Annotated in this window: 58 protein-coding genes and 1 pseudogene (1 of these 59 running past the window's edge); 46 read left to right on the top strand and 13 right to left on the bottom strand. The window is 66.6% G+C overall.

What is annotated here, in order from left to right; all coding sequences use genetic code 11:
* From BM198_RS04535 to BM198_RS04405, 27 genes are all read left to right on the top strand, one after another.
* A protein-coding gene (locus BM198_RS04535; RefSeq protein ID WP_044408138.1) for an STAS domain-containing protein crosses the window boundary here: on the top strand, nucleotides 1–260 show its 3' portion. Its footprint begins 46 nt before the window's first position; only the last 260 of its 306 coding nucleotides appear in the window; its start codon lies off the left edge, out of view; it ends in the stop codon at nucleotides 258–260.
* A 7-nt stretch (nucleotides 261–267) separates the two neighbouring features.
* Nucleotides 268–1962: a fused response regulator/phosphatase gene (locus tag BM198_RS04530; RefSeq protein WP_074968506.1), complete on the top strand. Its 1695-nt coding sequence runs from the start codon at nucleotides 268–270 to the stop codon at nucleotides 1960–1962.
* A gap of 31 nt (nucleotides 1963–1993) precedes the next feature.
* Nucleotides 1994–2347: an Hpt domain-containing protein gene (locus BM198_RS04525; protein WP_074968128.1), complete on the top strand. Its 354-nt coding sequence runs from the start codon at nucleotides 1994–1996 to the stop codon at nucleotides 2345–2347.
* A 65-nt stretch (nucleotides 2348–2412) separates the two neighbouring features.
* The gene (locus tag BM198_RS04520; RefSeq protein ID WP_074968126.1) at nucleotides 2413–3750 is read left to right on the top strand and encodes a flagellar hook-length control protein FliK; all 1338 of its coding nucleotides are present in this window, start codon (nucleotides 2413–2415) and stop codon (nucleotides 3748–3750) included.
* A gap of 189 nt (nucleotides 3751–3939) precedes the next feature.
* Nucleotides 3940–4464 (top strand): flagellar basal body-associated protein FliL, encoded by a 525-nt coding sequence (fliL, locus tag BM198_RS04515; RefSeq protein WP_074968124.1) that lies wholly within the window; start codon nucleotides 3940–3942, stop codon nucleotides 4462–4464.
* Nucleotides 4465–4476: 12 nt separating this feature from the next.
* On the top strand, nucleotides 4477–5448 hold the full coding sequence (fliM, locus tag BM198_RS04510; protein ID WP_044408128.1) for a flagellar motor switch protein FliM: 972 nt from the start codon (nucleotides 4477–4479) through the stop codon (nucleotides 5446–5448).
* Between the two features lie 35 nt (nucleotides 5449–5483).
* Nucleotides 5484–5960, top strand: a complete 477-nt coding sequence (gene fliN / locus BM198_RS04505; RefSeq protein ID WP_074968122.1) for a flagellar motor switch protein FliN — start codon at nucleotides 5484–5486, stop codon at nucleotides 5958–5960.
* Between the two features lie 2 nt (nucleotides 5961–5962).
* The gene (fliO, locus tag BM198_RS04500; protein WP_074968120.1) at nucleotides 5963–6433 is read left to right on the top strand and encodes a flagellar biosynthetic protein FliO; all 471 of its coding nucleotides are present in this window, start codon (nucleotides 5963–5965) and stop codon (nucleotides 6431–6433) included.
* Nucleotides 6433–7188, top strand: a complete 756-nt coding sequence (fliP, locus tag BM198_RS04495) for a flagellar type III secretion system pore protein FliP (protein WP_044408120.1) — start codon at nucleotides 6433–6435, stop codon at nucleotides 7186–7188. The genes fliO and fliP overlap by 1 nt, the downstream gene beginning before the upstream one ends.
* 2 nt (nucleotides 7189–7190) lie before the next feature.
* Nucleotides 7191–7460, top strand: a complete 270-nt coding sequence (gene fliQ / locus BM198_RS04490; protein ID WP_069560377.1) for a flagellar biosynthesis protein FliQ — start codon at nucleotides 7191–7193, stop codon at nucleotides 7458–7460.
* A 1-nt stretch (nucleotide 7461) separates the two neighbouring features.
* Nucleotides 7462–8238 (top strand): flagellar biosynthetic protein FliR, encoded by a 777-nt coding sequence (gene fliR, locus BM198_RS04485; RefSeq protein ID WP_074968118.1) that lies wholly within the window; start codon nucleotides 7462–7464, stop codon nucleotides 8236–8238.
* A gap of 60 nt (nucleotides 8239–8298) precedes the next feature.
* Complete coding sequence (flhB, locus tag BM198_RS04480; RefSeq protein ID WP_074968116.1) at nucleotides 8299–9435, top strand: flagellar biosynthesis protein FlhB; 1137 nt, start codon at nucleotides 8299–8301, stop codon at nucleotides 9433–9435.
* Nucleotides 9436–9587: 152 nt separating this feature from the next.
* Complete coding sequence (gene flhA / locus BM198_RS04475) at nucleotides 9588–11711, top strand: flagellar biosynthesis protein FlhA (protein ID WP_044408893.1); 2124 nt, start codon at nucleotides 9588–9590, stop codon at nucleotides 11709–11711.
* 15 nt (nucleotides 11712–11726) lie between these two features.
* On the top strand, nucleotides 11727–13073 hold the full coding sequence (gene flhF / locus BM198_RS04470) for a flagellar biosynthesis GTPase FlhF (protein WP_074968115.1): 1347 nt from the start codon (nucleotides 11727–11729) through the stop codon (nucleotides 13071–13073).
* Between the two features lie 75 nt (nucleotides 13074–13148).
* On the top strand, nucleotides 13149–13982 hold the full coding sequence (fleN, locus tag BM198_RS04465) for a flagellar synthesis regulator FleN (protein WP_069560381.1): 834 nt from the start codon (nucleotides 13149–13151) through the stop codon (nucleotides 13980–13982).
* Complete coding sequence (gene fliA, locus BM198_RS04460) at nucleotides 13979–14725, top strand: RNA polymerase sigma factor FliA (protein ID WP_044408109.1); 747 nt, start codon at nucleotides 13979–13981, stop codon at nucleotides 14723–14725. Before fleN ends, fliA begins: the two co-directional genes overlap by 4 nt.
* A gap of 82 nt (nucleotides 14726–14807) precedes the next feature.
* The gene (locus tag BM198_RS04455) at nucleotides 14808–15182 is read left to right on the top strand and encodes a chemotaxis response regulator CheY (RefSeq protein ID WP_003083073.1); all 375 of its coding nucleotides are present in this window, start codon (nucleotides 14808–14810) and stop codon (nucleotides 15180–15182) included.
* Between the two features lie 19 nt (nucleotides 15183–15201).
* On the top strand, nucleotides 15202–15987 hold the full coding sequence (locus BM198_RS04450; RefSeq protein ID WP_044408080.1) for a protein phosphatase CheZ: 786 nt from the start codon (nucleotides 15202–15204) through the stop codon (nucleotides 15985–15987).
* Nucleotides 15988–15999: 12 nt separating this feature from the next.
* On the top strand, nucleotides 16000–18324 hold the full coding sequence (locus BM198_RS04445) for a chemotaxis protein CheA (RefSeq protein ID WP_074968113.1): 2325 nt from the start codon (nucleotides 16000–16002) through the stop codon (nucleotides 18322–18324).
* Between the two features lie 42 nt (nucleotides 18325–18366).
* Nucleotides 18367–19479, top strand: a complete 1113-nt coding sequence (locus tag BM198_RS04440) for a protein-glutamate methylesterase/protein-glutamine glutaminase (RefSeq protein WP_044408075.1) — start codon at nucleotides 18367–18369, stop codon at nucleotides 19477–19479.
* Nucleotides 19480–19496: 17 nt separating this feature from the next.
* Nucleotides 19497–20237 (top strand): flagellar motor protein, encoded by a 741-nt coding sequence (locus BM198_RS04435; RefSeq protein WP_044408072.1) that lies wholly within the window; start codon nucleotides 19497–19499, stop codon nucleotides 20235–20237.
* 12 nt (nucleotides 20238–20249) lie between these two features.
* Nucleotides 20250–21134: a flagellar motor protein MotD gene (motD, locus tag BM198_RS04430; protein WP_044408069.1), complete on the top strand. Its 885-nt coding sequence runs from the start codon at nucleotides 20250–20252 to the stop codon at nucleotides 21132–21134.
* A gap of 40 nt (nucleotides 21135–21174) precedes the next feature.
* Nucleotides 21175–21963 (top strand): ParA family protein, encoded by a 789-nt coding sequence (locus tag BM198_RS04425; RefSeq protein WP_044408066.1) that lies wholly within the window; start codon nucleotides 21175–21177, stop codon nucleotides 21961–21963.
* Nucleotides 21964–22053: 90 nt separating this feature from the next.
* Entirely contained in the window at nucleotides 22054–22923 is an 870-nt protein-coding gene (locus BM198_RS04420) for a CheW domain-containing protein (RefSeq protein ID WP_074968111.1), read from the top strand.
* A gap of 101 nt (nucleotides 22924–23024) precedes the next feature.
* On the top strand, nucleotides 23025–23504 hold the full coding sequence (locus tag BM198_RS04415; protein WP_044408061.1) for a chemotaxis protein CheW: 480 nt from the start codon (nucleotides 23025–23027) through the stop codon (nucleotides 23502–23504).
* A 4-nt stretch (nucleotides 23505–23508) separates the two neighbouring features.
* A complete protein-coding gene (locus BM198_RS04410; RefSeq protein ID WP_082078272.1) occupies nucleotides 23509–23916 on the top strand; it encodes a DUF2802 domain-containing protein in 408 nt (135 codons plus the stop codon).
* 103 nt (nucleotides 23917–24019) lie between these two features.
* Entirely contained in the window at nucleotides 24020–24448 is a 429-nt protein-coding gene (locus BM198_RS04405) for a rhodanese-like domain-containing protein (protein ID WP_074968109.1), read from the top strand.
* Here BM198_RS04405 and BM198_RS04400 read toward each other — a convergent pair.
* Nucleotides 24438–24770 (bottom strand): EscU/YscU/HrcU family type III secretion system export apparatus switch protein, encoded by a 333-nt coding sequence (locus BM198_RS04400; RefSeq protein ID WP_044408052.1) that lies wholly within the window; start codon nucleotides 24768–24770, stop codon nucleotides 24438–24440. The two genes, BM198_RS04405 and BM198_RS04400, sit on opposite strands and share 11 nt — an antisense overlap.
* Nucleotides 24767–26314, bottom strand: coding sequence for a flagellar hook-length control protein FliK (gene fliK / locus BM198_RS04395; RefSeq protein ID WP_074968107.1), 1548 nt, complete (start codon nucleotides 26312–26314; stop codon nucleotides 24767–24769). The genes BM198_RS04400 and fliK overlap by 4 nt, the downstream gene beginning before the upstream one ends.
* A gap of 148 nt (nucleotides 26315–26462) precedes the next feature.
* Here fliK and ccmA point away from each other — a divergent pair, with 148 nt between their 5' ends.
* The 11 genes from ccmA to BM198_RS04340 all read left to right on the top strand — a co-directional run bounded on the left by ccmA (nucleotide 26463) and on the right by BM198_RS04340 (nucleotide 34474).
* Nucleotides 26463–27098: a cytochrome c biogenesis heme-transporting ATPase CcmA gene (gene ccmA, locus BM198_RS04390; RefSeq protein ID WP_074968105.1), complete on the top strand. Its 636-nt coding sequence runs from the start codon at nucleotides 26463–26465 to the stop codon at nucleotides 27096–27098.
* Entirely contained in the window at nucleotides 27095–27766 is a 672-nt protein-coding gene (gene ccmB / locus BM198_RS04385; protein ID WP_044408044.1) for a heme exporter protein CcmB, read from the top strand. The genes ccmA and ccmB overlap by 4 nt, the downstream gene beginning before the upstream one ends.
* Nucleotides 27767–27837: 71 nt before the next feature.
* Nucleotides 27838–28593, top strand: a complete 756-nt coding sequence (locus tag BM198_RS04380) for a heme ABC transporter permease (protein WP_074968104.1) — start codon at nucleotides 27838–27840, stop codon at nucleotides 28591–28593.
* Nucleotides 28590–28766, top strand: coding sequence for a heme exporter protein CcmD (gene ccmD, locus BM198_RS04375; protein WP_044408038.1), 177 nt, complete (start codon nucleotides 28590–28592; stop codon nucleotides 28764–28766). The genes BM198_RS04380 and ccmD overlap by 4 nt, the downstream gene beginning before the upstream one ends.
* Entirely contained in the window at nucleotides 28763–29212 is a 450-nt protein-coding gene (ccmE, locus tag BM198_RS04370) for a cytochrome c maturation protein CcmE (protein ID WP_044408035.1), read from the top strand. The genes ccmD and ccmE overlap by 4 nt, the downstream gene beginning before the upstream one ends.
* Nucleotides 29213–29215: 3 nt before the next feature.
* Entirely contained in the window at nucleotides 29216–31189 is a 1974-nt protein-coding gene (locus BM198_RS04365) for a heme lyase CcmF/NrfE family subunit (RefSeq protein ID WP_044408032.1), read from the top strand.
* Entirely contained in the window at nucleotides 31186–31722 is a 537-nt protein-coding gene (locus tag BM198_RS04360; protein ID WP_074968102.1) for a DsbE family thiol:disulfide interchange protein, read from the top strand. Before BM198_RS04365 ends, BM198_RS04360 begins: the two co-directional genes overlap by 4 nt.
* On the top strand, nucleotides 31719–32204 hold the full coding sequence (locus BM198_RS04355) for a cytochrome c-type biogenesis protein (protein ID WP_044408026.1): 486 nt from the start codon (nucleotides 31719–31721) through the stop codon (nucleotides 32202–32204). Before BM198_RS04360 ends, BM198_RS04355 begins: the two co-directional genes overlap by 4 nt.
* Nucleotides 32204–33412: a c-type cytochrome biogenesis protein CcmI gene (gene ccmI / locus BM198_RS04350; RefSeq protein WP_074968100.1), complete on the top strand. Its 1209-nt coding sequence runs from the start codon at nucleotides 32204–32206 to the stop codon at nucleotides 33410–33412. Before BM198_RS04355 ends, ccmI begins: the two co-directional genes overlap by 1 nt.
* Before the next feature lie 185 nt (nucleotides 33413–33597).
* The gene (locus BM198_RS30710) at nucleotides 33598–33819 is read left to right on the top strand and encodes a hypothetical protein (protein ID WP_082078183.1); all 222 of its coding nucleotides are present in this window, start codon (nucleotides 33598–33600) and stop codon (nucleotides 33817–33819) included.
* Nucleotides 33820–33910: 91 nt separating this feature from the next.
* Nucleotides 33911–34474 carry a DUF4124 domain-containing protein gene (locus tag BM198_RS04340; RefSeq protein ID WP_074968098.1) on the top strand — a complete coding sequence of 188 codons (564 nt, stop codon included), beginning with the start codon at nucleotides 33911–33913 and terminating at the stop codon, nucleotides 34472–34474.
* 22 nt (nucleotides 34475–34496) lie between these two features.
* Here the strand turns inward: BM198_RS04340 and BM198_RS04335 are convergent, their stop codons facing one another.
* Nucleotides 34497–35300, bottom strand: a complete 804-nt coding sequence (locus BM198_RS04335; RefSeq protein ID WP_074968095.1) for a helix-turn-helix transcriptional regulator — start codon at nucleotides 35298–35300, stop codon at nucleotides 34497–34499.
* 198 nt (nucleotides 35301–35498) lie between these two features.
* Here BM198_RS04335 and BM198_RS04330 point away from each other — a divergent pair, with 198 nt between their 5' ends.
* Entirely contained in the window at nucleotides 35499–36863 is a 1365-nt protein-coding gene (locus BM198_RS04330) for an APC family permease (RefSeq protein WP_044404260.1), read from the top strand.
* A 16-nt stretch (nucleotides 36864–36879) separates the two neighbouring features.
* Complete coding sequence (locus BM198_RS04325) at nucleotides 36880–37974, top strand: DmpA family aminopeptidase (protein WP_074968093.1); 1095 nt, start codon at nucleotides 36880–36882, stop codon at nucleotides 37972–37974.
* Nucleotides 37975–38010: 36 nt separating this feature from the next.
* Here BM198_RS04325 and BM198_RS04320 read toward each other — a convergent pair whose 3' ends face one another.
* The 8 genes from BM198_RS04320 to gcl form a co-directional block, all read right to left on the bottom strand.
* The gene (locus BM198_RS04320; protein ID WP_044404264.1) at nucleotides 38011–39009 is read right to left on the bottom strand and encodes a sulfate ABC transporter substrate-binding protein; all 999 of its coding nucleotides are present in this window, start codon (nucleotides 39007–39009) and stop codon (nucleotides 38011–38013) included.
* Nucleotides 39010–39091: 82 nt separating this feature from the next.
* The gene (locus tag BM198_RS04315) at nucleotides 39092–39715 is read right to left on the bottom strand and encodes an HD domain-containing protein (RefSeq protein ID WP_074968091.1); all 624 of its coding nucleotides are present in this window, start codon (nucleotides 39713–39715) and stop codon (nucleotides 39092–39094) included.
* Nucleotides 39716–39803: 88 nt separating this feature from the next.
* Complete coding sequence (locus BM198_RS04310; protein WP_074968089.1) at nucleotides 39804–40730, bottom strand: urea transporter; 927 nt, start codon at nucleotides 40728–40730, stop codon at nucleotides 39804–39806.
* Nucleotides 40731–40849: 119 nt separating this feature from the next.
* On the bottom strand, nucleotides 40850–42265 hold the full coding sequence (gene pyk / locus BM198_RS04305) for a pyruvate kinase (protein WP_044404267.1): 1416 nt from the start codon (nucleotides 42263–42265) through the stop codon (nucleotides 40850–40852).
* Nucleotides 42255–43535 (bottom strand): glycerate kinase type-2 family protein, encoded by a 1281-nt coding sequence (locus BM198_RS04300; RefSeq protein ID WP_074968087.1) that lies wholly within the window; start codon nucleotides 43533–43535, stop codon nucleotides 42255–42257. The genes pyk and BM198_RS04300 overlap by 11 nt, the downstream gene beginning before the upstream one ends.
* 222 nt (nucleotides 43536–43757) lie before the next feature.
* Nucleotides 43758–44648 carry a 2-hydroxy-3-oxopropionate reductase gene (locus tag BM198_RS04295; RefSeq protein WP_069564510.1) on the bottom strand — a complete coding sequence of 297 codons (891 nt, stop codon included), beginning with the start codon at nucleotides 44646–44648 and terminating at the stop codon, nucleotides 43758–43760.
* 16 nt (nucleotides 44649–44664) lie between these two features.
* The gene (hyi, locus tag BM198_RS04290; protein WP_044404276.1) at nucleotides 44665–45447 is read right to left on the bottom strand and encodes a hydroxypyruvate isomerase; all 783 of its coding nucleotides are present in this window, start codon (nucleotides 45445–45447) and stop codon (nucleotides 44665–44667) included.
* A 60-nt stretch (nucleotides 45448–45507) separates the two neighbouring features.
* Entirely contained in the window at nucleotides 45508–47283 is a 1776-nt protein-coding gene (gene gcl, locus BM198_RS04285) for a glyoxylate carboligase (protein WP_074968085.1), read from the bottom strand.
* Between the two features lie 337 nt (nucleotides 47284–47620).
* Between gcl and BM198_RS04280 the strand changes: the two genes are divergently transcribed.
* Both BM198_RS04280 and BM198_RS04275 read left to right on the top strand, forming a co-directional pair.
* Complete coding sequence (locus tag BM198_RS04280) at nucleotides 47621–48061, top strand: GlcG/HbpS family heme-binding protein (protein WP_044404282.1); 441 nt, start codon at nucleotides 47621–47623, stop codon at nucleotides 48059–48061.
* 133 nt (nucleotides 48062–48194) lie between these two features.
* Nucleotides 48195–49631, top strand: coding sequence for an RtcB family protein (locus BM198_RS04275; protein ID WP_074968083.1), 1437 nt, complete (start codon nucleotides 48195–48197; stop codon nucleotides 49629–49631).
* Nucleotides 49632–49638: 7 nt separating this feature from the next.
* Here the strand turns inward: BM198_RS04275 and BM198_RS04270 are convergent, their stop codons facing one another.
* A complete protein-coding gene (locus BM198_RS04270) occupies nucleotides 49639–50268 on the bottom strand; it encodes a TetR/AcrR family transcriptional regulator (protein WP_074968081.1) in 630 nt (209 codons plus the stop codon).
* 221 nt (nucleotides 50269–50489) lie between these two features.
* Between BM198_RS04270 and moaA the strand changes: the two genes are divergently transcribed.
* The 4 genes from moaA (at nucleotide 50490) to BM198_RS04250 (ending at nucleotide 54383) form a co-directional block, all read left to right on the top strand.
* Nucleotides 50490–51485, top strand: coding sequence for a GTP 3',8-cyclase MoaA (gene moaA, locus BM198_RS04265; protein ID WP_074968079.1), 996 nt, complete (start codon nucleotides 50490–50492; stop codon nucleotides 51483–51485).
* 146 nt (nucleotides 51486–51631) lie between these two features.
* Nucleotides 51632–52990, top strand: a complete 1359-nt coding sequence (locus tag BM198_RS04260) for an 8-oxoguanine deaminase (protein WP_044404294.1) — start codon at nucleotides 51632–51634, stop codon at nucleotides 52988–52990.
* Nucleotides 52987–53829: a substrate-binding periplasmic protein gene (locus BM198_RS04255; protein ID WP_083422328.1), complete on the top strand. Its 843-nt coding sequence runs from the start codon at nucleotides 52987–52989 to the stop codon at nucleotides 53827–53829. Before BM198_RS04260 ends, BM198_RS04255 begins: the two co-directional genes overlap by 4 nt.
* Nucleotides 53830–53933: 104 nt before the next feature.
* Nucleotides 53934–54383 carry a ferritin-like domain-containing protein gene (locus tag BM198_RS04250; RefSeq protein ID WP_074968075.1) on the top strand — a complete coding sequence of 150 codons (450 nt, stop codon included), beginning with the start codon at nucleotides 53934–53936 and terminating at the stop codon, nucleotides 54381–54383.
* A gap of 60 nt (nucleotides 54384–54443) precedes the next feature.
* Here the strand turns inward: BM198_RS04250 and BM198_RS04245 are convergent.
* A pseudogene (locus BM198_RS04245) lies at nucleotides 54444–54905 on the bottom strand (outer membrane protein OmpK); the annotation flags it as partial.

Raw genomic sequence — 54905 nt, 5'->3', positions numbered from 1 at the left:
TCGTCATTCAGGGACGTTTCGATTTCGGGGCCCACCAGGAATTTCGCGACGCCTACGAGCGCGTCAACATTTCCCCCAAGCGCTATGTCGTCGACCTGAAGGGCACCACCTACCTCGACAGCTCTGCCCTCGGCATGCTCCTGTTGCTGCGTGACCATGCGGGGGGCGACAGCGCCCAGATCCGCCTGGCCAACTGCAACCCGGACGTCCGCAAGATCCTCGCCATCTCCAACTTCGAGCAGTTGTTCCAGATTGCCTGAGGTGCCCGTGCCCGGCCGTCTGTCGATCCTCATCGCCGAGGACAACGCGGCCGACCGCATGCTGCTGTCCACCATCGTCAGTCGCCAGGGGCACCGCGCCCTGACTGCCGGCAACGGCGTGGAGGCGGTGGCGTTGTTCCAGCAGGAACGGCCGAACCTGGTGCTGATGGACGCGCTGATGCCGGAGATGGATGGCTTCGAAGCCGCACGGCGCATCAAGGAAATGGCAGGGGAGGAACTGGTCCCGATCATCTTCCTCACCTCCCTGACCGAGAACGAAGCCCTCGTACGCTGCCTGGAGGCCGGCGGCGACGACTTCCTCGCCAAGCCCTACAACCGGGTCATCCTCGAAGCCAAGATCAATGCCATGGACCGCCTGCGCCGCCTCCAGGAGACGGTGCTGCACCAGCGCGACCTGATCGCACGGCACCATGAGCACCTGCTCACCGAGCAGCGAGTGGCCAAGGCGGTGTTCGACAAGGTGGCTCACTCCGGCTGCCTCAAGGCCTCCAACATCCGCTACCTGCAGTCGCCCTATGCGCTGTTCAACGGTGACCTGTTGCTGGCCGCCTTCAAGCCCTCGGGCGGCATGCATGTGCTGCTGGGGGACTTCACCGGCCATGGCCTGCCAGCGGCCATCGGGGCGATGCCCCTGGCCGAGGTGTTCTACGGCATGACGGCCAAGGGCTATGCCATGTCCGACATCCTCCGGGAGATGAACGCCAAGCTGAAACGCATCCTGCCGGTGGGCGTGTTCTGTTGCGCCACGCTGCTCAACCTCAATTTCCAGCAGCGGCTGCTGGAGGTGTGGAATGGCGGCCTGCCGGAGGGTTACCTGCATCGCGGCGCCGATGGCAGCGTGGTGCCGCTGGTGTCCCGGCACCTGCCGTTGGGGGTCCTGGACCCGGCGGTGTTCGATGCCACCTACGAGGTCTACCCGGTGGAGCTGGGGGATCGCATCTTCCTCTGGTCCGATGGGGTGCTGGAAACGCGCAACGAAGCCGGAGAGCTGTACGGCGACGAGCGGCTGAAGGAGGTGTTCGCCCGCTGTGGGCGTTCCGAGCACCTGTTCGATGCCATCCAGCAATCCCTCACGGCGTTCCGTGGCGAAGCCCAGGACGACGTCAGCATGATCGAAGTGGGCGTGGTGGATGGCCTGGAGCAATGGCCGCAACTGGACTTCACCGACAGTGGCCAGCTCAGCCCCCTGGACTGGTCGGCCAGCTTCGAGTTCCGTGCCCAGACGCTCAAGCGCTTCAACCCGTTGCCGTTCCTGTTGCAGTTGCTGTTGGAGGTGCAGGGGCTGAGGGAGCAGGGCGGTGCGCTCTACACCGTGCTGGCGGAGCTGTATTCCAATGCCCTGGAGCACGGCGTGCTGGGGTTGGACTCCTCCCTCAAGCGAGATGCCAAGGGGTTCGCCGAGTACTACCGCGAGCGCAGCGCGCGCCTGGAGCGGCTGGAGGAGGGGCATGTACGCATCCACCTCGCGCTGATGCCTGAGGGGGAGGGAGGGCGCCTGCGTATCCAGGTCGAGGACAGCGGCAAGGGATTCGATGCGCGGCAACTGCCTGCCGTCCAGGACGGCAAGGTGCTGCTCAGCGGGCGCGGCCTGAATCTCGTCAGGCAGCTTGCCGCACGCTGCGACTTGCCGGAGGATGGCAAGGGCATTCGCGTGGAGTTCGTCTGGCCGCGCCCATCCTGATGTTCATTGTGTTCTGCCGGGGGTAACCGGGTTGTCCGATCTGCATATCGATACCACTGTGCTCGCTGCCTTGCAGGAGGTGATGGAGGACGAGTATCCCGTCCTGCTGGACACCTTCCTGGTGGACTCCGAGGAGCGTCTGCGCCTGTTGCACCAGGCCTGCGACCAGGGCGATGCCCAGGGGCTGCGCCTGGCTGCCCACAGCTTCAAGGGCAGCTGCAGCAACATGGGGGCGCCTTTGCTGTCGTCGCTGTGCAAGCAATTGGAAGAAGCCGGACGTCGTGAGCAACTCGACGAGGCGCCCTCGCTGGTGGAACAGATCGAGCGTGAATTCGCCATCGTGCGCATCCTCATGCGCTCCGAGCGGCAGCGTTATCGCCTCTGACGGCGGACTTGGCCCGTCACTTGCAATCTCCCTGGCACGAATCCAACCCCCAGCGGAGAGTGCCCATGCCCGTTGCCCCCGATATGCTTCTGCAGGCCAAGCCTGAGGTGAAGCCGAACTTTCAGGCGGCAAAGTCCCAGGTGCGGACGCCCGAGCCCAGCAACAGCGGGGCTCCCAGCTTCGCCCAGATGTATGCGAAGGAACGGCAAGCCAAGCCTGCAGAACGAAGTGAACCCGCGCCCAAGCAGGCCCGGGACAAGCCTGCCGACAACCGCAAGAGTGACGAGCCGGCCGACAAACCGGCTGCCGCACCGGCAGACAAGCCGACCACCGTTGCCGATAGCGGCAACGCCTTGCCGTCGGATGCAGCCGCCACCACCACCAGCGACGATTCGACGGATACCACGTCCAGCGACGGCAGTTCGACGCTCGATCCGCTGCTGCTGATGGCCATGAACGGCCAGACGCCGCCGGTGCCCACCGAACCGCAGGTACAGCCGGCGGATGTGCAGCCCGAGGTGCCGGCGCTGGTGGTCACCACGCCACTGGCCACGACGCCCCAGACCCAGGCAACCCAGCCCAGGGCAGAGGAAACCGACCCGCTCCAGGGTGTCGTCGGTCTGCCCCAGACACTGCAGGCCAGCAATGAGGGCGACCCGGTCCAGACGGCCACCACTACCACGGTGAACAGCCAGAATTCCGCCAGCGGCAGTCATAACTTCGCCAGCGCCATGGCAGCCTTCTCCGAGAAGAACGCCGACGTGAGCGAGACGCCGCCCGAGGTCGAGTTGCCGGCCGGCGAGTTCTCCGAACAACTGGTCCAGGGGCTGGGCGAGAACAAGGCGGAGATCCGCAGCGAGGTGCTGGACAGCCGCCTGAATGCCCTCAACCAGGCCGTGACCCAGCAATCGGCCATGGCCCAGCGTGCCCCGGCCGTGGTGCCCGGCCAGCCGGTGGCCATCAACCAGAACGGCTGGAGCGAGGCGGTGGTGGACCGGGTGATGTGGTTGTCCAGTCAGAACCTGAAGTCCGCCGAGATCCAGCTCGACCCGCAGGAGCTGGGACGGCTGGAGGTGCGCATCCACATGAACCAGGACCAGACCCAGGTCACCTTCGCCAGCCCCAACGCCGGCGTGCGGGATGCGCTGGAAGGGCAGATGCACCGCCTGCGCGACATGTTCAACCAGCAGGGCATGACCCAGCTCGACGTCAACGTCTCCGACCAGTCCCTGGCGCGCAGCTGGCAAGGCCAGCAGGGCGGCGAGGGTGAGCGTCGTGGCGGCGGCAGTGGCAATGGCGGCTTGCTGGGCGGTTCCGGCGATGACGAGACGCTGGCAGGTGTCAGTGAACTGCGACCTGCTGCGGCCGGCGTCGCCCGGGGTCTGGTGGACTACTACGCCTGATCCGTCGAGCCGACGCCGTCCTGTTCTAGACTTAGAGCGCCCGGTACGAGAACGTACCGGGCGCTTTTTCTTGGATGACAGGCGCGGGCGACACTGGTATACCCAGCGCGATTGTTGAGAGCCTGGCATAGCACTTGCTCACAACCCATTGAATGCGGACGGAAAGCCGCTCAGCGACGGAATATTGGCATGGCGAAGAAAGAAGCAGCGGCCGGGGAAGAGAAACCGGCGGGCAAGAGCAAGCTCAAACTGATCATCCTGATCGTGGTGGCGCTGTTGCTGGCGATCGGGCTTTCCGTCGGGGCCACCTGGTTCTTCCTCAGCAAGGGCGGGGACAAGAAGGAAGAGGGCAAGAAGGAGGAGGCGGCCGCCGAGCACGCCGCTCCGGTCAAGCAGCCGGCCATCTACGAGCCGCTTGCCCCTGCCTTCGTGGTCAACTTCAACCAGAACGGGCGGCAGCGCTACATGCAGGTCAGCGTGGCGCTGATGGCCCGTGACAAGGGCGAGATGGATGCCCTGAAAGTCCACATGCCGGTGCTGCGCAACAAGCTCGTCATGCTGTTCTCCGGCCAGAACTTCGACAACCTCGTGACTGCCGTGGGCAAGGAAATGCTGCGCCAGCAGGCCACGGCGACCGTCCAGGAACTGGCCAAGCAGGAAACCGGCAAGGTCGTGATCGAGCAGGTCCTGTTCACCAACTTCGTATTGCAGTAGGCGGGTTCAACCATGGCCGTACAAGACCTCCTTTCCCAGGACGAGATCGATGCCCTGCTGCACGGCGTCGACGATGGCCTCGTTGAGACCGAAAGTGATGTCGAGCCTGGCAGTGTCAAAAGCTATGACCTGACCAGCCAGGACCGCATCGTCCGTGGGCGCATGCCCACCCTCGAGATGATCAACGAGCGCTTCGCCCGCTACACCCGCATCAGCATGTTCAACCTGTTGCGCCGCTCCGCGGACGTCGCGGTGGGCGGTGTGCAGGTGATGAAGTTCGGCGAGTACGTGCATTCCCTCTACGTTCCCACCAGCCTCAACCTGGTAAAGATGAAGCCGCTGCGCGGCACCGGGCTGTTCATCCTCGACGCCAAGCTGGTGTTCAAACTGGTGGACAACTTCTTCGGGGGCGATGGCCGCCACGCCAAGATCGAAGGCCGCGAATTCACCCCCACCGAGCTGCGGGTGGTGCGCATGGTCCTCGACCAGGCTTTCATCGACCTGAAAGAGGCCTGGCACGCGGTGATGGACGTGCACTTCGAGTACATCAACTCGGAGGTGAACCCGGCACTCGCCAACATTGTCAGCCCCAGTGAGGTGGTGGTGGTTTCCACCTTCCACATCGAGCTGGACGGCGGTGGCGGCGACCTGCACATCACCATGCCCTATTCGATGATCGAGCCGATCCGCGAGATGCTCGATGCCGGCTTCCAGTCCGATGTCGATGACCAGGACGAGCGCTGGATCAAGGCCCTGCGCGAGGACATCCTCGACGTCAGCGTGCCGGTGGGCGCCACCGTGGTCCGCCGCCAGCTGCGCCTGCGGGACATTCTGCACATGCAGCCCGGAGATGTGATCCCGGTGGACATGCCCGAGTACATGATCATGCGCGCCAACGGCGTGCCGGCCTTCAAGGTCAAGCTGGGGGCCCACAAGGGCAACCTGTCGCTGCAGATACTGGATCCCATCGACCGTCCCCGCTGACGGTCGCTCTCATTACGTAAGCCCAAGAGGTCGAGATGGCAGACGAAGAAGAAAACACCACGCCCGAGGAGCAGGCGCTTGCCGACGAGTGGGCGGCCGCGCTGGCGGAGGCCGGCGAGAGCCCCGGTCAGGACGATATCGACGCGCTGATGAACCAGGGCGCTGCCCCCGAGGCCCCTGCCGCCAACCCCCGTGCGCCCATGGAAGAGTTCGGCAGCGTGCCGCGCTCCAACGCGCCGGTGAGCCTGGATGGCCCGAACCTGGATGTGATCCTCGACATTCCCGTGTCCATCTCCATGGAAGTGGGTAATACCGACATCACCATCCGCAACCTGTTGCAGCTGAACCAGGGCTCGGTGATCGAGCTGGACCGCCTGGCCGGCGAGCCGCTGGACGTGCTGGTCAACGGCACCCTGATCGCTCACGGGGAAGTGGTGGTGGTGAACGAGAAGTTCGGCATCCGCCTGACCGACGTGATCAGCCCCAGCGAACGCATCAAGAAGCTGCGCTGACCATGAGCCGCCTCCTGTTCGCCCTCATCTTCGCCCCGCTGGCGGCCATGGCCGCCGAGCCGGCAGCGGTCGCCTCGGCGCCTGCTGCGGCGAGCGCCACGGCTGCGGCTGCGGCTGCGGTGACTGGCGGCAGCGGTGTGGCCGCCCAGCTGGGCCAGCTCACCCTGGGCCTTTTGCTGGTGGTGGGGGTGATCTTCCTGCTCGCTTGGCTGCTGCGCCGGGTGCAGCAGATGGGGCCGCGTGGCAGTGACCGGGCGATCCGCCTGATCGCCAGCCAGGCCCTCAGCCCGCGGGACCGGCTGGTGCTGGTCCAGGTGGGTAACGAGCAGGTCCTGCTCGGGCTCACGCCAGGCCGGATCACCCCGCTGCACGTGCTCAAGGAGCCGGTGCACCTGCCCGATTCGCAACCCGCCCAACCCGAATTCGCCCAGCGCCTGATGGAGTTGCTGGGCAAGGACAAGGACAAGCACTGATGGCCTTCTGGCGCATCCTGATCGCCCTGCTGCTGGCGGTGGCGGCCCCCCTGGCGCTGGGCGCCGACGACCCGTTGTCGGTCTCCGCCATCACCCTGACCACCGACGCACAGGGTCAGCAGGAGTATTCGGTCAGCCTGCAGATTCTGCTGATCATGACGGCGCTGAGCTTCATCCCGGCGTTCGTCATGCTGATGACCAGCTTCACCCGGATCATCATCGTCTTCTCCATCCTCCGCCAGGCGCTGGGCCTGCAGCAGACCCCGTCGAACCAGATCCTCACCGGGATGGCGCTGTTCCTGACGATGTTCATCATGGGGCCGGTGTTCGACCAGGTGAACCGCGATGCCCTGCAGCCCTACCTGAACGGGCAGTTGCCGGCCCAGGAGGCGATCAAGCGGGCCGAGGGACCGGTCAAGAACTTCATGCTGGCGCAGACCCGCTCCAGTGACCTGGAGCTGTTCGTGCGGTTGTCCAAGCGCACCGACATTCCCAGTGCCGACGCCACGCCGTTGACCATCCTGGTGCCGGCCTTCGTCACGTCCGAGCTGAAGACCGCCTTCCAGATCGGCTTCATGATCTTCATCCCGTTCCTGATCATCGACCTGGTGGTGGCGAGCGTACTGATGGCGATGGGCATGATGATGCTCTCGCCGTTGATCATTTCATTGCCGTTCAAGATCATGCTGTTCGTGCTGGTGGATGGCTGGGCGCTGATCATCGGCACCCTGGCCGGAAGCTTCGGAGGCGTCTAGCGATGACACCCGAGATTGCCGTCGACCTGTTCCGCGAGGCGCTGTGGCTGACCTGCGTCATCGTCGGGATCCTGGTGGTGCCGAGCCTGGTGGTGGGCCTGATCGTGGCGATGTTCCAGGCCGCGACCCAGATCAACGAGCAGACCCTGAGCTTCCTGCCGCGCCTGCTGGTGATGCTGTTGACGCTGATGGTGGCCGGCCCCTGGCTGACCCGTGAGCTGATGGAGTACATCACCACGCTGTACCACAACATCCCCATGCTGATCGGCTGAGATGCTGGAGCTGACCTCCTCGCAGATCGGTGGCTGGGTCGCCAGCCTGGTGCTGCCGCTGTTCCGCATTGCTTCCTTGCTGATGACCATGCCGCTGTTCGGGACCCAGCTGGTGCCGAATCGCGTGCGGCTCTACCTCGCCCTCGCCATCACCGTGGTGCTGGCGCCCAATCTGCCACCCATGCCTGAAGTGGACGCCGTGAGCCTGCGGGCCTTCCTGCTGGTGCTGGAGCAGGTGCTGATCGGGGCTGTGATGGGGTTTGCGCTGCAGTTGTTCTTCCACGCCTTCGTGGTGGCCGGCCAGATCCTGGCGGTACAGATGGGCCTGGGCTTCGCGTCCATGGTGGACCCCACCAACGGTGTGTCGGTGCCGGTGATCGGCCAGTTCTTCACCATGCTGGTGACGCTGCTGTTCCTGGCCATGAACGGCCACCTGGTGGTGTTCGAGGTGCTGGCCGAGAGTTTCGTGACCCTGCCGGTGGGAGGGGGGCTGATGGCCGCTCACTTCTGGGAACTGGCCACCCGCCTGGGCTGGGTGCTGGGGGCCGGCCTGTTGCTGGCGTTACCGGCGATCACGGCGTTGTTGGTGGTGAACATCGCCTTTGGTGTGATGACCCGTGCAGCGCCGCAGCTGAATATCTTCTCCATCGGTTTCCCGCTCACCGTGGCCATGGGCTTGGTGATCATCTGGATCGGCATGGCCGACATCCTCTCCCAGTACCAGATACTGGCCACCGATGCGCTGCAACTGCTGCGCGAGCTGGTGAGGGCGCGCTGATGTTCCTTCAACCCCTTACCCGTCCCGGTCGGTCAACCGGGCCTGCTGCCGAGGTGCGCCATGGCGGAGAGTGAGAGCGGGGCGGACAAGAGCGAAGAACCCACAGCGAAACGCCAGCAGGAGGCACGCGAGAAGGGGCAGATCGCTCGATCCCGGGAGCTGAACACCCTGGCCATCACCCTGGGTGGGGCAGGCGGGCTGCTGGCCACTGGTGGGGGGCTGGCGGACATGATGATGAAGATGATGCGCAGCAGCTTCGACTTCTCCCGCGAGGTGTTGCTGGACGAGCGCAGCATGGGTCTGTTCCTCCTGCATGCCGGGCAGATGGCGCTCTCAGCGACGATGCCGCTGATGGTGACCCTGCTGATCATCTCCCTTGCGGCGCCTACGGCGCTTGGGGGCTGGCTGTTCTCCCCGGAGGCGATGGCACCCAAGTTCAGCCGGATGAATCCGCTTTCCGGCCTCAAGCGCATGTTTTCCACCCATGCGCTGGTGGAGTTGCTCAAGGCTCTGGGCAAGTTCGCGCTGGTGCTGATAGTGGCGCTCATGGTGCTCTCTGCCGATGCCGATGATCTGCTGGCTATCGCCCATGAGCCGCTGGACCGGGCCATCCTGCACAGCGTCCAGGTGGTGGGCTGGAGTGCGGTCTGGCTGGCCTGCGGGCTGATCCTCATCGCAGGGATCGACGTGCCCTACCAGCTCTGGGACAACAAGCAGAAGCTGATGATGACCAAGCAGGAAGTGCGCGACGAGTACAAGGACTCCGAGGGCAAGCCCGAGGTCAAGGCGCGCATCCGCCGCATGCAGCGGGAGATGGCCGAGCGCCGCATGATGGCTGCCGTGCCCCAGGCCGACGTGGTCATCACCAACCCGACCCACTTCGCCGTGGCGCTCAAGTACGACCCGGCCAAGGGCACCGCCCCGGTGCTGCTGGCCAAGGGCAACGACTTCACCGCGCTGAAGATTCGCGAGATCGCCCAGGAGCACAAGGTCACCGTGCTGGAGTCGCCGGCACTGGCGCGGGCGGTGTTCTATTCCACCGAGCTGGACCACGAGATTCCGGCCGGCCTCTACCTGGCGGTGGCCCAGGTGCTGGCCTACGTCTATCAGCTCAAGCAGTTCCGTGCCGGCAAGGCCAAGCGACCGCCGCCGCTTTCCGAGCCGCCCATCCCCGCCGATCTGCGGCGCGACGAGTAGGGCGCGGACCCGCCCGGGTCGACATAACGCGCTGTTCTGCCAGGGTTTCACGAAGTTGGAAGGGTTCTTGCACCAGAGCTTGTGCGCGGTTTCGCGCGTCAAGATTTTGAATGGTTGGGCAGGCTTGCCCGCCAGTGCTCGAGGACCTCGATGTGGATCGCACGCAACTGATGGGCAACCTGCGCGGCAACTTCGCCAGCCTCTCCCGGGGCAACCTGGGGGTGCCGCTGCTGGTGCTGGTGATGCTGGGGATGATGACCCTGCCGGTGCCGCCCTTCCTGCTGGACGTGTTCTTCACGTTCAACATCGCGCTGTCCATCGTCGTCCTGCTGGTCAGCGTCTATGCGCTGCGCCCGCTGGATTTCGCGGTGTTCCCCACCATCCTGCTGGTTTCCACCTTGCTGCGCCTGGCGCTGAACGTGGCCTCCAGCCGCGTGGTACTGCTGCACGGCCAGGATGGGCATGACGCGGCGGGCAAGGTGATCCAGGCCTTCGGCGAGGTGGTGATCGGCGGCAACTACGTAGTCGGTGCGGTGATCTTCGCGATCTTGATGATCATCAACTTCGTGGTTGTCACCAAGGGTGCCGGGCGTATTTCCGAAGTGAGCGCGCGTTTCACCCTGGACGCGATGCCCGGCAAGCAGATGGCCATCGACGCCGACCTCAACGCCGGTCTGATCGACCAGAACGAGGCCAAGAAGCGCCGTGCCGAGGTGTCCCAGGAGGCGGATTTCTACGGTTCCATGGACGGTGCCAGCAAGTTCGTGCGCGGTGACGCCATCGCCGGCCTGCTGATCCTGTTCATCAACCTCATTGGCGGCATGGCCATCGGTATCGTCCAGCACGGCCTGACCTTCGGCGATGCCGGGCGCATCTACTCGCTGCTGACCATCGGTGACGGCCTGGTGGCACAGATTCCCTCGCTGCTGCTGTCGACCGCTGCCGCGATCATGGTGACCCGCGTGTCCAGCTCCGAGGACATGGGCCAGCAGGTCAACCGCCAGATGTTTACCTCGCCCAAGGCGCTGGCCGTTTCCGCTGCCATCCTGGTCGCCATGGGGCTGGTGCCGGGCATGCCGCATGTCTCCTTCATCGGCCTGGGCGCGATTTCCGCCGGCGGCGCCTGGTGGATCTGGCACAAGTCGAAGAAGGCCCAGGAAGCGGCCGCCCAGGAAGTCCAGCGCCAGCAGGAGCTGCTGCCGGCCCAGCGTCCCCAGGAAACCAAGGAGCTGGGTTGGGACGACGTCACTCCGGTGGACATGGTGGGCCTGGAGGTGGGCTACCGGCTGATCCCGCTGGTGGATCGCAACCAGGGCGGCCAGTTGCTGGCGCGGATCAAGGGCGTGCGCAAGAAGCTCTCCCAGGAGATGGGCTTCCTCATGCCGTCCGTACACATCCGCGACAACCTCGACCTGCTGCCCAACGCCTATCGGCTGACGCTGATGGGGGTGAGCGTGGCGGAGGCAGAGGTGTATCCGGATCGCGAGTTGGCGATCAACCCTGGCCAGGTGTTCGGCACCCTCAACGGCATCGCCGCCAAGGATCCGGCGTTTGGCCTGGAAGCCGTCTGGATCGACGCCAGTCAGCGCGACCAGGCGCAGTCCCTGGGCTACACGGTGGTGGATGCGAGCACGGTGGTGGCCACCCACCTCAACCAGATCCTGCACAAGCATGCCCACGAGTTGTTGGGGCACGAGGAGGTGCAGCAACTGATGCAGCTGCTGGCCAAGAGCTCGCCGAAGCTGGCCGAGGAGCTGGTGCCGGGGCTGGTGTCACTGTCGACGCTGCTCAAGGTGCTGCAGAACCTGCTGCAGGAACAGGTGCCGGTACGCGACATCCGCACCATCGCCGAAGCCATCGCGAACGTGGCGCCGAAGAGTCAAGATCCCGCCGCGATGGTGGCGGCGGTTCGCGTCGCACTTTCCCGCGCAATCGTCCAAGGCATTGTGGGACTAGAGCCGGAGCTGCCTGTGATCACCCTGGAGCCCAGGTTGGAACAGATTTTGCTGAACAGTATGCAGAAGGCCGGTCAGGGCGCGGAGGACGGCATCCTCCTCGAACCGGGCATGGCCGAGAAGCTGCAACGTTCCCTGGTGGACGCGGCGCAGCGCCAGGAGATGCTCGGCAAGCCGGCGATCCTCCTGGTGGCAGGCCCGATCCGATCCATGATGTCGCGCTTCGCCCGGTTGGCCGTACCCACCATGAACGTACTGGCCTACCAGGAAATACCGGACAACAAGCAGGTCACCATAGTTGCGACTGTGGGGCAGAACTAACCGAGGTCACAGGCCATGCAGGTCAAACGCTTCTTCGCTGCGGATATGCGCCAGGCCATGAAACTGGTGCGGGACGAACTGGGCGCCGATGCTTCCATCATCGGCACCCGGCGCGTGGCCGGTGGTGTCGAGATCACGGCGGCACTCGACTACCCCATGCCTGCTCCGGCCCCCAGCAAGCCGAACCCGGCCCTGGAAGCGGAGCTGCGCCGCACCCAGGCACGCATCGCCGAGGCCCATGCCGAGCTGTCCAATCGCGCCGCTCGCGCGGATGTCGGACGCAACCGGCAACTGGTTCCGGATCGCTCCGAGCCTTCGCCGGAGGCCCTTGAGGCCGCCATGCGCCCGACCCGTCCCGCCGTGGCGCCGGCAGCCGTCGCGGCCGTTCCGGTCACCCCGGCTGCTGCGCCGATGGCCGACCAGCGCGCGCTGGATGCCATGCGTTTCGAGCTCAATGGGCTGCGCGAGCTGATCGAAGTCCAGCTCGGCTCCATCGCCTGGAGCCAGATGCAGAACCGTCGCCCGCAGCAGGCCAATCTGTGGCGTCGCCTGCAGCGGATGGGGCTGCCGGTGGAGCTGTCCCGTGTGCTGCTGGAGCGCGTCAGCAGCGTCAAGGATCCGCGCCAGGCCTGGCGCATGGTGCTGGCCCACCTGGCCCACGCCATCCGTACCCCTGCCGAGGAGCCGCTGGAGGAGGGTGGCGTGATCGCCCTGGTCGGTCCCGCCGGCATGGGCAAGACCACCACCCTGGCCAAGCTGGCCGCCCGCTACGTGCTTAAGTACGGCGCCCAGCAGATCGCCCTGGTGAGCATGGACAGCTACCGGATCGGTGCCCAGGAACAACTGAAGACCCTGGGCCGCATCCTCGGTGTGTCCGTCACTCACGTCGATCCGGGCCAGTCGCTGACCCAGGCTCTCGCCCCCCTCGCACGCAAGCGTGTGGTGCTGATTGATACGGCGGGGCTGCCGGCGAACGATCCGGCGCTTAAAATGCAACTCGAGACACTGGCCAGCCGCAGCGTGAAAGCGCGCAATTTCCTCGTTTTGGCTGCAACCAGTCAAAGCCAGGTGCTGAAAGCGGCCTACCATAGTTACAAGCGGTGTGGCCTTTCGGGCTGCATCCTGACCAAGCTCGATGAAGCCGCGAGCCTGGGCGAAGTGTTGGGACTGGCTATCGGCCAGCATCTGCCGGTAGCCTATCTCGCTGATGGGCCTCGGATTCCGGATGATCTCCAGGTTCCGCGCAGCCACCAACTGGTGAGCCGTGCGGTGAGCCTTCAGGCACCGGAGGACCCCAGCGAGGAAGCCATGGCCGACCTGTTCGCAGGTCTGTACCAGGCGCCCACTCGCCAGGTTGGATAGAAACCCAGAGCCGCCCGGGATGGGTGGCGTGAATGCGCCAAGTGGCCCAGTCGACGTGAACAAGGTGTGTGATAAATGGGTAGTTTGCATCCCGTACAGGTGATTGCTGTAACCGGTGGCAAGGGCGGTGTCGGCAAGACCAACGTATCCGTGAACCTCTCGCTGGCGCTGGCCGACCTGGGGCGCCGCGTGATGCTGCTCGACGCCGACCTCGGCCTGGCCAACGTCGACGTGCTGCTCGGGCTGACGCCCAAGCGGACCCTGGCGGACGTGATCGCAGGCGAGTGCGACCTGCGTGACGTGCTGCTGCAAGGGCCGGGCGGCGTCCGCATCGTGCCGGCCGCTTCCGGCACGCAGAGCATGGTCCAGCTCTCGCCGATGCAGCATGCCGGCCTGATCCAGGCTTTCAGCGAGATCAGCGACAACCTGGACGTGCTGGTGATCGACACCGCCGCCGGCATCGGCGATGCGGTGGTCAGCTTTGTCCGTGCGGCGCAGGAAGTGATCGTGGTCGTCTGCGACGAGCCCACGTCCATCACCGACGCCTATGCGCTGATCAAGCTGCTCAACCGCGACTTCGGCATGAGCCGTTTCCGGGTCCTGGCCAATATGGCCCACAGCCCGCAGGAAGGTCGCAACCTCTTTGCTAAGCTGACCAAGGTGACCGATCGCTTCCTCGATGTGGCCTTGCAGTACGTCGGCGCCGTCCCCTACGACGAGTCCGTGCGCAAGGCGGTGCAGAAGCAGCGAGCGGTCTACGAAGCGTTCCCGCGTTCGAAATGTGCCCTGGCGTTCAAGGCGATTGCTCAGAAGGTCGACAGCTGGCCGTTGCCGGCCAACCCCCGCGGCCACCTTGAGTTCTTCGTCGAGCGACTGGTGCAGCAACCCATCGCGGATTCGACCGTATGACACCACCCGCAAGTGGACTTCGCATGTACAACAAGGCTCAGGCCGGGGATTCCCAGCACCAGCTGATCGAGCGCTACGCGCCCCTGGTCAAGCGGATCGCCTACCACCTGCTGGCACGCTTGCCGGCGAACGTGCAGGTTGAAGACCTCATGCAGGCGGGGATGATCGGCCTGCTGGAAGCATCGAAGAAGTACGACTCCAGCAAGGGCGCGAGTTTCGAGACCTACGCCGGGATCCGCATCCGCGGGGCGATGCTCGACGAGGTCCGCAAGGGCGACTGGGCACCGCGCTCGGTCCACCGCAATACCCGGATGGTCAGCGACGCCATCCGCAAAGTCGAGGCAAGAACCGGACGTGACGCTAAAGATCAGGAGGTTGCGGCCGAACTTGGATTGAGTCTCGAAGATTACTACGGCATCCTGAGCGACACTTTGGGCAGCCGGCTGTTCAGCTTCGACGACCTTCTGGAAGGCGGGGAGCATGGCACGGCGCACGAAGACACCGGAGTCACCCATCTCGAACCTTCGAATGACCTGGAAGACGAGCGCTTCCAGGCGGCGCTGGCCGATGCCATCGCCAATCTGCCGGAACGAGAGCGCCTGGTGCTGGCGCTGTATTACGACGAAGAGCTGAATTTGAAGGAAATCGGTGAAGTGCTGGGAGTCAGTGAATCCCGAGTCAGCCAGTTGCACAGCCAGTGCGCCGCGCGTTTGCGGGCCCGGCTGGGTGAGTGGCGTGCCTGAAGCACACCGGTTTTTCGATTGAACGACGCCCCCGTGACCCGGGGGCGTTCAGGACTGTACGGAGGTCGATTTGGACAAGAACATGAAAATCCTCATCGTGGACGATTTCTCGACGATGAGACGCATCATCAAGAACCTCCTGCGTGATTTGGGCTTCACCAACACCGCAGAGGCCGACGACGGCACGACCGCCTTGCCGATGCTGCACAGCGGCAATTTCGATTTCCTGGTCACCGACTGGAACATGCCCGGCATGACCGGCATCGACCTGCTGCGTGCCGTGCGCGCCGACGAGCGCCTGAAGCACCTGCCGGTGCTGATGGTGACTGCTGAAGCCAAGCGCGATCAGATCATCGAAGCCGCCCAGGCCGGCGTGAACGGGTACGTGGTCAAGCCGTTCACGGCCCAGGTTCTCAAAGAGAAGATTGAAAAGATCTTCGAGCGGGTCAACGGCTGATGCCAGTCGCGAGGACGCCATGGATAAAGATTCCCAGTCGGGAGACCTCGAGTCGACCCTGAAAAATCATGCACGCGAGCTGGTGGAAACCCTTGAAAAGGGCAACTTCGGCGATGCGGTGCAACTGATCCACGAACTGAACAAGGTTCGCGACCGCGGCCTCTATCAGGAAGTCGGCAAGCTCACCCGCGAGTTGCACAATGCGATCGTCAACTTCCAGATCGATCCGCATCTGCCGCACGCCAAGGAAATGTCCCAGATCGCCGATGCGACGGATCGTCTCTCTTACGTCGTGCACATGACGGAGAAGGCAGCCAACCGCACCATGGATCTGGTGGAGGAGAGCGCACCGCTGCTCAATGGCCTGGGCGATGAAGCCCAGAGCCTTTCCGAGGAGTGGGGGCGCTTCATGCGGCGCGAGATCGGCGCGGATGCGTTCCGGGAGCTGGCCAAGCGCATCGAATCGTTCCTGGCGCGCAGCCAGCGCGACACCGAGCAGCTATCCTCCCATATGAACGACATCCTGCTGGCACAGGACTATCAGGACCTGACCGGGCAAGTGATCAAACGCGTCACCCAGTTGGTGACCGAAGTTGAGCACAACCTAGTGAAACTGGTGCTGATGGCCAGTGACGTAGACCGTTTCGCAGGCATCCAGCATGACCGCGAAGCGATGGTTGTCGAGAAAGAAAAACTAAAAGATCCATCTAGGGGTGAAGGTCCGCAGATCAATGCCGATAAGCGTGATGACGTCGTGGCCGATCAGGTCGACGTCGATGATCTGTTATCCAGCCTTGGTTTCTAGGGGAGCCGCCTAATGAGCTTCGACGCCGATGAAGAAATCCTCCAGGACTTCCTGGTAGAGGCCGGCGAAATACTGGAGCAATTGTCCGAGCAGCTCGTTGAGCTGGAGAGCCGTCCGGACGATATGGATCTGCTCAATGCCATTTTCCGGGGTTTCCACACGGTCAAGGGCGGAGCTGGTTTCCTCCAGCTAAACGCCCTTGTGGAATGCTGCCACATCGCCGAAAACGTGTTCGACATCCTCCGCAAGGGTGCGCGTCGAGTCGATGCCGAGCTGATGGACGTGGTGCTCCAGGCACTGGATACCGTCAACGAGATGTTCAGCCAGGTACGCGAGCGCGCCGAGCCGACGCCCGCCACGCCCGAGCTGCTGGCCGCATTGTCGCGCCTGGCAGAGCCTGCAGGTGCGTCCGAGCCTGAGCCTGTCGCCGAGGTTTTTGAACCTGAGCCCGAACCTGAACCCGAGCCGGAAGCCGAAGAGCCTGCCGCACCGGCATCGGGTGACATCACCGACAGCGAGTTCGAGCAACTGCTGACGGCGCTGGACGAGCCTTCTGGTCCCAATGCCGAACCCGCAGCCGGCAACGAAGCGGCCGCGTCGGATGAAATTACCGATGACGAGTTCGAAGCGCTGCTGGACCAGCTCCATGGCAAGGGCAAGTTCGTCGGCGATGCAGCGCCAGCTGCCAGTGCGCCCAAGGCGCCCGAGCCGGTTGCTGCCCCTTCTGCCTCGCCGGGCGGTGATGACATCACCGATGATGAGTTCGAAGCGCTGCTTGACCAGCTTCACGGCAAGGGCAAGTTTGTCGCCCCCGCTGTGGATGACACCGCACCGGCTGCTGTCGCGTCTGCGTCCGATACCGCAGCACCGGCTGCGCCGGGCGGCGACAACATCACCGATGACGAGTTCGAAGCCCTGCTGGACCAGCTTCATGGCAAGGGCAAGTTCGTCGCGGAAGCTCCCGCCTCGTCAGCCCCGGCCAAGCCGGCGGCACCTGCGAAGCCCGCTGCGGCACCCGCCAAGCCTGCGGCCACTCCCGCCGCGAAAGCGACCGAGCCGGCGAAGCCTGCTGCCGCCAAACCCGAACCTGCCAAGCCTGCGCCGGCAGCTGCCCGTCCGGCTGCGCCGACGGCTAACGGAGACAAGGCTGCTCCTGCGGCAGCCAGCGAAACGGAAACCACCGTACGGGTGGACACCGCTCGCCTGGACGAGATCATGAACATGGTGGGCGAGCTGGTACTGGTGCGTAACCGTCTGGTGCGTCTCGGTGCCAACAGCGGTGACGAGGCCATGGCCAAGGCCGTGTCGAACCTCGATGTGGTGACCGCCGACCTGCAGACCGCGGTGATGAAGACCCGCATGCAGCCCATCAAGAAGGTCTTCGGCCGCTTCCCGCGCCTCGTGCGCGACCTAGCCCGCAACCTGAAGAAAGAGATCAACCTCGAGCTGGTGGGGGAGGAGACCGACCTCGACAAGAACCTCGTCGAGGCCCTTGCCGACCCGCTGGTCCACCTGGTGCGCAACGCCGTGGACCACGGTATCGAGACGCCCGAGGAGCGCGAGGCCGCCGGCAAGGCACGTACCGGTCGCGTCGTGCTGTCCGCCGAGCAGGAGGGTGACCACATCCTTCTGATGATCACCGACGACGGCAAGGGCATGGACGCGAACATCCTCCGTGCCAAGGCCGTCGAGAAAGGGCTGCTGGACAAGGATGCCGCCGACCGCCTGACCGAGCTGGAGTGCTACAACCTGATCTTCGCCCCGGGCTTCTCGACCAAGACCGAGATCTCGGACGTATCCGGTCGTGGCGTGGGTATGGACGTGGTGAAAACCAAGATCTCCCAGCTCAACGGCACGGTGAACGTGTTCTCGCAGAAAGGGCAGGGTTCCAAGATCGTCATCAAGGTGCCGCTGACCCTGGCGATCATGCCGACGCTCATGGTGATGCTGGGCAACCAGGCCTTCGCCTTCCCGCTGGTTAACGTCAACGAGATCTTCCACCTCGACCTGTCCCGCACCAACGTTGTGGATGGCCAGGAAGTGGTGATCGTCCGCGACAAGGCCCTGCCGCTGTTCTACCTCAAGCGCTGGCTGGTTCGTGACGCCTCATACGAGGAGCAGGGTGAAGGGCACGTGGTGATCCTCTCCGTGGGTACCCAGCGCATCGGCTTCGTGGTGGATCAACTGGTCGGCCAGGAAGAAGTGGTGATCAAGCCGCTTGGCAAGATGCTGCAGGGGACGCCCGGCATGTCCGGTGCCACCATTACCGGCGATGGACGAATCGCCCTCATCCTCGACGTGCCGAGCATGCTCAAGCGCTACGCGCGCCGCGGTTGATCGTTTAGGCGGCCCGTTGGGGGCCGCCTGTTAGGAGTGTTTATGGCAGTCAAGGTTCTGGTGGTTGATGACTCCGGCTTCTTCCGTCGTCGCGTTTCGGAGATTCTGTCCGCCGACACCAATATCCAGGTGGTAGGGACCGCCACGAATGGCCGGGAGGCCATCGACCAGGCGCTGGCGCTCAAGCCTGACGTCATCACCATGGATTACGAAATGCCCATGATGGACGGCATCACCGCCGTCCGGCACATCATGCAGCGCTGCCCGACTCCGGTCCTGATGTTCTCCTCCCTGACTCACGAAGGCGCCCGGGTAACCCTCGATGCGCTGGATGCCGGTGCGGTCGACTTCCTGCCGAAGAACTTCGAGGACATCTCCCGCAATCCGGAGAAGGTCAAGCAACTGCTCTGCGAGAAGGTGCACAGCATCGCGCGGAGCAACCGTCGCTACAGCAGCTACACCCCGCCGCCTGCCGCGCCGACGCCCAGCAGTTCCGGCCCGTCGAGCCTGTCTCGCCCTGCGGCTGCACCTGCCCCAGCACCGGCTTCCTCATCCAGTGGTAGTTCCAGCAGCGGGCCTGCGCCCAAGCGCAAGTCCTACCGGCTGGTGGCCATCGGCACCTCGACGGGTGGTCCTGTTGCGCTTCAGCGTGTGCTGACCCAGCTGCCCGCCAATTTCCCGGCGCCGCTGGTGCTGATCCAGCACATGCCGGCGGCGTTCACCAAGGCATTCGCCGAGCGCCTGGACAAGCTCTGCCGTATCTCCGTCAAGGAGGCCGAGGATGGCGACCAGCTCAGGCCTGGCCTCGCCCTGCTGGCACCGGGCGGCAAGCAGATGATGGTGGATCCGCGCGGGACCGTGCGCATCCTCCCCGGCGATGAGCGCCTCAACTACAAGCCCTGCGTCGACATCACCTTCGGCTCCGCTGCCAAGGCCTTCAATGACAAGGTCCTGGCCGTGGTGCTGACCGGCATGGGCGCGGACGGCCGCGAGGGCGCACGCCTGCTCAAACAGAGCGGCAGCCAGGTGTGGGCGCAGGATGAAGCCAGTTGCGTGATCTATGGCATGCCGATGGCGATCGTGAAGGCCAACCTGGCAGACGCGGTCTACGGCCTCGACGACATTGGCAGGCATATCGCCGAAGCATGCCTGTGATGGGAGTAGTGCGGTAAATGGATGCGTTGAGCATCGTAGGGATCATCCTTGCACTGGTCGCCATCGTTGGGGGCAACTACCTCGAAGGAGGGCACGCCGGTGCCCTTCTGAACGGCCCGGCTGCGCTGATCGTGATTGGCGGTACCGTGGGCGCCGCTTTGCTCCAGACGCCCATGAGCGTGCTCAAGCGGGCTCTGGCAATCCTTCGCTGGATCATCTTCCCGCCCAGGATCGACCTCACCGGCGGCATCAACAGCGTGGTGGGCTGGAGCATGGCGGCACGCAAGGAAGGGCTCCTGGGCCTGGAGCCCATAGCCGACGCCGAGCCGGACCCCTATGCCCGCAAGGGTTTGCAGCTCCTGGTCGACGGTGCCGAGCCGGAGTCCATCCGCAGCATTCTCGAAGTGGACCTCTATACCCAGGAGGCCCGCGATCTGCAGGCCGCCAAGGTGTTCGAGAGCATGGGCGGCTACGCCCCCACCATCGGCATCATCGGTGCGGTGATGGGGCTGATCCACGTCATGGGCAACCTGGCCGACCCGAGTCAGCTGGGAGGCGGCATTGCGGTAGCATTCGTCGCCACCATCTACGGCGTGAGTTTCGCCAACCTGCTCCTGTTGCCGGTGAGCAGCAAGCTGAAGGCTATCGCCATGCGCCAGTCGCGCTACCGGGAAATGCTGCTGGAGGGCATCCTCTCCATCGGCGAGGGTGAGAACCCCCGCTCCATCGAACTGAAGCTGCAAGGCTTCGTGGATTGATGGAGGCATGGCATGGCTCGCAGGCGTCAGCACGAAGAGCATGAGAACCACGAGCGTTGGCTCGTTTCATACGCCGATTTCATTACGCTGCTGTTCGCGTTCTTCGTGGTCATGTACTCCATCTCCTCGATCAACGAGGGCAAGTACAAGATCCTCTCGGACACCCTGACCGGCGTCTTCAACCAGCCGGATCGCTCGATCAAGCCGATCCCGATCGGCGAAGAGCGCCCTCGTACCACCGAGGCAGAGCAGACGTCTGCAGAGCAGGGCGGGCCTGGCGATGCCCAGGCCGACCCCTTGCAGAGCATCACCGAGAGCATGCAGGCAGCGTTCGGCGACCTGATTTCCAACGAGCAGATGACGGTTCGCGGCAACGAGCTCTGGGTGGAGATCGAGCTGAATTCCAGCCTGCTGTTCCCCAGTGGCGATGCCATCCCCACCAATGAGGCGTTCACCATCATCGAGAAGGTGGCGAAGATCCTCGCTCCCTACGAAAACCCCGTGCACGTCGAAGGCTTCACCGATAACCTGCCCATCAGTACCGCCGCCTATCCTTCCAACTGGGAGCTTTCCGCCTCCCGTGCATCCAGTATCGTGAGGATGCTTTCCATGGACGGGGTCAATCCGGCGCGCCTCGCGGCGGTCGGGTACGGCGAATTCCAGCCGGTGGCGGACAACTCGACGGCGGAAGGGCGCGCACGCAACCGCCGTGTGGTATTGGTGGTTTCGCGAAACCTCGACGTGCGGCGAGCGGTGAGTGGGGTAGGGGCGGGCAAAGCCAAGCCGGATGACGCGTTGCGACGTGCTGGCACGCAAACTGCACCAGCGCCTGCACCGGGGCCCTCCGCAGCGGGGGCCGTCAATTCCCCGTCGCCCGCGCCAGCGGGTGGACAATGATCCTCGGCAAGGCTGTGGTTTCGCCGGGAGGACGAAGAGCATGAGAGTTTGGGCGGTAGCCAATCAGAAGGGTGGTGTCGGCAAGACCACCACCTCCATTGCACTGGCAGGCTTGCTGGCCGACGCCGGCAAGCGCGTCGTGGTCGTGGATCTCGACCCCCACGGTTCCATGACCAGCTATTTCGGCCATGACCCCGATACCCTGGAGCACAGCTGCTTCGACCTGTTCCTCCACCAGGGCGGCGTACCGGAAGGGCTGCCCCGGCAACTGCTGCTGCAGACCAGCCACGAGCGCATGTCGCTGCTGCCTTCCAGCACCGCCCTGGCCACCCTCGAGCGCCAGTCGCCCGGGCAGAACGGGCTGGGCCTGGTGATCGCCAAGAGCCTGGCGCAGCTGTGGCAGGAATTCGACCACGCCATCATCGACAGCCCGCCGCTTCTCGGCGTGTTGATGGTCAATGCGCTGGCTGCCAGCCAACAACTGGTGATCCCCGTGCAGACCGAATTCCTGGCAGTGAAGGGCCTGGAACGCATGGTCAGCACCCTCAACATGGTCAATCGCTCGCGCAAGCAGGCGCTGCCCTACACCATCGTGCCGACTCTTTTCGACCGTCGGACCCAGGCGTCCCTGAATACTCTGCGTGTGCTGCGCAACACCTATCCCGAGCACCTCTGGCCGGCCTACATCCCGGTGGACACCCGCCTGAGGGATGCCAGCCGTGCCGGCGTGACCCCGTCGCAGTACGACGGCAACAGCCGTGGTGTGATCGCCTATCGCGCGCTGCTCAAGCACCTGCTGAGCCAGCAGCTCGCCGCGCAGGTCGCCTGATATGAGCGTCTATGCTGAGCTACAGGTGCTCTCAAGTCCGGCATGCCCTGTGCCGATAGACTGTCGAGCCCAACGTCGCAGGTCCCACCCATGAGCCGTACCCTCGCCACCACCACACGACCGCAACTGGCGTTGCAGTCCTACCTGGACTCCCTGCTGCAGGAAGCAGCCATCGAACTCGCCGACAGCGTAAGCCTGGAGGAATTCGAGGCTGCCGTGCTCGAGGAGCAGGTGCGCGATGCCCGGCTGAACCAGGCGCGCCCAGTCCTGGCCGCCGCGCCGGAGGCGGCTCCTCGCGTGGTGCGTGCCGCTCCCGTAGCGGTCCAGCTGGAGGATCGCCCGGTGCGTCAGCTTGCGCCGGTCATCGCCGAGCCGGTGCTGGTGCCGGCAATCCCGGAGCCAGAGCCGGAGCTTGCGCTGGTGGAACCGGTTGCCGAACTGCAGGTTGCCAGCGTCGAGCCCCGCGAGCCTTTGCCACCCAGCTTCGAGGGTCGCCCTCAATGGGCGGAAGAGCCTTTTGAATGCCTGCTGTTCGACGTTGCCGGGCTGACCCTGGCCGTGCCTCTGGTCTGCCTGGGCTCCATCTACCCACTTGCCGGCCAGGAACTCACGCCATTGTTCGGCCAGCCGGACTGGTTCCTCGGTATCCTGCCGTGCCAGGCGGGCAACCTGAAGGTGCTGGACACGGCCCGCTGGGTGATGCCGGACCGTTACCGCGATGATTTCCGCGAGGGGCTGCAGTACGTTATTTCCGTCCAGGGCTACGAATGGGGTCTCGCCGTGCACCAGGTGAGCCGCTCCATCCGCCTGGACCCGAACGAGATCAAGTGGCGCAGCCAGCGCAGCCAGCGACCCTGGCTGGCCGGCACGGTGATCGAGCACATGTGTGCGTTGCTGGACGTCGCCGCGCTGGCCGAATTGATTGCCAGTGGCGCCGTCAAGAACATGTCGCTTAACTGAACAATGAAGAGGCAGGCTCCGCACGCCGGGGCGCCGGATTCGCAACAAGGCGGTCAACCCGCATTCGCCGCCCCGTGCGGTACAAGAAGAGGCTAGGGAACATGAAGAAATCGTCAGGGCAAGGTTCCGAAGATCCCATCCTGCAGTGGGTGACTTTCCGCCTGGACAATGAAACCTACGGCATCAACGTGATGCAGGTGCAGGAAGTCCTGCGCTACACCGAGATCGCGCCGGTGCCGGGGGCTCCCAGCTACGTCCTGGGCATCATCAACCTGCGTGGCAACGTGGTGACGGTGATCGATACCCGCCAGCGCTTTGGCCTGGATTCCGCGCCGGTCACCGACAACACCCGCATCGTCATCATCGAGGCGGACAAGCAGGTGGTGGGCATCCTCGTCGACAGCGTCGCCGAAGTGGTCTACCTGCGTCAGTCCGAGGTCGAGACCGCGCCCAACGTGGGCAACGAGGAGTCGGCCAAGTTCATCCAGGGCGTCTGCAACAAGAACGGCGAGCTGCTGATCCTGGTCGAGCTGGACAAGATGATGAGCGAAGAAGAGTGGTCGGAGCTGGAGAGCATCTGACGTGCTGATCGAGATCGCGCTGCTGGTCCTGGCGGTCGCCTGTGCGGCGCTCGCCTTCGCCTGCGTGCGATTGCGCCGGCAGCAGCTGGAGCTCGCCCAGGAACAGGCCAAGCGCGAAGCGGCTCGAGACCAGCGGCTGAAGGAACTGGCCCGCCGTCTCGATGCCTACCTCAGCGGCAGCATCCGCATGGGGGAGGAGTTGCACGAGCTGCGCCGGGTGGTGGCGCCGCTGCCCGACAAGGTCAGTCAGATCGAGCAGCGCGACCCCAGCAGCATCTCCTTCACCCAGGCTGCGCGCCTGGCGGGCATGGGGGCGAGCGTCGACGACCTCACTCATTCCTGTGGGCTCAGCAAGGCCGAGGCGGAACTGGTCAGCAAGCTCCAGCTCGCGCGCAAGCAGGCCCAGAGCTGATGCGCGCCCGGTTCTAAGCCCCGCCTGTCATCTAACCAATCACTCCAAGTCGGCACTTCTGCCCGGACTAGGCTCTAACCAGGCCCACCGAGCGGAGTTGCCCATGCGCCTGGCTCCCCTGTTGCTCTTGCTCCTCTTGCCGCTGGCCCAGGCGGAAGAGGCACCCTTGCATGTTGCGGGAGCGACGACTGTCAACGTGCTGCAGGCCAAGCGGCTGTTCGACTACGGCGCCCTGTTCATCGACGTCCGGCCGGACCGGGAGTGGAGCTGGGGCCACGTTCACGGTGCCGTGCACCTGGACCTGGCCGACCGCTTCGCCGGCCTGGCCATGCCCCAGTGGCCGCGGCATGTGCCGCTGGTGATCTACTGCGACAGCGACGTCTGCCCGCGCGGGGCGCTGGCGGCGCAACTGGCAGTGGGATGGGGGTATCGCCAGGTCTTCTATTTCCGTGACGGCTACTTCGCCTGGCAATTGCTGGACTTCCCCCAAGGCAAGGGCATGGAGGGTGAGGTGCTGGCGCTCAGCCCTTAGGGCCCTCCAGCAGCGGCAGGCCGGGCGTCACGTCCCGGGTGGCGTCGGGGTCGAAGCCCGCCGGGCATTTGCCCTTCAGGTACCAGGCAAAGGCGATGATCTCGGCCAGCGTGCGATACAGCGCCTCGGGGATGGCCTCGCCCAGTTCCATCCGCGCCAGCAGGCGCACCAGCTCAGCGTTCTCGTAGATCGGCACCTCGTACTCGCGGGCGATGGCGAGGATCGCCTCGGCCAGCTCGTCGTCACCCTTGGCGGTCAGGTTCGGTGCACTGACCCCGTCATAGGACAGGGCAATCGCTTGGCGGCGTTCGGTCTGTTTCATGCCGTCTCATCCACCCAGCGTTGCTGCAGGGTCGTGCGTGGACCTTGGGGCGGCGTGCCTTGCTGGCAGGCCAGTTCACCCACTTCCAGGCCGGCGGCCACCAGCCGCTCCCGCAGATTGCCCAGTTCGCTGTCGATGAAGCGCGCCGTGGCGGCTCGCTCCGCCCACAGTTGGCTGGAGATCGAACCGCGCAGCAACTGCGCCTGGACCTGCAAAGGGCCCAAGGGGGCGATGTCGAACGCCAGTTCGATACGCCAGAGGTTTTCCTTCTGTTCGTCCTTGCGCCGCTGTTGTTGGGCCTGACGCTCTTCCTGCTGGATCTTGATCTGCAGCGGGACGATTTCCTGCTGGTTGCGCATCGGCAGCTCCAGCTGCCAGGTGGTGACGAGGTTGCCCTCCGGGGTCATCTGCGACTGCGCCAGGCTGGAGAGCTGGTGGGTCTGCAGGCGCGAGACGGCTGCCGCCGCCAGCTTCAGCAGGGTTTCCAGGTCGCCTTCCTCCTGTGCGGCCTGGGCCAGGCGGGAGGGGAGGGGGAAGCTCAGTGCCTGCTGGCGCGAGCTGGCCTGGCCGAGGGAGCCCAGTGCGTTGCGGATGAAGGCCGGCAGGGCCTGGGCCATGGCGTTGCTGGCGCCAGCGGTGGGCAGCGCCGCCGGTGCGTTGGGCAGCTCAGGCAGCAATTGGGCGATCAGGCGCAGCAGGTTGCCCTTCAGGTCCTGCCCGGTGGCGGCGCCATGACCGGCCAGCAGGCGCGCCTCCAGCAGCGCACCGCTGTTCTCCATGGCCTTGGCCAGTTGCTTGGCGTCGCTCAGCTGGCCGGGGCCGGGCAGTGAGCCCAGCAGGCGCTCCACGGCGTTGCGCAGGTTCGGTGGCAGGTCCGGGTCGAGTTCGGCAAGGGCGCCGAACAGGCCCTCCAGGGAACCCTGGCGCGACACCTGGCTGTTCAACTGCTGGCTGAGGGCCAACTGGTCCAGGCGATTGCTCAGCGGGATGAAGCGCAGGGACTGGTCGCCCTGGACCTGGGCGCTGAGCAGGCTGCCGACCGGCAGCGGTTGCGGGCTGTCGACAGCCAGCTGGCGGCCTGCCAGCGGCGTGTTGATCAGGTTGATCAGGGTGCGATAGACGGTCGCTTTTGCCTCGGCAAGCTGTTCACTGGCGACCACCTTGCCCTGGATCAGCGTGCCGACCGGCACTTGCTCCAGGTCCAGGCTGTCCAGCGGCAGGGCACCGGTCGGTTGCAGGGCTACCATCAGGCGGCTGTCCGAAAGGGCCGTGACGTTCACCAGCGAGCCCTGGCTCAGGGGGCGCGTGCTGGTGGCTTCCAGCGTTGCCTGCTGGCCGCTGCCCAGGCTCAGGCGCAGCATCACCTGGAAGCTGTTCTGTGCGGTTTCCTTGACGCTGACGACCTCGGCCTCGGCGCTGTCGCCGGCCGCCAGCAGGCCATTGGATGGTTGCAGCAGCTTCAGCGCGGCATCTGCTACAGCCTGCGCCGCCCGGCTGGCGGTGGGCACGGAAGCGATGGGGCGCGAAGTGCTGATCTCGGTCATCAAAGGGTTACAACCTGTTGAAAAAGCCCCCTTCGGGGCTGGGGATGACATGTATAATGCCGCCCCGTCCGGGCTGGCGGTGGAGCGCGATTCCAGTATAGCGGCCGGCGACCCCATCACTTGAGTTCCCCGCAGGGTATCCGCTGACGTGACCAGTCCCTACCTCCAGACCCTCGACCTCGCCTGCGAGCGTGATTGGCGGATGCTCTTCGAAGGGCTGGACCTGGCGCTCGAACCCGGGGAAATGTTGCAGATCAGCGGACCCAACGGCAGTGGCAAGACCAGCCTGCTGCGCCTGCTCTGCGGCCTGATGCAACCCACCTCCGGCGAGATCCTGCTGAAAGGCGTCGCCCTCGGTCGGCAGCGTGCCGAACTGGCCCGCGAGCTGCTGTGGATTGGCCATGCCGCCGGCATCAAGGGCCTGCTCACCCCGGAAGAGAACCTGACCTGGCTCTGCGCCCTGCACCAGAGCGCCGAGCGCGAGGCGATCTGGGAAGCGCTGGCCGCCGTCGGGCTGCGTGGATTCGAGGACGTTCCCAGCCACACCCTCTCCGCTGGCCAGCAGCGTCGTGTCGCCCTGGCGCGGCTCTACCTCGATCCGCCGCCGTTGTGGATCCTCGACGAACCCTACACCGCACTCGACAAGCAGGGCGTCGCCCAGCTCGAGGCGCACCTGGCCGGGCACTGCGAGCGTGGCGGCCTGGTGGTGTTCACCACCCACCACAGCCCCGCCCACCTGCCGGCGGGCTACCGTGAACTGGACCTGGGACGACGTGCGGCATGAGATCGGTCTTCACCCTGGTCATGGCCCGCGAAGCGCGCCTGCTGTTCCGTCGCCCTGCCGAGCTGGCCAACCCCCTGGTGTTCTTCGCCATCGTCATCGCCCTGTTCCCCCTGGCGGTCGGTCCCGAGAGCCAATTGTTGCAAACCCTTTCACCGGGGCTGGTCTGGGTAGCGGCCCTGTTGGCCGTCCTGCTCTCGCTGGACGGGCTTTTCCGCAGTGATTTCGAGGACGGCTCGCTGGAACAGTGGGTCGTTTCGCCGCACCCCCTGCCGCTTCTGGTCCTGGCCAAGGTGCTGGCACACTGGCTCTTCTCCGGACTGGCGCTGGTCCTGCTGGCGCCGCTGCTGGCGCTGATGCTGGGCCTGCCCGCCCGCTGCCTGCCGGTGCTGCTCGGCTCCCTGCTGCTGGGCACGCCGGTGTTGAGCCTGCTGGGTGCGGTGGGTGCCGCGCTGACCGTTGGTCTCAAGCGCGGCGGCCTGCTTCTCGCGCTGCTGATACTGCCGCTGTACATCCCCGTGCTGATTCTCGGCAGCGGGGCCCTGCAAGCGGCCCTGCAAGGATTGCCGGCTGTCGGCCACCTGTTGTGGCTGGGCTGCCTCACCGCCCTGGCGGTGACCCTGACTCCCTTTGCCATAGCCGCCGGCCTGACCATCAGCGTCGGCGAATAACGAACAAGAGTTGCCTTGATGAGAGAACTGCCGATGTCCGCACAGGCCTCCGTGCCCAGCAGGTGGGCCCGATGAACTGGACCTGGTTCCACAAGCTGGGTTCGCCGAAATGGTTCTACGAGATCAGTGGCCGCTGGCTCCCCTGGTTCGCCGTCGGCGCCGCCCTGCTGATCACCGTCGGTACCGTCTGGGGCCTGGCCTTCGCACCGCCGGACTACCAGCAGGGCAACAGCTTCCGGATCATCTACATCCACGTCCCGGCCGCCTTCCTGGCTCAGTCCTGCTACGTCATGCTCGCCGTCTGTGGTGTGGTCGGGCTGGTCTGGAAGATGAAGCTGGCCGACGTCGCCCTGCAGGCCGCCGCGCCGGTAGGCGCCTGGATGACCTTCATCGCCCTGGTGACCGGTGCCGTGTGGGGCAAGCCCACCTGGGGGGCCTGGTGGGTGTGGGATGCCCGACTGACGTCGATGCTCATCCTCCTGTTCCTGTACTTCGGTGTGATTGCACTGGGCCAGGCCATCAGCAATCGTGACAGCGCCGCCAAGGCCTGCGCGGTGCTGGCCATCGTCGGGGTCATCAACATCCCGATCATCAAGTACTCGGTGGAGTGGTGGAACACCCTGCACCAGCCGGCCACCTTCACCGTCACCGAGAAGCCGGCCATGCCCGCCGAGATGTGGGTGCCGCTGCTGCTGATGGTGCTGGGCTTCTACTGCTTCTTCGGCGCCGTGGTGCTGATGCGCATGCGCCTTGAAGTCCTGCGTCGCGAGGCCCGCGCCGCCTGGGTGCGCAACGAGGTGAAGGCCCTGGTGGAGAAGGCATCGTGAGTTTTGCATCGTTCGGCGAGTTCCTCGCCATGGGCCACCACGGCCTTTACGTCTGGAGCGCCTACGGCATCAGCCTGCTGGTCCTGGCGCTCAACGTCGCGCTGCCGGTCGCAGCCCGGCGTCGCTACCTGAAAGAAGAGGCGCGCCGTCTGCGCCGGGAGGAAGGCAAGTGAATCCGATCCGCAAGAAGCGCCTGTTCATCATCCTGGCCATCCTCGCCGGGGTGGGGATCGCCGTGGCGCTGGCGTTGTCGGCGCTGCAGCAGAACATCAACCTGTTCTACACCCCCACCCAGATCGCCAACGGCGAAGCCCCCCAGGACACTCGCATCCGCGCCGGCGGCATGGTGGCCGAAGGCTCGGTCAAGCGCACCGGCGACTCCCTCGACGTCGAGTTCGTGGTCACCGACTTCGCCAAGAGCGTCACCATCCGCTACCACGGCATCCTCCCCGACCTGTTCCGCGAAGGGCAGGGCATCGTCGCCCTGGGCAAGCTGGACGGGCAGGGCGTGCTGGTGGCTGACGAGGTGCTGGCCAAGCACGACGAGAAGTACATGCCGCCGGAGGTCACCAAGGCCCTCAAGGAAAGCGGCAACCTGCCTGAGAAGAAAGAGGGCTGATCGATGATTCCCGAACTCGGCCACCTGGCCCTGATCCTCGCCCTGTGCATGGCTGCCGTGCAGGCCACCCTGCCGATGATCGGCGCCTGGCGCGGCGACCGGCAGTGGATGAGCCTGGCGCAACCGGCCGCCTGGGGGCAGTTCGCCTTCCTGGCGTTCTCCTTCGGCTGCCTCACCTGGGCCTTCATGAGCGACGATTTCTCGGTCGCCTACGTCGCCAGCAACTCCAACAGCGCGCTGCCCTGGTACTACAAGTTCAGCGCCGTATGGGGTGCCCACGAGGGCTCGCTGCTGCTCTGGGCGCTGATCCTCGGCGGTTGGACCTTCGCCGTCTCGGTGTTCTCCCGGCAACTGCCCGAGGTGATGCTGGCCCGCGTCCTGGGCGTGATGGGCATGATCAGCATCGGCTTCCTGTCGTTCCTGATCATCACCTCCAACCCCTTCAAGCGCCTGCTGCCGAACATGCCGGCCGACGGCAACGACCTGAACCCGCTGCTGCAGGACTTCGGCCTGATCGTCCACCCGCCGATGCTCTACATGGGCTACGTCGGCTTCTCGGTGGCCTTCGCCTTCGCCATCGCCGCGCTGCTCGGCGGTCGCCTGGACGCCGCCTGGGCGCGCTGGTCGCGTCCGTGGACCATCATCGCCTGGGCCTTCCTCAGCGTCGGCATCGTGCTCGGCTCCTGGTGGGCCTACTACGAACTCGGCTGGGGGGGCTGGTGGTTCTGGGACCCGGTGGAGAACGCCTCCTTCATGCCCTGGCTGGTCGGCACCGCGCTGATCCACTCCCTGGCCGTCACCGAGAAGCGTGGCGTATTCAAGAGCTGGACCGTGCTGCTGGCCATCGCCGCCTTCTCCCTCAGCCTGCTGGGTACCTTCTTGGTCCGTTCCGGCGTGCTGACTTCGGTGCACGCCTTTGCCGCCGACCCGGAGCGGGGCGTGTTCATCCTCGGCTTCCTGCTGGCCGTGGTGGGCAGCTCGCTGACCCTGTTCGCCATCCGCGCGCCGGTGGTCAAGAGCCAGGTGGGCTTCGCCCTCTGGTCCCGCGAGACGCTGCTGCTGGTCAACAACCTGGTGCTGGTGGTGACCGCCGCCATGATCCTGCTGGGCACCCTCTACCCGCTGGTGCTGGACGCGCTGTCCGGCGCCAAGCTCTCCGTCGGCCCGCCGTACTTCAATGCCCTGTTCCTGCCGCTGATGGCCCTGCTGATGGTGGTGATCGCCGTGGGCGTGCTGGTGCGCTGGAAGGACACCCCGGTGAAGTGGCTGGTGGGCATGCTCGGCCCGGTGCTGGTGGGCAGCCTGGTGCTGGGCGTGCTCGCAGCGTTCGTCCTGGGGGATTTCCACTGGGCGGTGCTGGCGGTTGGCTGCCTGTCCGCCTGGGTGCTGCTGGCCGGCGTCCGCGACCTGCTCGACAAGACCCGCCACAAGGGCCTGCTCAAGGGCGCCCGCAGCCTGACCCGCAGCTACTGGGGCATGCAGCTGGCCCACGCCGGCATCGCCGTGTGTGCCCTCGGCGTCGTGCTTTCCAGCCAGTACAGCGCCGAGCGTGACCTGCGCCTGTCCCCCGGCGAGTCGGTGGAGCTGGGCGGCTACCGCTTCGTGTTCGAGGGCGCAGCCCACCACGAAGGCCCCAACTTCACCTCCGACAAGGGCACCGTCCGTGTCCTCGACGGTGATCGGCAGATCGCCGTGCTGCACCCGGAGAAGCGCCTGTACACCGTGCAGCAGTCGATGATGACCGAGGCCGGCATCGACGCCGGCTTCACCCGCGACCTCTACGTCGCCCTCGGCGAGCCCCTGGGTGATGGCGCCTGGGCCGTGCGCGTGCACGTCAAACCGTTCGTCCGCTGGATCTGGCTCGGTGGCCTGCTGATGGGCCTGGGCGGCGTCCTGGCGGCATTCGACCCGCGCTACCGGGTCAAGGTGAAGACCCGGGTGCGTGACGCCCTGGGCCTGGCTGGAGCTCAAGCATGAAGCGCCTGATCCTGTTGCTGCCGCTGGCGATCTTCCTCGGCGTGGCGGTGTTCCTCTACCGCGGGTTGTTCCTCGACCCCGCCGAGCTGCCCTCGGCGCTGATCGGCAAGCCCTTCCCCGCGTTCAGCCTGCCGGCCGTGGACGGCGCGCGCACGCTGACCGAGGCCGACCTCAAGGGCAAGCCCGCGCTGGTCAACGTCTGGGGCACCTGGTGCATCTCCTGCCGGGTCGAGCACCCGGTGCTGAACAAGCTGTCGCAGATGGGCGTGACCATCTACGGCGTCAACTACAAGGACGACAACGCCGCCGCCCTCAAGTGGCTGAAGGAGTTCCACAACCCCTATCAGCTGGACATCCGCGACGAGCAGGGCAGCCTCGGCCTGGACCTGGGCGTCTACGGCGCCCCCGAGACCTTCCTGATCGACAAGGACGGCATCATCCGCCACAAGTTCGTCGGTGTGATCGACGAGGTCGTCTGGCGCGAGCAGCTGGCGCCGCTGTACCAGTCCCTGGTCGACGAGGCCGGCCAATGAAGCGCCTGCTCGCCACCCTGGCCCTCGGCCTTGCCCTCACCGGCGTCGCCCGCGCGGCCATCGACACCTACGAGTTCCGTGACGAAGCCGAGCGCGAGCGCTTCCGTGTGCTCACCGAAGAACTGCGCTGCCCCAAGTGCCAGAACCAGAACATCGCCGACTCCAACGCCCCTATCGCCACCGACCTGCGCCGCGAGATCTACCGCATGCTCGAAGCGGGCAAGAGCAATGACGAGATCGTCGACTTCCTGGTGGCCCGCTACGGCGACTTCGTGCGCTACAAGCCCCCGGTGAACGGCCGCACGCTGCTGCTCTGGTACGGCCCGGCTGGCCTGCTGGCCGGCGGCCTGCTGGTGCTCGGGGTGATCGTGCTGCGCCGTCGCCGCGTCGAGAACGCGCCGGGTGATGCACTGCTTTCCAGCGATGAGCGCGCCCGTCTGGATGCGCTGCTCAATCAAGAGACTCAGGACAAGAACCGCTGATGATCGATTTCTGGCTCGCCGCCGGCCTGCTGTTGCTGGTCGCCCTGGCATTCCTACTGATTCCCGTGCTGCGCGGCCGCAAGGCCCAGGCCGAGGAAGACCGAACCGCCCTCAACGTCGCCCTGTACCAGGAGCGCCTGGCCGAATTGCAGGCCCAGCACGAGGCCGGCACCCTTACCGAGGCCCAGCTGGAGGCCGGTCGCGCCGAAGCGGCCCGCGAACTGCTGGCCGATACCGAGGGCGCCGCCGCCGACCGCAGTGCTCGCCTGGGGCGTGCGCTGCCGCTGCTCGCCGCACTGCTGGTGCCGGCCCTAGGCCTTGGCCTGTATGCCCACTGGGGTTCCAGCGACAAGGTCCAGCTGGCCCGCGAAATGCGCGAACAGCCGCGCACCATCGAGGAAATGACCGCGCGCCTGGAAAAGGCCGTGCAGGCCCAGCCGGATTCCGCCGAAGGCTGGTACTTCCTCGGCCGTACCTACATGGCCCAGGAGCGCCCGGTCGATGCCGCCAAGGCCTACGAGCGCGCGGTGCAGATCGCCGGCCGTCAGCCCGAGCTGCTCGGCCAGTGGGCCCAGGCGCTGTACTTCGCCAGCCAGAAGCGTTTCACCCCTGAAGTCCAGGCGCTGACCGAAGACGCCCTCAAGGCGGACCCCAACGAGGTCACCAGCCTGGGCCTGCTGGGCATCGCCGGTTTCGAGGAAGGCCGCTTCAAGGACGCCATCGGCTACTGGGAACGCCTGATCGCCGTGCTGCCCCAGGACGACCCGTCCCGCGCTGCCCTGCAAGGTGGGATCGACCGGGCCCGCGAGCGGCTGGCCGAGAACGGCGAAACCCTGCCCGAGCGCGAGACGCTCACCAAGTCCATGCCGCAGCTGAAGGTCCGCGTCGACCTGGCCGCCGCACTGAAAGACAAGGTGCAGCCGGGCGACACGGTGTTCATCTTCGCCCGCGCCGCCGAAGGTCCGCCCATGCCGCTGGCCGTCAAGCGCCTGACGGTGAAGGACCTGCCGGCCGAGGTGGTGCTCAGCGACGCCGACGCGATGATGCCGCAACTGAAGATCTCCAACTTCCCGCAGGTGCAACTGGTCGCCCGTGTATCCCGTGAAGGCAATGCCAAGAGCGGTGAATGGATCGGACGCGGCCCGGCGTTGTCTAGTGCTACCGAGGATCCGCAGCAGTTGACCATCGACAGCCCGGATCAGCCCTGACAACCCCATCGGAGCCGGCGGCCATGCACGCGACCCTTCGACTGTCCCTGGCCTGCCTGCTCGTCACCCTGGCCGGCTGTACCCTCCGGCCTCCCGCCCCGGCAGGCCAGCCGCCTGCCCAGGGGCCCGCGGCAACACCGCCGCGCGTCACCCCGGCCCCTGCGCCAACCCCGCGGGTGACCCGCATGAAGACCCACCCCCGCTATGCCCCGCCACCCGGCGCGGCCTGCTACTGGGACAACACCCTCGGGGTGTATGTGCTGGAAGGGCGGGGCGAGCTCTATTACCGCGAACGCACCTACTACCGCTGGGATGGCGGCTGGAGCTGGTCCAACGGCGCCGACGGTCCCTGGCAGCCCACCGACGCCTCCGGCGTGCCCGCCGGGCTGGGTCGTCGCCATCCGTGACCTGCGTCACAAAGGGCGGCTCGCAGGGCCATGGACAGCATCCGGGCGCTTAGGTAAGTTGCTGGCGTTTTGATATCTCCGGAGCACATGGATGTTCGCTCGCGCCTGCCTGGCCACCTTGGCCATCGTCCTTTCCCTGCCTGCCAGCGCTCAGGTCTACCAATGGCGAGACGAGCAGGGCCGCGTGCATTTCACCGACACCCCGCCGCCGGAAAGCCGCAACGTCCATGAAGAGAGGCTGCAGGTGAACACCATGCAGGGCCTCGACGACAGCGAGCTGACCTCCCGTTCGAAGTCTTCCAGTGGACTGGACCTGGACGATGAGGACGACCTCAACCCCGGCCAGCTCCAGCAGAAAGGCGTGGTGCAGTGCGCGGCCGCCATCTCGCGCATGCCGTCGCTGATCCGTGAGGCCCAGCAGCTCGGGCGTGAGCGTGTACGCCAGAAGCGCATCACCCAGGCCCAGCTGGACGAGGCCATGTACAAGTTCGACACCGCCTACAAGCTGCTCAAGCGCAACGAGCGGGCCTGTGTGTCCGACTACGTCAAGGGCGGTACGCCGCGCATGGCGGTCAACTGCATGGCCGACACCCGTGACGTGACCAGCTTCGGCCTGTGCATGCAGTTCGCCCAGTGGGCCGACGCCTTCGACTGAGGGGCGGGACTCACGGCTTGCCTCATGGGTTCTCCGGGTCGTGCCCCAGGGCCTGGATGAACAGCGAGAACAGCTCCGGCTGGGAGGAGATGTCCAGCTTGGCGTAGAGATGCCGGCGGTGGACCTTCACCGTGTCCGGCGAGATGGCCAGTCGCTCCGCCATCGCCTTGCTCGAATAGCCCCGCAGGATCAGCCGGGCGATCTCCAGCTCCCGCTCCGACAACACCCCCGCGCCGAACTGGCTGAGGGCATCGCGCACCTGCGAGGCCACCTGGTCCTGGCTGGCCGGGTCGCGAGCCTGCAGGCGCTGGCGCCAGTGCTGCTGCATCAGCGCCAGCACCCAGGGCGCCACCAGGGCCGCAAGGCCGCATTCCGCCGCATCGAACCGCTTTCGCATGCCCAGTGACAGGGACAGGCTGCCCGCGCCGGGGAGCTGCGCGATGAACTGCACCTCGTCTTCCAGCACGTTGTCGTGGAAGTAGCTGAGGTAGTACTCGCTCTGGCGGAAGTGGTCCGGCGCCACTTCCTCCAGGCGGTAGAAGCCGCTGGGCAGCCCTTCCCGGCACGCCTGGTAGAAGGGGTCGAGCAGGTAGGGCCCGCTGAGGTAGGCCGGCATGGCGGTGGGTGTGCCTTCCGGCTCGGCGTCGTACTCCTCCAGGGGCTGCGGCGCGCCCTGGGCGGGGTAGTAGGCCGCCAGCGCGTTGTCGAACGGCAGCCACTGGTGCAGCAGCAGGATCAGCTGCTTCCAGAACCGCTCGCCGCCGAGGTGCTCGACGGTACGGCCCAGGCCGGCATGCAGGCCGACCTCCCTGAACAGGCTGTCCATGCGGTGCTCCAGATCGAAAAGGGGGAGGCCAGCTTGTCCGATCCGCTCCCCCGGCCTCAAGGGGGCGTACGCCAATAGGGTGATTGGCGCACGGCCGGGCCCCGCCCAGAATCGGCCCACCAACCGGCGCCGCAAGAAGCGCCATTGCGTACTGCTTGATGTCTGCCTCAATCCCAATAACAACCAGAGGATCAGGATATGAGCGCTTCCACGCCTGCGGGCGGCCGTCTCAAACCCAGTCTCGGCACCGCCGATGTCGTCGCCATCACCGTCTCCGGGGTCACCCCCGCCAGTTCCATCTTCGTGATCGCCCCCTTCGCCATCCAGCAGGCCGGCAGCGGCGCCTTCATGGCCTTCGCCCTGGCCGGCGTGCTGGCCCTGATGTTCGCCTGCTGCTACGCCGAACTGGGCCGTGCGCACCGCTCGGCCGGCGGGGAGTACGTCTACGCCAAGCGCATCTTCGGTGGGCTGGCCGGCTACGCCACCTTCCTCACGGTGCTGGCCATGCTGCTGTTCATCCCGCCGGTGCTGGCCACCGGTGCCGCCACCTACCTCAACCGCGCGCTGGGCACGGCGTTCGACAGCCAGACGGTGGCGCTGACCATCGTCGTCGCCAGCTACGCGCTGGGCATTCTCAACATCAAGGTCAACGCCTGGGTCACCGGCCTCTGCCTGTTGCTGGAGGTGGCCGCGCTGCTGGTGATCGTCGGCCTGGGCTTCGGCAACCCCAGTCAGCCGGCCAGCGTGCTGCTGCACCCGCAGATCCTCGATGGCGGCGTGCTCCAGGCGGCGCCCATGGCGCTGGTGCTGGGCGCGGTGGGCACGGCGCTGTTCTCCTACAACGGCTACGGCAGCGCGGTGCTGATGGCCGAGGACATGAAATGCGGCGGCCGGGGCGTGCACAAGGCGGTGCTGTGGTCCCTGGTGCTGGTGGTGGTGATCGAGCTGGTGCCGCTCACCGCGTTGATCATCGGCGCGCCCTCGCTGGAGACCCTGATCGCCAGCCCCGACCCCATCGGCTACCTGCTCGCCAGCCTGGGCAACGAGACGCTGTCGCGCTGGGTCAGCGCCGGTATCTTCCTCTCGGTGTTCAACGCCATCGTCGCCATCGTCATCCAGATCGGCCGGGTCATCTTCAGCAGCGGCCGCGACGAGCTGTGGATGCCGACCCTCAACCGCACCTTCACCCGCATTCATCCGCGCTGGGATTCGCCCTGGCTGGCCACGCTGTTCTTGGCGGTGCCCTCGGCGCTGCTCAGCTTCAGCTCCAACCTGGCCGAACTGACTTCGTTCACGGTGCTGCTGATCGTCCTGGTCTACCTGGTGGTGGGGCTGTGCGGCCTGTTCAGCCGGGTGCTGCGGCGTGACCTGGAACACAGCTACCGCATGCCGTTCTGGCCGTTGCCGGCCCTGTTGGCTGCCGGTGGTGCCGCGGCGCTGCTGGTCAACCTGGGCCTGGCGGCCTCCAGCCGGGACCTGCTCATCATCCTCGGGCTGCTGGCCGTCTCGGTGATCTTCTACTGCACCTATGGCAAGTTCAGCCCGGCCTTCCAGAAGCTTTGAACCACAAGGAGTCGCCATGCGCGCGCGTCAATTGGGAATCCGCATCGGCCTGGGTACGCCCGGCCCGCTCAACGCCATCACCGATGTGCCCGGGGTCCGGGTCGGCCACAGCACGCTGGAGGAGGTGCGCGACGGCAAGCCGGTGCGCACCGGGGTGACCCTGGTGCAGCCCCGCGAGGGTTCGGCCCGCCAGCAACCCTGCTTCGCCGGTTGCCATGTGCTCAATGGCAACGGTGACGCCACCGGCCTGGAGTGGATCCGCGAGGCGGGCCTGCTGACCACGCCGCTGGCCATCACCAACACCCACAGTGTCGGCGTGGTGCGCGATGCCCTGGTGGCGGCCGAGCGCGAGCAGGCCGGGCAGGCGGTGTACTGGTGCATGCCGGTGGTGATGGAGACCTACGACGGTTTGCTCAACGACATCTGGGGCCAGCACGTCGGCCCCGAGCAGGTGCGCCAGGCCCTGGCCGAGGCGCGCAGCGGTGCCGTGGAGGAGGGCGCCGTGGGTGGTGGCACCGGGATGATCTGTCACGAATTCAAGGGCGGGATCGGCACCGCCTCCCGGCAGCTGCCGGCGGAGCAGGGTGGCTGGGCGGTGGGGGCGCTGGTGCAGGCCAACCACGGCGTGCGCCGTGAGCTGCGGGTGGACGGCTACCCGGTAGGACGCGTGCTGACCGAGATCGAGTCGCCCTTCGCCGAGCGTGATACCCCCGGCATGGGCTCGATCGTGGTGATCATCGCCACCGACGCGCCGCTGCTGCCGCACCAGTGCCAGCGCCTGGCCCAGCGCGCCTCCATCGGTATCGCCCGGACCGGCGGCGGCACCGAGGACTCCAGCGGCGACATCTTCCTGGCCTTCGCCACCGGCAACCGCAACCTGCCGCCGGCGGACTACGCGCGCAAGGACCTGCCGTTCAGCACACCGCTGGCAATGGTCAATAACGACCACATCTCCCCGCTGTTCTCGGCGGCGGCAGAGGCGGTGGAGGAGGCCATCGTCAATGCACTGTTGGCCGGGCGGGCGATGGTCACGGCGGATGGGCGCCGGGTGCCGGCGCTGGAAGGGGATGTGTTGCTGGAGGCGCTGCGCGCCCAGGGCTGGCGCGGCTGAAACGACAGGGCCCGGCGCTGGCCGGGCCCTGCTGGGTCACTGGGCGGTGTAGACCTGGTCGAACACGCCACCGTCCTGGAAGTGGGTCTTCTGCACGTCACGCCAGCTGCCGAAGGTCTTCTCCACGGAGAAGAAGTCCACCTTCGGGAAGCGGTCGGAGAACTTGGCGAGGATCTCCGGGTTGCGCGGGCGCAAGTAGTTGTTGGCGGCGATGGTCTGGCCCTCGTCGCTCCACAGGTACTTCAGGTAGGCCTCGGCGGTTTCGCGGGTGCCTTTCTTGTCCACCACCTTGTCGACCACAGCCACCGGCGGCTCGGCCTCGGCGGAAACGCTGGGGTAGACCACCTCGAAGCCACCGCGTCCGAATTCACGGGCGATCATCTCGGCTTCGTTCTCGAAGGTCACCAGCACGTCGCCGATCTGGTTCTGCATGAAGGTGGTGGTGGCGGCACGGCCACCGGTGTCCAGCACCGGCACGTGCTTGAACAGCTGGCCGACGAAGGCCTTGGCCTTCTCTTCATCGCCCCCGTTCTTCAGCACGTAGCCCCAGGCGGAGAGGTAGGTGTAGCGGCCGTTGCCCGAGGTCTTGGGGTTGGGCACCACCACCTGCACGCCGTCCTTCACCAGGTCCGGCCAGTCCTTCAGGCCCTTGGGGTTGCCCTTGCGCACGATGAACACGGTGGCGGAGGTGAACGGTGCGCTGTTGTTCGGCAGGCGCTCGGCCCAGTTCTTCGGCACCAGGCCGCCGTTGTCGGCGAGGGCGTCGATGTCGGTGGCTTGGTTCATGGTGATGACGTCGGCCGGCAGGCCGTCGATCACGGCACGGGCCTGCTTGCTGGAGCCGCCGTGGGACATCTGCAGGGTGACGTTCTCGCCCTTTTCCGCTTTCCAGTGCTTCTGGAAGGCGGCGTTGTAGTCCTTGTAGAAGTCGCGCATCACGTCGTAGGAGACGTTGAGCAGCGGCGGTGCGGCATGGGCGGCACCGGCCAGGGCGAGACCTGCGGCGAGGAGCGAGGCGGAGAACAGTCGTTTCACTGTGCGTTCCTTCTTGGCGGAGTGAGGAGCGGGACTATAGCGGCTGGCTGCATATGCTTTAAAGAACTGAAAAGTAATTTGCTTATTCTGCGCCGAGGGCAAGCAGGGCCCGCTGCAGGTTCTGCCGGGCCGGCTGCTCCCAGCGCTCGGCCAGCGGGGCGTTGTGGTAGAGCGCCGGGTGCGCCAGGAGCTGCTTCAGGAGTTTGCTGCGCCCGGCCCGGAACAGCGGCTCCGGCACCCAGTGGTACTCCTGGCGGATGGCGGTTTCGTAGGCGTCGTACACCGGCGGCGGGGCCGCGAGGATGGACAGGTCGAGGTCGACCACCAGCCCGGCGTCGGCACCTTGCGGCGGTGCCTGGTGGCAGGTGGCGAGAATGAGCGCGCGAACGGCCTCGCCGTGGTGCCCGAGCCCGGCGGCCTCCAGCCAGGCCACTGCCTGCTCGGCGCTGGCGGCTTCGTTGTCCTGGCGGCGGGTGTCGTAGACCAGGTCGTGGGTCCAGAGCGCCAGTTCGACGAGGTGTGGGTGCCCGGCCAGGTGTTGCCAGGTGTCGAAGTGCGCCAGGCAGGCCGCGATGTGGGCGTCGCTGTGGTAGGCGCGGTCCGGTGCGGAATAGGCCGCCAGCAGGTGCTCGAAGCTATCGGCGGGGGCTGTGGCACCCAGCTGCTGCCAGAGGCGGTTCCAGCGGGTCGGATCGAGTCGGCTCATGGTGGGCCCGGTTGCAGTGGCAGGGAGGCTCACGATGCCCGGCCGGCGGCCGTCGTGCAATGTTCTGAGCCTCTCTTGAAATGGTCTTTCAAAGGCGGCGGGCACGGCGCAGCGCATGGGCGTTGTCGGCAGTGCGCCGGGCGCTGTCCCGCAGCAGGCGCCCACCGGCCAGCACCAGCCAGCAGGCGAGGATGAAGGGTGCGGTCATGGCCGGCAGCCCCAGGGCGGCGAAGCCGGGTTGCAGCAGCAGGCCCAGCCCCACCCCCAGCAGCACGTGGGGCAGGCTGCGGACACCCTGGCCGAGGGCGATGGCGATGAGTACGCCGTTGAGGCCGAACAGCCCACCCATCACGGCCGTGTGCGGCAGCGCCAGGGTCATGCCCAGCAGTAGCGCCGAGCCGGCGCCCAGCAGGGCCCAGGCCGCCACGCGCCAGCTGGCGAGGGCCAGGGCGGCGAGGACGCAGGCCCCGGCAGCGGGGCTGTCGAGGAAGATCACCTGGCCGAAGCTGCGCAACAGGGCGAGGCCACCGTCCGCCAGGGTCACCTGGGGCCAGGGCGTGTCGTCCGGCTGGGGCGGCGGCAGCAGGCCGGCCAGCCACAGGCTGATCCAGCCCAGCGCCACGAAGGGGCTGGTGTACACCGGCAGGCCGTCGTGGTGGCGCGAGGCACGCAGCAGAGGGCGCATCACCAGGCTCGACAGCCCGGCTGCGGCGATGACGAACAGCGGCAGCAGCGCCTCGCCCTCCAGGCGCAACCCGAGCAGCAGGCCCAGCAGGCAGCCGTTGTAGCCATAGAGGCCGGCGTCGAGGTCGTCAGGGGCTGCGCCCAGGCAACGGGCGATGAACCAGGCACTCCAGGTACCCAACACGGCGTAGGGCAGCAGGCTGGGTGCCCCGAGGAAGATGGCGAGCAGCAGCACGGCGCCGCAGCCCGGATGACGTTGCAGGAATACCTGGCTCACCCCGTTGAGGGGGCCGATGAACCAGCCCCGGAGGGTTGGGTGTGGGCTTCGCATGGTGGCAGTCGAAAGAACGCGTGGGACGGCTCGTGGGCACGTCAGGCGCGGCTCGCTGCATGGGCGGGCCGCGCCGGGGCTGGGAGGCGGCGGGCCGATACGTGCCGGCCCGCTTCACCTCAGGACAGTTGTTCGATACGCAGCAGGTTGGTGGAGCCGGGCGTGCCGAGGGGGACGCCGGCGGTGATCACCAGGGTGTCTCCCGTGCGGGCCATATTCTGGCCACGGGCGATCTCCAGGGCGGTGCCGGTGATCTCCTCGACGCGGTGCAGGCGGGCGTTGACCACCGAGTAGACACCCCAGGCCAGGGTCAGGCGCCGCGCCGTGGCCAGGTTCGGCGTCAGGCTGAGGATCGGCGCCTTGGGCCGTTCGCGGGAGGCGCGCAGGCTGGAGGCGCCGGACTCGGTGTAGTTCACCAGCACGGCCACGGGGAGGATGCTGCTGATGCGGCGGATGGCGCAACTGATGGCGTCGGAGGCCGTGGCTTCGGCCTGGGGGCGGGCCACGTCGAGCTGGCTCTGGAAGTCCGGGCCGTTCTCCACCTGGCGGATGATCTTGCTCATCATCTGCACCGTTTCCAGCGGGTAGTCGCCGGAGGCGGTCTCGGCCGACAGCATCACGGTGTCGGCGCCTTCGGCCACGGCGTGGGCCACGTCGGTGACTTCGGCGCGGGTCGGCGCCGGGGAGAAGCGCATGGACTCGAGCATCTGGGTCGCCACCACCACCGGCCGGCCGAGCTGGCGGCAGGTGCGGATGATGTCCTTCTGGATGCGCGGCACGTTCTCGGCCGGCACTTCGACCCCCAGGTCGCCACGGGCCACCATGATGGCGTCGCACAGGCGGGCGATGGCCTCCAGGTGCTGCACGGCGGAGGGCTTCTCGATCTTGGCCATCAGCGCGGCGCGGCCCTGGATCAGCTCGCGGGCTTCGACGATGTCCTCGGGGCGCTGGACGAACGACAGCGCCACCCAGTCCACGCCCAGCTCCAGGCCGAAGTCCAGGTCACGGCGGTCCTTGGCGGTCAGGGGGGAGAGCTGCAGCACCGCCTCGGGCACGTTCACGCCCTTGCGGTCGGACAGCTCGCCGCCGGCGATCACGCGGGTTTCCACCGCGTCGGCATGCTTGGCGGTCACCTGCAGGCGCAGGCGGCCGTCGTCCAGCAGCAGGCTCATGCCCGGCTCCAGGGCCTGGATGATCTCCGGGTGGGGCAGGTTGACCCGTTGGCTGTCGCCGGGGCGGGCGTCGAGGTCGAGGCGGAAGGCCTGGTCGCGCTCCAGCTGGACCTTGCCTTCGGCGAAGCGGCCGACCCGCAGCTTGGGCCCTTGCAGGTCCATGAGGATGCCGATGGGGTGGCCCAGCTCGCGTTCCACCTCGCGCACCCACTGGTAGCGCTGGGCGTGGTCGGCGTGCTCGCCGTGGCTGAAGTTCAGGCGGAACAGGTTGACGCCGGCCTTCACCAGGTCGCGGATGTCGTCGATGCCTTTGATCGCCGGCCCGAGGGTGGCGAGGATCTTCACTTTCTTGTCAGGCGTCATGTGCAGGGCTCTCAAGAATCAGGATGGCGCGGAAGTCGTTGACGTTGGTACGGGTCGGGCCGGTCACGATCAGCCCGTCGAGGGCGGCGAAATAGCCGTAGCCGTCGTTGTCGTCGAGGGCGTCGCGGGAGGACAGGCCGAGTGTCTGGGCGCGGGCGTGGCTCTCCGGGGTCATCAGGGCGCCGGCATTGTCCTCGGAACCGTCGATGCCGTCAGTGTCGCCTGCCAGGGCGTAGATGCCCGGGTGGCCCTTGAGGTCGTGGGCCAGGCTGAGGAGGAACTCGGCGTTGCGCCCGCCACGGCCGTTGCCGCGTACGGTGACGGTGGTCTCGCCGCCGGAGAGGATCACGCACGGCGGCTTGATCGGCTGGCCGTGGCGGGCGATCTGCCGGGCGATGCCGGCGTGGACCTTGGCCACCTCGCGGGATTCGCCCTCCAGGTCGCCGAGGATCAGCGGCGTCAGGCCGGCGGCGCGGACCTTGTCGGCGGCGGCGTCGAGGGATTGCTGGGGCGTGGCAATGAGCTGGAAGTGGCTGCGGGACAGGCACGGGTCACCGGGCTTGACCGTCTCCGAGCGCGGGTCCTGCAGCCAGGCGCGGACGTGGGCGGGTACCTCGATCTGGTAGCGGGCTAGGATCGCCAGGGCGTCGGCGGAGGTGGTCGGGTCGGCCACGGTGGGGCCGGAGGCGATCACCGTGGCCTCGTCGCCGGGCACGTCGGAGATGGCATAGGTGTAGACGGTGGCCGGCCAGCAGGCCTTGGCCAGGCGGCCGCCCTTGATGGCCGAGAGGTGCTTGCGCACGCAGTTCATCTCGGAGATGGAGGCGCCGGACCGGAGCAGGGCCTTGTTGACCTGCTGCTTGTCCTGGAGGGTGAGCCCTTCGGCCGGCAGGGCCAGCAGGGAGGAGCCGCCGCCGGAAAGCAGGAAGATCACCCGGTCCGCTTCGCTGAGGCCGCTGACCAGCTCCAGTACGCGCCGGGCCGTTTCCAGGCCGGCGGCGTCCGGCACCGGGTGGGCGGCTTCGACCACTTCGATGCGCCGGCAGTCGGCGCCGTGGCCGTAGCGGGTCACCACCAGGCCGGCGATCTCGCCCTGCCATTCGCGCTCGATCACTTCGGCCATGGCGGCGGCGGCCTTGCCGGCACCGATGACGATGACGCGGCCGGAACGGTCGGTGGGCAGGTGGTCGGCGAGGACCTGGCGGGGATGGGCGGCGGCGATGGCGGTGGCGAACAGGTCGCGCAGCAGGGCTTCGGGATTGAGCGGCATGAGGGGGCTCCAGGGCAGGGCAGTGGTTCGGGGGCTACCGTCGGCCTGGGGCGTCGGGCGGGCCGATCCCAGTCCCGAGCGGCCGGGGTGCGGGGCCGCTCGGGACTGGGATCGACCACCCTGGCCTCTGGCGCCGTGTCACCTCGGGCCAGGGCAGTCGATTGGGGTTCGCCGAGGATAAACCGATCCGTGGACCGGCTCATGCACCCGGCGGCAAACGCCTTACTCCTTGCGGATGGAGAAGTTGGCCATGTGCTCCAGGCCCTTGATCAGCGCGGAGTGGTCCCAGCCGCTGCCGCCCAGGGCGGCGCAGGTGCTGAACACCTGCTGGGCGTTGGCGGTGTTGGGCAGGTTGAGGCCCAGTTCGCGGGCGCCGGAGAGGGCCAGGTTGAGGTCCTTCTGGTGCAGGTTGATACGGAAGCCCGGATCGAAGGTGCCCTTGATCATGCGCTCGCCGTGCACTTCGAGGATCTTCGAGCCGGCGAAGCCGCCCATCAGCGCCTCACGCACCTTGGCCGGGTCGGCACCGTTGCGGGCGGCGAACAGCAGGGCCTCGGCAACGGCCTGGATGTTCAGCGCGACGATGATCTGGTTGGCCACCTTGGCGGTCTGGCCGTCACCGCTGCCGCCGACGCGGGTGATGTTCTTGCCCATGGCCTGGAACAGCGGCAGGGCGCGTTCGAAGGCATTCGGACAGCCGCCGACCATGATGCTCAGGGTCGCGGCCTTGGCGCCGACTTCACCGCCGGAGACGGGGGCGTCGAGGTAGGTGGCGCCGGTGGCCTTGATCTTCTCGGCGAAGGCCTTGGTGGCAGTGGGGGAGATGGAGCTCATGTCGATCACCACCTTGTTCGGGCCCACGCCTTCGGCGATGCCGTCCTTGCGGAACAGTACGTCTTCGACCTGCGGGGTGTCCGGCACCATGACGATGATGAACTCGGCTTCCTGGGCCACTTCGCGGGGGTTGGCCAGGGCGATGGCGCCGGCCTCGACGAGCGCGGCAGGGGCCTTGTCATGGTGGTTGGAGAGGAACAGCTGGTGGCCGGCTTTCTGCAGGTTCTGCGCCATGGGCAGGCCCATGATGCCGGTGCCGATGAATCCGATCTTGGCCATGTGGAATACCTCGTTATTAGATGGCGTTGTGGGTTTTCAGCCAGCCCAGGCCGGCGGCGGTCGTGGTGGCGGGCTTGTACTCGCAGCCGATCCAGCCCTGGTAGCCGATGCGGTCGAGGTGCTGGAAGAGGAAGCGGTAGTTGATCTCGCCGGTGCCCGGTTCGTGGCGGCCGGGGTTGTCGGCCAGCTGCACGTGGTGGATAGCGGGGAGGTTGCGTTCCAGGGTACGGGCCAGGTCTCCCTCCATGATTTGCATGTGGTAGATGTCGTACTGCAGGAACAGGTTGGGGCTGCCTACCTTCTCGCGGACATCCAGCGCCTGGCGGGTGGTCTGCAGGTAGAAGCCGGGGATGTCGAGGGTGTTGATCATCTCCATCACCAGCGTGATGCCGGCGGCTTCGAGGCGCTCGGCGGCGTATTCGAGGTTGTTGAGGAAGGTGTTCTCGATCACCTCGCAGCTGTGGCCCTGCGGGCGGATGCCGGCCAGGCAGTTGACCTGCTTGTTGCCCAGGACCTTGGCGTAGGCGATGGCCTTGTCGACGCCGGCGCGGAATTCCTCGATGCGATCGGGGTGGCAGGCGATGCCGCGCTCACCCTTGGCCCAGTCGCCGGCTGGCAGGTTGAACAGCACCTGCTCCAGGCCGTTGGCGTCCAGGCGGGCCTTGATCTCCTCGGCCGGGTAGTCATAGGGGAAGAGGTACTCGACGCCGCTGAAGCCGGCTTCGGCGGCGGCGGCGAAACGGTCCAAGAAGTCCACCTCGGTGAACAGCATGGACAGGTTGGCAGCGAAACGGGGCATGAAGATTCTCCTCGGTAGACGCCCCTCTCCCGCCACGAACGGGAGAGGGGAGGTGGCTCGTCAGTCCAGCAGCGAGATGGCAGTGGGGGCGTCGGCGCCGGTCAGGGCCAGCTCTTCGAACTCGTTGACGGCATTGATCTCGGTGCCCATGGAGATGTTGGTGACACGCTCCAGGATGACCTCCACCACCACCGGTACGCGGAACTCCGCCATCAGCTTGCGGGCCTGGGCGAAGGCGGCCTGCAGGTCGTTGGCGTCGAACACGCGGATGGCCTTGCAACCCAGGCCCTCGACCACGGCGACGTGGTCCACGCCGTAGCCGTTCAGCTCCGGTGCGTTGACGTTCTCGAAGGACAGCTGCACGCAGTAGTCGATCTCGAAGCCGCGCTGCGCCTGGCGGATCAGCCCCAGGTAGGAGTTGTTCACCAGCACGTGGATGTAGGGCAGGTTGAACTGCGCGCCGGCGGCCAGCTCCACGATCATGAACTGGAAGTCGTAGTCGCCGGAGAGGGCGACCACCTGGCGCTGCGGATCGGCCTTGACCACGCCGAGGGCGGCGGGGATGGTCCAGCCCAGCGGGCCGGCCTGGCCGCAGTTGATCCAGTGGCGCGGCTTGTAGACGTGCAGGAACTGGGCACCGGCGATCTGCGACAGGCCGATGGTGCTGACGTAGCAGGTGTCCTTGCCGAAGAACTCGTTCATCTCCTCGTACACGCGCTGGGGCTTCACCGGCACGTTGTCGAAGTGGGTCTTGCGCAGCAGGGTGCGCTTGCGCTCGCGGCAGGATTCGACCCAGGCGCTACGGTCCTTCAGCTTGCCGGCGGCCTTCCACTCGCGGGCGACTTCGAGGAAGGCGTCCAGGGCGGCGGCGGCGTCGGAGACGATGCCCAGGTCGGGGGTGAACACGCGGCCGATCTGGGTCGGTTCGATGTCCACGTGGATGAAGCGGCGGCCCTGGGTGTAGACGTCCACGGAGCCGGTGTGGCGGTTGGCCCAGCGGTTGCCGATGCCGAACACCAGGTCGGACTCCAGCAGGGTGGCGTTGCCGTAGCGGTGGGAGGTCTGCAGGCCGCACATGCCGGCCATCAGCGGGTGGTCGTCGGGGATGGTGCCCCAGCCCATCAGGGTCGGGATGACCGGCACGCCGGTCAGCTCGGCGAACTCCACCAGGCGCTCGGAGGCGTCGGCGTTGATGATGCCGCCACCGGCCACCAGCACCGGGCGCTCGGCGTCGTTGAGCATCGCCAGGGCCTTCTCGGCCTGGATGCGGCTGGCGCTGGGCTTGTTCACGGCCAGCGGCTGGTAGGCCTCGATGTCGAATTCGATCTCGGCCATCTGCACGTCGAACGGCAGGTCGATCAGCACCGGGCCGGGGCGGCCGCTGCGCATTTCGAAGAAGGCCTTCTGGAAGGCGTAGGGCACCTGGCCCGGCTCGAGGACGGTGGTCGCCCACTTGGTCACCGGCTTGACGATGTTGGTGATGTCGACGGCCTGGAAGTCCTCCTTGTGCAGGCGGGCGCGAGGTGCCTGGCCGGTGATGCAGAGGATCGGGATGGAGTCGGCGGAGGCGGAGTACAGGCCGGTGACCATGTCGGTGCCCGCCGGGCCGGAGGTGCCGATGCACACGCCGATGTTGCCCGGGTTGGTGCGGGTGTAGCCCTCGGCCATGTGGGAGGCGCCTTCGACGTGGCGGGCCAGCACATGGTCAACACCGCCGATCTTGTTCAGGGCGGCGTACAGCGGGTTGATCGCGGCGCCGGGTACGCCGAACGCAGTGTCGACGCCTTCGCGGCGCATCACCAGAACGGCAGCCTCGATTGCTCTCATTTTGGCCATGTTTTGTGCCTCGTTTATTGTGAAAATTGTATACAAGTCGTGTTGGCGGATTCTATTCAGGCGTTCGAGAACGGGTCAAGAAGATTTCCAGGGGAGATGGACGAAGGGAGCGCTTTCTTTAAAACGCCCGTTTGACGCGGGGTTCAGGCTGGCTATCGGCTACCGCTCATCTTGTTTGTATACAAAAAGCACGATCATTGTATTTTTGTGTTGATTTTTTTGTATTGCCTGATTTACTCCGGCGAATGCCTCCAGCAGCGCCTGACGAGCAGGGCCTGATGCCCCTTGGGTGCGCTTAGGAGCGACCGGACCATCATCTGACCGAGGAAGCCTCGCCATGAGCACCCTGTCCCTGGAAACCGCCATGAGCATCACCCACCGCGCGCTGGAGGCCGGGCGCGCCCTGCGTGCCGCGCCGCTGACCATTGCCGTGCTCGACGCCGGCGGGCACCTGATCGCCCTGCAGCGCGAGGACGGCGCCAGCATGCTTCGACCGCAGATCGCCATCGGCAAGGCCTGGGGCGCGGTGGCGTTGGGCAAGGGCTCCCGGCTGATTGCGGCGGACGCCCAGCAGCGCCCGGCCTTCATCGGTGCCGTCAACCACCTGGCCGACGGCAACCTGGTGCCGGCACCGGGGGGCGTGCTGATCCGCGACCCGGCGGGGGAGGTGATCGGGGCGGTGGGCATCAGCGGCGACACCTCCGACATCGACGAGCAGTGCGCCGTCTCGGGCGTGGAGGCGGTCGGTCTGAGGGCCGACGCCGGCCTGCCGGCCTGACTTCTGGCGCGCCGGGGCTTGCGGCGAAGCCGTCGCAAGCCTAGGATGCGCGCCGTCCCTTCTGCTGCTGACGGACATGCTGCATCGCCCTGATCGGGCGGTGCCTGTTTTCGTCCATCGAAAAAGCAGCGTCATGAACAAGACCCCTTTCAAGCGGATCCAGCAGAAGCTGGCCCGCAGCGGCGTGGCCATCAGCCGCGTCAACGGCAATACCCTTTCGATCGCTTCCCTGAACCGCGCCGGCCTCGACGCGCGCATCCTGCTGCCCGAATCCCTGCCCATCGAGGAAAAGGCGGTGCAGCAACTGCTCGACTTCGCAGGCGTCCGTCATCCGTTGGGTGGCGAGGTGCGCTGTGCCTGTGCGACACCGGATTTCCATGCCGGTACCAGCATCCCGGTCGGTGCGGTGATCGTCACCAGCCCGGACATGGTGATCCCGCAGAGCATCGGCACCGACATCAACTGCGGCATGCGCCTGCACCGGCTGGGCCTCGACTACGAGCGCTTCCTGTCACGCAAGGCCGACTGGGTGGAGCGCGTCCGCGGCGACCTGCTGGACGGCACCCGCAACATTCCCACGGCGCCGGGCGACATGACGGCGCTGTTCGCCGGCGGGCTGGGCGACTTTTGGGCGTCGCTGCGCCAACGGGGCGAGCGCGAGGGGCTGTTCGGGCACCTCGACTACGCCCAGGTGATGGCGGAGCTGGCGCAGTTGCACCCGTCGTCGTTCGAGCGCGGCGAAGCCCGCCATGCACCCGCAGCCCTGCAGGACCCGGCCCGCCCGCGCCTGCGCGATCCGGGCCTGGGCACGGTGGGTGGCGGCAACCACTTCGTCGAGGTGCAGGTGGTGACCGAGCTGGTGGACCGCCGTGCCTGCTTCGAGCGCGGCCTGTCGGTGGGGCAGGTGGTGCTGATGATCCACACCGGCTCCCGCGACGTGGGCTTCCATGTCGGGCGGCGCTGGATGGACAAGGCCCGCGAGCTGTGGCCGAAGGGCATCCGCCACCCCGAGTCGCGGGTGTTCGCCCTGCTCGGGCCCATGGCCGATGAGTACCTGGCGGCGATGCATGCGGCCGCCCACTACGCCGATGCCAATCGCGCGCTGATCGCCGAGATGGTGCGCCAGCGCACCCGCGAGGTGTTCGGCACGGACATCGAGGCGCCGCTGCTGGTGGACGTGCCGCACAACATCGTGCTGCGGGAGTCGGTGGGCAACGTTCATCGCAAGGGCGCGACGCCAGCCTATGCCGGGCAGGACCTGCTGATTCCCGGCAGCATGGGGCACGACTCCTACCTGCTCAGGGGGCTGGGCAACGCGCAGTGGCTGCGCTCGGCCAGCCACGGGGCGGGGCGTTCGATGTCCCGCAGCGAGGTCCGCCTGCAGGCGCGTCGCGCACCGGATGGGCTGGGGCTGGACCGGGTGCAGTGCATCACCCGTCGCGAGGAGCGGCTGATCGAGGAGGCGCCCGGCGCCTACAAGGAGATCGGCGAGGTGGTGCGTGCCCAGGTGGAGGAGGAGACGGTCGCGGTGATCGCCCGCTTCAGCCCGATCCTCACCTTCAAGGCTTGAGGGGTGGTCAGGCGCTCTGCCGTTCGGGCGCCGGCTTCACCTCGCAGCCATTGAGCACCAGGCGGATGATGGTGTCGGCGGCGGCGTCGTAGTCGGTGTCGCTGAGGCTGGCCTTGCCGGTGACGACGGAAATCTGCCAGTCGAAGTCGGCATAGGTCTGGGTCGCGGCCCAGATGCTGAACATCAGATGGTTGGGATCGACGGGGGCCATCAGGCCCTGGTCGATCCAGCCCTGGATGCAGGCGATGTTGTGGCGGGCCTGTTCGTTGAGTTGCGCGGTGCGCTCGGCGGACAGGTGCGGCGCGCCGTGCATGATCTCGCTGGCGAACACCTTGGAGGCGTGGGGCAGGTCGCGGGAGATGCGGATCTTGGAGCGGATGTAGGCCCGCAGGACCTGGTCCGGGTGGCCGCCTTCGTTGAACGGGTGGGAGGCTGCCAGCAGGGGCTCGACGATGCTCTCGAGCACTTCCCGGTAGAGGTTTTCCTTGGACTTGAAGTAGTAGTAGACGTTGGGCTTGGGCAAGCCTGCCTTGGCGGCGATGTCACTGGTCTTGGTCGCGGCGAATCCCTTGTCGGCGAACTCCTCGCTGGCCGCGCTCAGGATCAGCTCTCTATTGCGCTCGCGAATACTGCTCACATCTGCTCCTTGGTTCACTCGCCGAGGGCCCTCACGGTCGGCTGGCGAGCGGGCGGGCATGGTAGCACCGGCTTTCCCGCGCTCTCAAGCAAGCTACGGGCAGCCTTTTGGCGGGTTCCGGCCCCGCATTCCTGTATACAAAAAGTGTTTTTTCTGCTCTTATCTGCCGATCCGTCCATGCCGCCGGGTCCCGACCGGCGCGTGCTGCGGCAGGCTTCAAGATGCCAGACCACACCTTGCGCGACCCCTTCGGTCGCTCCATCACCTACCTGCGTCTTTCGGTCACCGACCGGTGCGATTTCCGTTGCACCTACTGCATGAGCGAAGACATGGTCTTCGCGCCGCGCGCCCAGATCCTCAGCCTCGAAGAGCTGTACACCGTCGCCGATGCCTTCATCGGCCTGGGCGTGAAGCGCATCCGCGTCACTGGCGGCGAGCCGCTGGTGCGCAAGGGCCTCACCGGGTTGCTTGGCCGCCTGGGCCAGCGTCGCGAGCTCGACGACCTGGCCATCACCACCAACGGTTCGCAGCTGGCGCACATGGCCGCCGACCTGCGCGGTGCCGGCGTCACCCGGCTGAACGTGAGCCTCGATTCCCTACAGCGCGAACGCTTTGCCGCCTTCACCCGGCGTGATCGGCTCGACCAGGTGCTGGCGGGCATCGATGCGGCGCGTGGGGCCGGCTTCCGGCGCATCAAGCTCAACAGCGTGGTGCAGAAGGGCCGCAACGATGACGAGGTGGAGGACCTGGTGGCCTTCGCCGTCGAGCGCGGCCTGGACATCAGCTTCATCGAAGAGATGCCCCTGGGCAGCATCTCCAGCCATGAGCGCAAGGTCACCCTGTGCACCTCGGAGGAGGTGCGCGAGCGGGTGGCGCAACGTTTCGAGCTGCTGCCCAGCAGCCACCGCACCGGCGGCCCGTCGCGCTACTACCAGGTGGTCGGCAGCGACACCCACGTCGGCTTCATCTCACCCCACAGCCGCAACTTCTGCGGTGATTGCAACCGGGTGCGGGTCACCGCCGAGGGCAAGCTGGTGCTGTGCCTGGGCAGTGACGGCGCGCTCGACCTGAAGGCATTGATCCGTCGCCACCCCGGCGATTCGGACAGGCTGCGCTCGGCCCTGGTGGAGGCGCTCCGGCTCAAGCCGGAACGGCACCACTTCGAAGCCGACCAGCAAGTGCAGGTGGTCCGCTTCATGAGCGCCACCGGCGGCTGATCGAGACGCCGGACCGCTTCCCGCATTCCCCCTGAACCGCTGAGTGCCCTGTCGGGCGCTGGGTTGGGCTGCGGCCGGCCTTTCGATTCGCCGACTGACCATTCCCTGAACAACAAGATCGCCCACGAGGGCGGAGGAGAGTACGCATGGGCAAGACATTGCTGGTGAAGAACGCCGACCTGCTGGTCACCATGGACGGCGAACGCCGCGAGATCCGGCAGGGCGGCCTGTTCATCGAGGACAACGTCATCCGCCAGGTGGGGCCGAGCGCCGAACTGCCCCAGAGCGCCGACGAGGTGCTGGACATGACCGGCAAGGTGGTGATCCCTGGCCTGGTCAACACCCACCACCACATGTACCAGAGCCTCACCCGTGTGGTGCCGGCCGCCCAGGACGGCGAGCTGTTCAACTGGCTGACCAACCTCTACCCCATCTGGGCACGGCTGACGCCGGAGATGATCGGGGTGTCCACCCAGACGGCCATGGCCGAGCTGATCCTCTCCGGCTGCACCACCTCCAGCGACCACCTCTACATCTATCCCAATGGCTGCAAGCTGGATGACAGCATCCACGCCGCCCGCGAGATCGGCATGCGCTTCCACGCCGCCCGCGGCAGCATGAGCGTCGGTCGCAGCCAGGGTGGCCTGCCGCCGGATTCGGTGGTGGAGAAGGAGGCGGACATCCTCAAGGAGTCCCAGCGCCTGATCGAGGACTACCACGACGCTTCCCACGGTTCGATGCTGCGGGTCGTGGTGGCGCCGTGCTCGCCCTTCTCGGTGAGCCGTGACCTGATGCGCGAGGCCGCCGTGCTGGCCCGCCAGTACGGTGTCTCCCTGCACACCCATCTGGCGGAGAACGTCAACGACATCGCCTACAGCCGCGAGAAGTTCGGCATGACGCCCGCCGAGTACGCCGAGGACCTGGGCTGGGTCGGCCATGACGTGTGGCACGCCCACTGCGTGCAGCTGGACCAGCACGGCATCGACCTGTTCGCCCGCACCGGTACCGGCGTCGCCCATTGCCCGTGCTCGAACATGCGCCTGGCCTCGGGCATCGCGCCGATCCGCCGCATGCGCGATGCGGGTGTGCCGGTGGGCCTCGGTGTGGACGGCTCGGCCTCCAACGACGGCGCCAGCATGATCGGCGAGGTGCGCCAGGCGCTGCTGCTGCAGCGGGTCGGCTTCGGTCCGGACGCCATGACCGCCCGCGAGGCGCTGGAAATCGCCACCCTGGGCGGTGCCAAGGTGCTCAACCGCGACGACATCGGCGCCCTGGCGCCGGGCATGGCGGCGGACTTCGTGGCCTTCGACCTGGGGCACGTGGCCTATGCCGGGGCTCATCACGACCCGCTGGCTGCGCTGGTCTTCTGCACGCCGACCCAGGTCTCCACCAGCGTGATCAACGGGCGGGTGGTGGTGCGGGATGGCCAGTTGCTGACGGTCGACCTGCCCGTGGTGCTCGAGCGCCACAACCGCCTGGCCCGCCAACTGGTGACCGGTGAATGAGGCGCCGCAGGTCGATTCCCGGCAGGCTCGCCTGTGCGGGCTTGCTGGTGGGCGTGCTGCCGCTGGCGGCGCAGGCCCAGGGCTATGTGGTAGGTGTCGAGAACCTGGCGTTCCAACCTCACTACCAGCTCGATGAGAGCGGGCAGTACCGCGGCTTCGGCCGCGACCTGCTGGACCTGTTCGCCCGCAGCGAGGGCCTGCAGCTGGAGTACCGGCCATTACCGGTCAACGAGCTGGCGCAGCGGGCGGCGGCGGGGGAGGTGGACCTGCGCTACCCGGACAACCCCGAGTGGGCTGGTGCGGCGGCGCCCGGGTACGCGCCCACCTACAGTACGCCGGTGGTGGCCTACGTGGATGGCGTGCTGGTGGACCCGCGACATGCTGGCCAGGGGCTCGACGGCATCCGTCGGCTGGCCCTGGTGAAGGGCTGGACGCCCCGGGGCTACCAGTCGCGTATCGAGGCGGGGCAGGTCCAGCCGGTGGAGGCCCGTGACCTGCGGCAGATGATCAACCAGACCCTGCGGCGGGACACGGATGGCGCCTACTTCAATGTGGTGGTCGCCACCTATTACCTGGACAACGTCCGGGCCCGCCCGGGTGCGCTGGTGTTCGACCCTTCGCTGCCCCACACCCGCAGCCATTTCCACCTGTCGTCCGTACGCCACCCCGAACTGGTGCAGCGCTTCGATCGCTTCCTGGGCGAACACGCACAGGAGGTGGCGGCATTGAAGGCTCGCTATCGCGTTGAGGCCAACCTGGACTCGGCCTACATGGGCATGGAGCAGTGGAAGGTGGACTTCCTCGAACGGCAGAAGCGCAAGGAGGCGCAAGGGCAGTAACGCCGGTGGGCGAAAAGCTTGAACCGTCCCTCGGGTCGCCCTGTCCACCAATACGAAGGCCGGGCGACCGCCGGCCGCCCGTCAACCGGAAAGAGGACTGCACGATGAACAACGAGCACGCCATTGATGCGCTGAACGAACTGATCGAGACCAGCAAGGACGGTGAGAAGGGCTTCCTCGAATGCGCCGAGCACGTGAAGACCCCACAGCTCAAGGCCACCCTGACCGAGCGCTCGCGGGAGTGCGGCCGTGCCACCGCCGAGCTTCAGCAGATGGTACGCAGCCTGGGGGGCGAGCCCGAGTCGTCCTCCAGCGTGGCGGGTGCCCTGCACCGCCGCTGGGTGGACCTCAAGGCGCTGGTGACCGGCAAGAGCGAGGAGGCCATTCTCAACGAGTGCGAGCGTGGCGAGGATGTGGCGCTCAAGCATTACCGCGAGGCGCTGGGCAAGGAGCTGCCGACCGAGGCACGCACCTTGGTCGAGCGGCAGCTGCTGGGCGTCCAGCGCAACCATGACCAGATCAAGGCGCTGCGCAACCTGGCTCGCGCCAGCTGATCGAAGCGGTTTCAAGCGAGGGGACGGCGCGCAGGCGCCGTCCCCTTTTTCATGGCGCGATCAGAAGTGCACCTTGACCAGCAGGCTGGCGGTGTTCTGGTCGGTGCCGCCGAGGATCGTGTCGCCCAGGTAGCTGTTGTCGTCGATGCCGTACTTGTTGCTCCAGTAGTCGTACTCGACACCGACGTAGAGCTGCTTGGCGCCTAGGTCCAGGGCCTTGCCCAGGTCGTACTTGATCTGCGGGTTGAAGTGCAGGTTGGCGTGCAGGTCGTTGGGGCGGTTGGTGGTGGCGTCCTTGTTGTTCCAGACCCAGTCCATGAAGCCGTCGATGAGGATGTCGGACTTGCCCACCGGCACGGTGTAGGACCACACCGGGGTGACCTGCCACTGGCCGGACGGGTTCTTGGTGATGCCGTCGGGTTTGCGGTAGTAGAAGTTCAGCTGGAAGTAGTCGAAGCCGGGCAGGGCCAGGTCGAAGCCCGGGCCGAGCAGGTAGTTCTGGTTGCGGTTCTCGCCACGCTC

It is taken from the genome of Metapseudomonas otitidis (assembly GCF_900111835.1).
Taxonomy (GTDB): Bacteria; Pseudomonadota; Gammaproteobacteria; order Pseudomonadales; family Pseudomonadaceae; genus Metapseudomonas; species Metapseudomonas otitidis.
This window is presented reverse-complemented; position numbering and strand designations above follow the sequence as displayed.

What these genes read in the sequence shown, in the direction of transcription:
- BM198_RS04520 (WP_074968126.1), top strand. Translation starts at nt 2,413, where the DNA reads ATGCCCGTTGCCCCCGATATGCTTCTGCAGGCCAAGCCTGAGGTGAAG.
- fliL (WP_074968124.1), top strand. Translation starts at nt 3,940, where the DNA reads ATGGCGAAGAAAGAAGCAGCGGCCGGGGAAGAGAAACCGGCGGGCAAG.
- fliM (WP_044408128.1), top strand. Translation starts at nt 4,477, where the DNA reads ATGGCCGTACAAGACCTCCTTTCCCAGGACGAGATCGATGCCCTGCTG.
- fliN (WP_074968122.1), top strand. Translation starts at nt 5,484, where the DNA reads ATGGCAGACGAAGAAGAAAACACCACGCCCGAGGAGCAGGCGCTTGCC.
- fliO (WP_074968120.1), top strand. Translation starts at nt 5,963, where the DNA reads ATGAGCCGCCTCCTGTTCGCCCTCATCTTCGCCCCGCTGGCGGCCATG.
- fliP (WP_044408120.1), top strand. Translation starts at nt 6,433, where the DNA reads ATGGCCTTCTGGCGCATCCTGATCGCCCTGCTGCTGGCGGTGGCGGCC.
- fliQ (WP_069560377.1), top strand. Translation starts at nt 7,191, where the DNA reads ATGACACCCGAGATTGCCGTCGACCTGTTCCGCGAGGCGCTGTGGCTG.
- fliR (WP_074968118.1), top strand. Translation starts at nt 7,462, where the DNA reads ATGCTGGAGCTGACCTCCTCGCAGATCGGTGGCTGGGTCGCCAGCCTG.
- flhB (WP_074968116.1), top strand. Translation starts at nt 8,299, where the DNA reads ATGGCGGAGAGTGAGAGCGGGGCGGACAAGAGCGAAGAACCCACAGCG.
- flhF (WP_074968115.1), top strand. Translation starts at nt 11,727, where the DNA reads ATGCAGGTCAAACGCTTCTTCGCTGCGGATATGCGCCAGGCCATGAAA.
- fleN (WP_069560381.1), top strand. Translation starts at nt 13,149, where the DNA reads ATGGGTAGTTTGCATCCCGTACAGGTGATTGCTGTAACCGGTGGCAAG.
- fliA (WP_044408109.1), top strand. Translation starts at nt 13,979, where the DNA reads ATGACACCACCCGCAAGTGGACTTCGCATGTACAACAAGGCTCAGGCC.
- BM198_RS04455 (WP_003083073.1), top strand. Translation starts at nt 14,808, where the DNA reads ATGAAAATCCTCATCGTGGACGATTTCTCGACGATGAGACGCATCATC.
- BM198_RS04450 (WP_044408080.1), top strand. Translation starts at nt 15,202, where the DNA reads ATGGATAAAGATTCCCAGTCGGGAGACCTCGAGTCGACCCTGAAAAAT.
- BM198_RS04445 (WP_074968113.1), top strand. Translation starts at nt 16,000, where the DNA reads ATGAGCTTCGACGCCGATGAAGAAATCCTCCAGGACTTCCTGGTAGAG.
- BM198_RS04440 (WP_044408075.1), top strand. Translation starts at nt 18,367, where the DNA reads ATGGCAGTCAAGGTTCTGGTGGTTGATGACTCCGGCTTCTTCCGTCGT.
- BM198_RS04435 (WP_044408072.1), top strand. Translation starts at nt 19,497, where the DNA reads ATGGATGCGTTGAGCATCGTAGGGATCATCCTTGCACTGGTCGCCATC.
- motD (WP_044408069.1), top strand. Translation starts at nt 20,250, where the DNA reads ATGGCTCGCAGGCGTCAGCACGAAGAGCATGAGAACCACGAGCGTTGG.
- BM198_RS04425 (WP_044408066.1), top strand. Translation starts at nt 21,175, where the DNA reads ATGAGAGTTTGGGCGGTAGCCAATCAGAAGGGTGGTGTCGGCAAGACC.
- BM198_RS04420 (WP_074968111.1), top strand. Translation starts at nt 22,054, where the DNA reads ATGAGCCGTACCCTCGCCACCACCACACGACCGCAACTGGCGTTGCAG.
- BM198_RS04415 (WP_044408061.1), top strand. Translation starts at nt 23,025, where the DNA reads ATGAAGAAATCGTCAGGGCAAGGTTCCGAAGATCCCATCCTGCAGTGG.
- BM198_RS04405 (WP_074968109.1), top strand. Translation starts at nt 24,020, where the DNA reads ATGCGCCTGGCTCCCCTGTTGCTCTTGCTCCTCTTGCCGCTGGCCCAG.
- BM198_RS04400 (WP_044408052.1), bottom strand. Translation starts at nt 24,770, where the DNA reads ATGAAACAGACCGAACGCCGCCAAGCGATTGCCCTGTCCTATGACGGG.
- fliK (WP_074968107.1), bottom strand. Translation starts at nt 26,314, where the DNA reads ATGACCGAGATCAGCACTTCGCGCCCCATCGCTTCCGTGCCCACCGCC.
- ccmB (WP_044408044.1), top strand. Translation starts at nt 27,095, where the DNA reads ATGAGATCGGTCTTCACCCTGGTCATGGCCCGCGAAGCGCGCCTGCTG.
- BM198_RS04380 (WP_074968104.1), top strand. Translation starts at nt 27,838, where the DNA reads ATGAACTGGACCTGGTTCCACAAGCTGGGTTCGCCGAAATGGTTCTAC.
- BM198_RS04365 (WP_044408032.1), top strand. Translation starts at nt 29,216, where the DNA reads ATGATTCCCGAACTCGGCCACCTGGCCCTGATCCTCGCCCTGTGCATG.
- BM198_RS04360 (WP_074968102.1), top strand. Translation starts at nt 31,186, where the DNA reads ATGAAGCGCCTGATCCTGTTGCTGCCGCTGGCGATCTTCCTCGGCGTG.
- BM198_RS04355 (WP_044408026.1), top strand. Translation starts at nt 31,719, where the DNA reads ATGAAGCGCCTGCTCGCCACCCTGGCCCTCGGCCTTGCCCTCACCGGC.
- ccmI (WP_074968100.1), top strand. Translation starts at nt 32,204, where the DNA reads ATGATCGATTTCTGGCTCGCCGCCGGCCTGCTGTTGCTGGTCGCCCTG.
- BM198_RS30710 (WP_082078183.1), top strand. Translation starts at nt 33,598, where the DNA reads ATGAAGACCCACCCCCGCTATGCCCCGCCACCCGGCGCGGCCTGCTAC.
- BM198_RS04340 (WP_074968098.1), top strand. Translation starts at nt 33,911, where the DNA reads ATGTTCGCTCGCGCCTGCCTGGCCACCTTGGCCATCGTCCTTTCCCTG.
- BM198_RS04335 (WP_074968095.1), bottom strand. Translation starts at nt 35,300, where the DNA reads ATGGACAGCCTGTTCAGGGAGGTCGGCCTGCATGCCGGCCTGGGCCGT.
- BM198_RS04330 (WP_044404260.1), top strand. Translation starts at nt 35,499, where the DNA reads ATGAGCGCTTCCACGCCTGCGGGCGGCCGTCTCAAACCCAGTCTCGGC.
- BM198_RS04325 (WP_074968093.1), top strand. Translation starts at nt 36,880, where the DNA reads ATGCGCGCGCGTCAATTGGGAATCCGCATCGGCCTGGGTACGCCCGGC.
- BM198_RS04315 (WP_074968091.1), bottom strand. Translation starts at nt 39,715, where the DNA reads ATGAGCCGACTCGATCCGACCCGCTGGAACCGCCTCTGGCAGCAGCTG.
- BM198_RS04310 (WP_074968089.1), bottom strand. Translation starts at nt 40,730, where the DNA reads ATGCGAAGCCCACACCCAACCCTCCGGGGCTGGTTCATCGGCCCCCTC.
- pyk (WP_044404267.1), bottom strand. Translation starts at nt 42,265, where the DNA reads ATGACGCCTGACAAGAAAGTGAAGATCCTCGCCACCCTCGGGCCGGCG.
- BM198_RS04300 (WP_074968087.1), bottom strand. Translation starts at nt 43,535, where the DNA reads ATGCCGCTCAATCCCGAAGCCCTGCTGCGCGACCTGTTCGCCACCGCC.
- BM198_RS04295 (WP_069564510.1), bottom strand. Translation starts at nt 44,648, where the DNA reads ATGGCCAAGATCGGATTCATCGGCACCGGCATCATGGGCCTGCCCATG.
- hyi (WP_044404276.1), bottom strand. Translation starts at nt 45,447, where the DNA reads ATGCCCCGTTTCGCTGCCAACCTGTCCATGCTGTTCACCGAGGTGGAC.
- gcl (WP_074968085.1), bottom strand. Translation starts at nt 47,283, where the DNA reads ATGGCCAAAATGAGAGCAATCGAGGCTGCCGTTCTGGTGATGCGCCGC.
- BM198_RS04280 (WP_044404282.1), top strand. Translation starts at nt 47,621, where the DNA reads ATGAGCACCCTGTCCCTGGAAACCGCCATGAGCATCACCCACCGCGCG.
- BM198_RS04275 (WP_074968083.1), top strand. Translation starts at nt 48,195, where the DNA reads ATGAACAAGACCCCTTTCAAGCGGATCCAGCAGAAGCTGGCCCGCAGC.
- moaA (WP_074968079.1), top strand. Translation starts at nt 50,490, where the DNA reads ATGCCAGACCACACCTTGCGCGACCCCTTCGGTCGCTCCATCACCTAC.
- BM198_RS04260 (WP_044404294.1), top strand. Translation starts at nt 51,632, where the DNA reads ATGGGCAAGACATTGCTGGTGAAGAACGCCGACCTGCTGGTCACCATG.
- BM198_RS04255 (WP_083422328.1), top strand. Translation starts at nt 52,987, where the DNA reads ATGAGGCGCCGCAGGTCGATTCCCGGCAGGCTCGCCTGTGCGGGCTTG.
- BM198_RS04250 (WP_074968075.1), top strand. Translation starts at nt 53,934, where the DNA reads ATGAACAACGAGCACGCCATTGATGCGCTGAACGAACTGATCGAGACC.